This is a genomic window from Bacteroides sp. Ga6A2 (assembly GCF_000702225.1).
Taxonomy (GTDB): domain Bacteria; phylum Bacteroidota; class Bacteroidia; order Bacteroidales; family Bacteroidaceae; genus Ga6A1.
In genome coordinates this window covers 144648-185784 of sequence record NZ_KL370873.1, presented here as the reverse complement: position 1 = coordinate 185784, position 41137 = coordinate 144648, and the positions used below count along the sequence as shown (strand labels likewise).

General features: G+C 44.6%; 28 protein-coding genes. 20 read left to right on the top strand and 8 right to left on the bottom strand.

The genetic code is table 11. The annotated features are described in order from the left end of the window. Positions 1-489 precede the first annotated feature (489 nt). Genes T538_RS0115535 through T538_RS0115515 form a run of 5 tightly spaced genes read right to left on the bottom strand, consistent with a single transcriptional unit; the run spans position 490 to position 11296 of the window. The gene (locus T538_RS0115535; protein WP_031534987.1) at positions 490-2286 is read right to left on the bottom strand and encodes a glycosyl hydrolase; all 1797 of its coding nucleotides are present in this window, start codon (positions 2284-2286) and stop codon (positions 490-492) included. 14 nt (positions 2287-2300) lie between these two features. Then, positions 2301-4784, bottom strand: coding sequence for a hypothetical protein (locus tag T538_RS0115530; protein WP_155993292.1), 2484 nt, complete (start codon positions 4782-4784; stop codon positions 2301-2303). A gap of 16 nt (positions 4785-4800) precedes the next feature. After that, on the bottom strand, positions 4801-6219 hold the full coding sequence (locus T538_RS0115525; RefSeq protein WP_031534991.1) for a glycan-binding surface protein: 1419 nt from the start codon (positions 6217-6219) through the stop codon (positions 4801-4803). A gap of 21 nt (positions 6220-6240) precedes the next feature. Then, positions 6241-7992: a RagB/SusD family nutrient uptake outer membrane protein gene (locus tag T538_RS0115520; protein WP_031534993.1), complete on the bottom strand. Its 1752-nt coding sequence runs from the start codon at positions 7990-7992 to the stop codon at positions 6241-6243. A 25-nt stretch (positions 7993-8017) separates the two neighbouring features. Beyond that, positions 8018-11296, bottom strand: a complete 3279-nt coding sequence (locus T538_RS0115515) for a SusC/RagA family TonB-linked outer membrane protein (RefSeq protein WP_031534995.1) — start codon at positions 11294-11296, stop codon at positions 8018-8020. A gap of 715 nt (positions 11297-12011) precedes the next feature. Here T538_RS0115515 and T538_RS0115510 point away from each other — a divergent pair. From T538_RS0115510 to T538_RS0115490, 5 genes are all read left to right on the top strand, one after another. Then, the gene (locus tag T538_RS0115510) at positions 12012-13187 is read left to right on the top strand and encodes a glycoside hydrolase family 130 protein (RefSeq protein ID WP_031534999.1); all 1176 of its coding nucleotides are present in this window, start codon (positions 12012-12014) and stop codon (positions 13185-13187) included. A 175-nt stretch (positions 13188-13362) separates the two neighbouring features. Next, positions 13363-14712: an MFS transporter gene (locus T538_RS0115505; protein ID WP_031535001.1), complete on the top strand. Its 1350-nt coding sequence runs from the start codon at positions 13363-13365 to the stop codon at positions 14710-14712. Between the two features lie 4 nt (positions 14713-14716). Further along, positions 14717-15904 (top strand): AGE family epimerase/isomerase, encoded by a 1188-nt coding sequence (locus T538_RS0115500; RefSeq protein ID WP_031535003.1) that lies wholly within the window; start codon positions 14717-14719, stop codon positions 15902-15904. A gap of 4 nt (positions 15905-15908) precedes the next feature. Beyond that, complete coding sequence (locus T538_RS0115495; protein WP_031535005.1) at positions 15909-17333, top strand: sialate O-acetylesterase; 1425 nt, start codon at positions 15909-15911, stop codon at positions 17331-17333. A gap of 333 nt (positions 17334-17666) precedes the next feature. Continuing rightward, on the top strand, positions 17667-18917 hold the full coding sequence (locus T538_RS0115490; protein ID WP_031535007.1) for an ATP-binding protein: 1251 nt from the start codon (positions 17667-17669) through the stop codon (positions 18915-18917). A gap of 134 nt (positions 18918-19051) precedes the next feature. Here T538_RS0115490 and T538_RS0115485 read toward each other — a convergent pair whose 3' ends face one another. Beyond that, a complete protein-coding gene (locus tag T538_RS0115485) occupies positions 19052-19843 on the bottom strand; it encodes a hypothetical protein (RefSeq protein ID WP_031535008.1) in 792 nt (263 codons plus the stop codon). A 422-nt stretch (positions 19844-20265) separates the two neighbouring features. Here T538_RS0115485 and T538_RS0115475 point away from each other — a divergent pair, with 422 nt between their 5' ends. The 10 genes from T538_RS0115475 to T538_RS0115430 all read left to right on the top strand — a co-directional run bounded on the left by T538_RS0115475 (position 20266) and on the right by T538_RS0115430 (position 32183). Then, complete coding sequence (locus tag T538_RS0115475; protein WP_031535010.1) at positions 20266-20538, top strand: ACT domain-containing protein; 273 nt, start codon at positions 20266-20268, stop codon at positions 20536-20538. A gap of 27 nt (positions 20539-20565) precedes the next feature. After that, a complete protein-coding gene (locus tag T538_RS0115470) occupies positions 20566-21930 on the top strand; it encodes a PFL family protein (protein WP_031535013.1) in 1365 nt (454 codons plus the stop codon). Between the two features lie 2 nt (positions 21931-21932). Continuing rightward, a complete protein-coding gene (locus T538_RS0115465; protein ID WP_031535015.1) occupies positions 21933-23165 on the top strand; it encodes an S-adenosylmethionine:tRNA ribosyltransferase-isomerase in 1233 nt (410 codons plus the stop codon). A gap of 86 nt (positions 23166-23251) precedes the next feature. Further along, a complete protein-coding gene (locus T538_RS0115460; RefSeq protein WP_031541529.1) occupies positions 23252-24460 on the top strand; it encodes a hypothetical protein in 1209 nt (402 codons plus the stop codon). Further along, the gene (locus tag T538_RS0115455) at positions 24457-25677 is read left to right on the top strand and encodes a hypothetical protein (protein WP_031535019.1); all 1221 of its coding nucleotides are present in this window, start codon (positions 24457-24459) and stop codon (positions 25675-25677) included. Before T538_RS0115460 ends, T538_RS0115455 begins: the two co-directional genes overlap by 4 nt. 326 nt (positions 25678-26003) lie before the next feature. Continuing rightward, complete coding sequence (locus T538_RS0115450; RefSeq protein ID WP_031535021.1) at positions 26004-26414, top strand: hypothetical protein; 411 nt, start codon at positions 26004-26006, stop codon at positions 26412-26414. A 149-nt stretch (positions 26415-26563) separates the two neighbouring features. Then, the gene (locus T538_RS0115445) at positions 26564-28156 is read left to right on the top strand and encodes a hypothetical protein (protein WP_051656178.1); all 1593 of its coding nucleotides are present in this window, start codon (positions 26564-26566) and stop codon (positions 28154-28156) included. Between the two features lie 422 nt (positions 28157-28578). Beyond that, positions 28579-29736 (top strand): DNA adenine methylase, encoded by a 1158-nt coding sequence (locus T538_RS0115440; RefSeq protein WP_081835018.1) that lies wholly within the window; start codon positions 28579-28581, stop codon positions 29734-29736. Further along, complete coding sequence (locus T538_RS0115435; protein WP_031535027.1) at positions 29693-30598, top strand: DNA adenine methylase; 906 nt, start codon at positions 29693-29695, stop codon at positions 30596-30598. Before T538_RS0115440 ends, T538_RS0115435 begins: the two co-directional genes overlap by 44 nt. A 4-nt stretch (positions 30599-30602) precedes the next feature. Then, on the top strand, positions 30603-32183 hold the full coding sequence (locus tag T538_RS0115430) for an AlwI family type II restriction endonuclease (protein ID WP_031535029.1): 1581 nt from the start codon (positions 30603-30605) through the stop codon (positions 32181-32183). Positions 32184-32794: 611 nt separating this feature from the next. Here the strand turns inward: T538_RS0115430 and T538_RS0115425 are convergent. Beyond that, on the bottom strand, positions 32795-34072 hold the full coding sequence (locus T538_RS0115425) for an O-acetylhomoserine aminocarboxypropyltransferase/cysteine synthase family protein (RefSeq protein ID WP_031535032.1): 1278 nt from the start codon (positions 34070-34072) through the stop codon (positions 32795-32797). A gap of 123 nt (positions 34073-34195) precedes the next feature. On the opposite strand from T538_RS0115425, the gene T538_RS0115420 reads away from it, so the two are divergent. Genes T538_RS0115420 through T538_RS0115405 form a run of 4 tightly spaced genes read left to right on the top strand, consistent with a single transcriptional unit; the run spans position 34196 to position 38896 of the window. After that, entirely contained in the window at positions 34196-34705 is a 510-nt protein-coding gene (locus T538_RS0115420; protein ID WP_031535033.1) for an NUDIX hydrolase, read from the top strand. 1 nt (position 34706) lies between these two features. Next, entirely contained in the window at positions 34707-35783 is a 1077-nt protein-coding gene (locus T538_RS0115415) for a DUF2027 domain-containing protein (protein ID WP_031535035.1), read from the top strand. A gap of 13 nt (positions 35784-35796) precedes the next feature. Then, positions 35797-36543, top strand: a complete 747-nt coding sequence (locus tag T538_RS0115410) for an exodeoxyribonuclease III (RefSeq protein WP_031535037.1) — start codon at positions 35797-35799, stop codon at positions 36541-36543. A gap of 31 nt (positions 36544-36574) precedes the next feature. After that, positions 36575-38896 carry a C10 family peptidase gene (locus T538_RS0115405; RefSeq protein WP_031535039.1) on the top strand — a complete coding sequence of 774 codons (2322 nt, stop codon included), beginning with the start codon at positions 36575-36577 and terminating at the stop codon, positions 38894-38896. A gap of 62 nt (positions 38897-38958) precedes the next feature. Here the strand turns inward: T538_RS0115405 and T538_RS0115400 are convergent, their stop codons facing one another. Further along, entirely contained in the window at positions 38959-39684 is a 726-nt protein-coding gene (locus T538_RS0115400) for a sulfite exporter TauE/SafE family protein (protein WP_031535041.1), read from the bottom strand. Between the two features lie 412 nt (positions 39685-40096). Between T538_RS0115400 and T538_RS0115395 the strand changes: the two genes are divergently transcribed. Continuing rightward, positions 40097-40777: a prolyl oligopeptidase family serine peptidase gene (locus tag T538_RS0115395; RefSeq protein WP_031541524.1), complete on the top strand. Its 681-nt coding sequence runs from the start codon at positions 40097-40099 to the stop codon at positions 40775-40777. The last annotated feature ends 360 nt before the right edge of the window (positions 40778-41137 follow it).

Genomic DNA, 41137 nt, shown 5'->3' with positions numbered 1-41137 from the left:
ACATCAATTTTTTCTTTCGAAAAGTCAATTCCAACAAATAATTTTTTCATACTTTTGTATCTGTATTTTTAAAGAATTGGTCAATAGTTGTATGGACTAACACTCTAACGAGGCTCTATGCCGATAACTTTCTATCTTGTCTTTGCAACTATGTCTGGGAGGTCCTAAACAATTTATAGACTCCGTTCTGGAAAGTTGACAGGTTTACCTCTTCGACAGACCGATTCTTCCTTACAACGACAAAGGTAAGAAACTGTCTTGAATTGCTATTGTTTTTCTCGACCAATTTGCTTTCTTATGCGGCTGCGCCGCAATCATCTGCAAACTTAGAGAAAGTTGAGAGTTGAAAGTTGAAAACTGTACCAAGCGTCTCGAACGAATCCCGAAGGCATCCCGAACCTGAAAATTGAAAAAAACTCGCAAAAAGAAAGTGCTGCCTCACCAATATCGAGACAGCACTTTCATTATAGAATCATTTTTGTAGAGAGATTATTTCAGGTTGATGTCGCCGCGCCATAGAATGTTGGCATCATCTTTTATTGCTTCCCACCAACTCTGTGGAGCGTGAACGTCGGTGCTATACCAAGGCATGAACCAAGCCCATTTTGCACCTGCGCCAATCTGCTCGTTTATGGTTGGAATGATGCCGGCAGGCTCGTACTCGCTGTAACCACATTCGCTAAGAGTAACAATCTTGTTGCTGTGAGCCGTGCGCACCTTCTGATATTTCTCAACCGCGTTGGCTGTTGTTCCGCCGTAGATGTCTACGCCGATAACATCAACATACTTGTCGCCCGGATACCAGTCGTCATCGTCAACCTGCGATGTCCAAACCCAGATAAGATTGTTGATGCCCTCAGTCTTGAAGTAGTCGAACATCATAATCCACAGTTTCTTGTAGTCTTCTGGAGTGCCCATGCCCCACCAGAACCATTTGCCCGATGCCTCGTGCAGTGGACGCCACAAAACAGGTATTCCAGCCTCCTGAACCTTCTTGAGGTAGCCGGCAGCGTTGGCAAGGTCGTACTTAACGAAGGCGTTCTCCCAAGTTCCTTCGGTAACAGCGTTGTGTATTGAGAAATCCTTTGTGTTGTAACTGAAATCCTTGCCTGGGTCGAGAGAGGCTATGCTTACGGCTGCGCGTGTGCGTTTCTTGGCATTTGCTGCCGTCTGTATTATGCTTACTTTCTTAACCGTGATGCCGTATCCCATAATAATTAAGCCTGTTTCTGAGATTGATTTTGCATCAGCCTCGTTTAGGGCAAACTGGGTTTCGGTTGCGCTGCCAAGGTCGATAGTTCCCCATTCGTTTGCAAGGTCCTTGTGGCTTGTAATTTCACTCCAACTGCCATCGACAGGCTTTATTTGCCAGTAGGTTACATCGCTGTTGTGGTCGGCATAAATCTTTATTATTGTGCCGGCCGTGATGCCTGCAAACTTGTCGTTTGCAATAGTAACGTTCTTTGCCCAGTCGTTGCCGATATTCTCTGAGCCTTCCCAAACCGTGGTCTCGGTTGTTGTTGGCTGCTCGGCAGAAGGTTTTTCGGTTGTAACCTCGACAGACGGAACGCACCAGTGCCAGCCAATGGTTACAATGCCGCCGTTGTCGCTCCATTCCTTCAGCGGAGTGATGTCGTTATAGTTAATCCAGTTTGCTCCGGCAACGCTTGCTGGAATGTGTATGTAGTCGTATCCGTTTATAGCCGGATATTTTCCGATGTAGCCGTTCACCTTTTCAGCCTCCTTGTTGTTCCAACTAACGTCTGCCATCATTCCAGATATTGTCTTGCTTTCGAAGTTGTCGCTCAGGAAGGCGTACAGTTTCTTTGCCTCGTCGGATGTGGCAGAGGCAGGATTCTTGTCGAGCGGAGCAGGTGCTTTGATGTTGAACGAGTATGTAACCGCTCCGGCTTCCATTTTGTTAGGACCAGTTACCAAGCCCTGCGGAATGGTGACGCTGCATTGTGCGCCCGGCTTTAGGTCCTTCACGTTTATTGTCAGCACGCTGTCTGTGCCGTAAACGATAGCCTTGCTTATTGTGCCGCCAGAGAATTGAATCTTGTTGTATGTGCTCGATGCAAAGAACACTCGCTTGTTGTACTTTACTGTGAGTGTAAGTTCGCCTTTATCGCTTGCGCTTACCGTTTCGCCCGAAGCCGGATAGGTGCTTACGAGTGCAGGCGCATCGACCTGCGGAATGTTGTATTGGGCATCGGTATCCATACAGGCAGCAAGCCCGAAGGCTGCTGCGAGTATGAGTGGTGTTGAAAATATAAGTTTTTTCATTGTTCAGTTGTTTTTTATTCGATTGTAACCTTCTTCATTGTGCAGTTTGAGCCTTGTATTATGACTGCTACGTCTTGTGCGTTCTCTGCACCGCAGTCCTGACGGCTTGCCAGAAGTTGGGCAATGATTTCGCTTGTCAGTTCAACCTCAGTAACGCCATCTGTTATGGCATCTGTACCCGAATATGTTGAAGGAACATCAATCTGGTTCTTTTCGTAACCTGGGAATACCAAATTTGCCCATTTGCCGTCGAAGAACTGCATACAGCCCCAAGCGTTTGTGTTGAATGTATAGTAGAAGCGCAGTTTCTGCTTAGGTTTGGCTGTCTCGAAGACAGATGCTGGCAGACAAACTCTGTTTCCGTCGCCCCAGTCCAGAGCCTTTTCACCCTTCCAGATTGTTGTTTCGAGGCTGATGTGCTCGGTCATTGTAACCTTGTTCAGAATTATGTCCTGACCTTGGAATATGAGTGCGTTTCCGTAAGCGGCATTTGCTCTGATGTTGTCGAGAACCTCCTTTGTAAGGGTGATGTCGACGCATGTTGCGCTTGCATCGTTTATGTTGCTTGTTGTAATATATCCCATAGCCCCGTTGTTTGTCCACTCGGCTGTTGGAATCTGGCTCCAGCTACCGTTGTTAAGCTGAATCTGTCCCCAGTTCTCGGTCTGAGTGATGTACAGATGCAGGACTGTACCTTCGGCAATGTCGTTGAAATAACTGTCTGAGATGTAAATCTGACCTTCTGCGCTCCATGTAAGCATTACCGGACCTTTGTTCCAGATTACCGTTGTGCGCTCGGTGTTTGGAATTACAGTAATGTTGTAAGAAATCTCACCGTTCGAAGAAATCAGCTTCATTGTAGACTGTGCCGATGCATTCTCAGGAATACCGATGATAATCTGGTCTTTAGAAACAACGTACTGGCACTTTTCGCCGTTAATCTCGATAGATGTCAGTTTGTCGATGTTCTTGGCCTTTATCGTGAGCGTCTCGCCAGCCTTATTCTCGGCATCCTCACCCGGAAGTTCGGTAGCGTAGCAGAATACAGCCTCAACGATGCTGATGCTTGGACATTCAACGGTTGTTCCGTTTACAAGGGTTAATGTTGGTGCTCCAGTCTGCGAATCCATAGGAACGGTAAGGTTGATGACTGTTCCGTTATTCTCGGCTGTTACCTCAACAGGATTCTCGCTGCCGTTGAACGTAACCTTCTTTACGAGGTCGAGGTTGGTACCGTTGATAGAGAGTGCGCCTCCTGCGCTCACGCTGTTTGTGCTGTACGATGTTACGGCAGGCTTAACCAGAGTGAACGGAACGTCAACGCTGTTTCCGTTAGCCATGTGTAGAGTCAAATTGCCCTCTACGGCTTTCTCAGGAACAGGGCTGATGACAATCTTTCCGTTTTCGTACTTGAAGGTAGCCTCAACAGGTTCGTTGCTTATGTTAAGCATACTTACTGCGCTTACAACATCAAGGTCTTTACCGCTTATTGTGAGCGTTTCGCCAGCCTTGACTGGAGCAGGAGAGGCAACACACTCCGTAGGGATGATGGTTACAACCTTACCCACAGGAACAAGCACGCCAGATGTGCAGACGATGCTGAAATCGCCGTCGGGAGCGGTGGCTGGGAGAGTGAACGAAATAGTCTTGCTGTCGTCGCTGAGCGAGTAATCCTCGACAAATACTTCGTTGCCGTCGCCCTTCTCGCCGAACTTGAAGCTCGAAACAAGGTTCAGGTAATCACCGCTTACGGTAATCGTCTCGTTCATCTTGGCTGTAACTGTGCCGAGAGCATCGACAGCACCGCTTCTGGTAGTTGAAATCTTGCCTACAACAGGAGTTCCGACGATGAGGGCCTCTTCGCTCTTGATGATGTTGTAAGAAACATCAGCATTGCTGTCTTCCTGCTTTGTGATGTCCTTGTCGAAAAGCGAGATTTTGCCTGTGCGGGCAGCCTCTGGCACGACAACCTTAATTTCGTATCTGTCGTGCTTTGTAAACTCGTCTTCTGAAACGTAGACATTCTCGGCAAATTCAACCATGTGAACGTTGTTCAGATAGTCGCCGCTGATGGTTATCTCTTCGCCCGGCATTGCTGTTGCAGGTGCAAACTTCTCGAACTCGATGTTTTCGGTGTATTCGAGTTTCGTTTTAGTTGTGTACTTGGCATCGGTATTGTCTGTAAGGGTTACGAAGCCAATTTCAGGGCCGTCCTTTGGAACGGTTACGCGAATCTCGCTCTCCGTACCTTTCTTTACAACCTCGATGTTGGTTATTGGGCTTACTCCCGGAATCTCGACCTTTGTGATGCGGTCGAGGTTGCTACCCACAAAGCGGAGCTGACCGCCGCGGATAACTGGGTTAGGGCCGTATGCGTTTAGTCTAACGATGCCTGCGTCGTACTGATATGTGCAGTAGTCATCGTTGTTACATGACTGCAAGCCCGTAAGTGTAAGGGTAAGCAGCATGAATGATGCTATTTTAAATATCTTGTTCATAATCAGCATGTCTTAGTTATTTGATAGGAACAACACGGATGTTGTCGACTTTAATTATAGGGCTACATTCTGTACCCGTTATGCCGCCGCCCATTACAAACATTGTAAAGCTTGCAAAGTCTGTTTCCTTGCTTGGCGTGTTATTTGTATCTGTAACAGCTCCGGTGCGGTCGTAGATGAGGCTTGTTAGAGGGATTGTAACTGTAATCCACTTGTCGCCAGTGTCGAATTTTCCGGTTTCAGTCCAAGGGCGGTACATTCCGCGTCCCCATTTGCCTTTAGCCCAGTCGCCGCCAGTTCCTTCGCCGTTGAATACGTACATGTTGGCTGCTGCTACATTGTCGTAGCCTTCTATGGCATTGCCCGAGATTGTAACCTGTTCAAGTGGCTGGAAGCAGATTTGCATTGCACCAGCCTGCCATGGATTGCTGCTTGGAATGTACATCTCGAACTTCAGAGCCTTGTTCTGGCTGTCCTTGAAGTCGGCAAGATTGAACAGGGCAATACCGTCGCCCGATGTGATGTTCTGTGGAGTGTCCCATGAGCCAGCCCAGTATTCGAACGAGAAGTTGGCGTCGTCCCAGCCAGCATCTTCCGACAGAGTTGCGTCATTCTCGCCAAGTTGCAGGAAGTTGCCGCAGAGCGATGTCTCATCGGATTTGATTGTACGGCTGTGCCATCCGTGGTTGCCAAGACCTGTCTTTCCGTCGAAGTCGAACAACATGCCACGCGAATCCATATAGTTGAATACAGTCTTAGATTCACCGTAAATAGATGAAACATAGATTGGACCTTCGGCTGCCTCTTCTGGAATAACAAAGTCTATAGAAGTGTAGTCTTCTGCTATTTTCTTTATCTCAGCTTTTATGAGACTTCCGTTTTCGCTTGTAAACTTAACGGTAAGAGGATAGCTTGGGTCATCAATCATATATTTACCTGTGATTGTGGCAACAGAGCCTCGCTCGGCATACTCGCATGTCATGCCGTCAATGTTCATTGTAGGAGCAGGGATGATAACGTGGAAGTCGTACTTTACGGTATCGTTGCTCTTTGTTACAAGATAGATTTTGTCTGTTACTCTTGTTGGAATTTGCTCAGGCACGGTAAGGATGAGTGTCTTGTCCTCCATGTAACTGGTGTTGAGCGTTACCTCGCAGTCGTTGAAGAAAGCCTTGTAAACGCTCTTCAGGTTGTTTCCGACAAGGCAGAGAACTTCGTTTGGAGAAGCCTTTTCGACCAATTCGCCAAAGGTGTAGTGCTTGTCTTCTGGGTCTTTGTTTGGGTTCTGTGTCTCGCCAGAAAGACTTCTGATATAGTTAACAGAAGGTATTCCCGATGTATTCTCGAACTTGTCGGGCTGGTCTTCGCACGAAGTGAATGCAAATCCGGCAGCAGCAATGGCGGCAAGCAAGAGTATATTGTTTGTTTTTTTCATCTTCTTTACGTTTTTAGACTGTTAATAGCTGTAAGTGTTTCGTACATCAACGTGTATGCCGTCAACATTCGAACCGAGGTTAGGGTTAAACACAACGTCGTCTGTTGGCATAGGCATAAAGAAGTATCTCTTTCCCGAATCAGGGTCTTTCTTCATCATTGATGCAACGCTTGGCGCAGATGTTACGTTGTCGTACATTGTTGAACTTGTAACATTCCAAGAGCCGCTCTCTTTGTATCCCTTATAAAGTTCGTCAAGTCCCCAGAACTGATTTCTCTTCTGGTTCTGCAACTCGTTTACGCAGAAATCTGGGTCGTAGTACGAAACTCGTACATAGTCGTACCAGCGGTCGCCCTCCATTGCAAGTTCAAGACGGCGTTCTTTCCAAATGTCGTCCCATGAAACTGAACTTGGTCTTTCGGCATTCTTTATTGCACGGTGTCTTACGGCATAGAATGCGTCTATTGCGCTCGCGTCGGTTGTGCTTCCGCGGCTTGCGCCAATCTTAGCCTCGGCATATACAAGATAAACGTCGGCAAGACGAAGAATGAATGTCGGAACGCTGCTTGCCATGCGGGCATCAGAGCAGCCAGCACCAGCTTTGTGGTCGGCTGTGTTGCCGTAGATGTGTTTTACGGTGTTTGCTCCTGTTGCCGATTCAAGTTTTCTTGATACGCTGTAATCGTATATGAACTTGATGTAGTCGAATCCGCCTTTATCCTGCCAGAATTGGCTGTAAACGAATCCCGGAAGCATCATTGTACCCTTTATGCGACTATCTACGGCATTCTTCCAAGCATTTGGAGTCTGCTCCAGCAGTTTTACGCCGAAAGCCTCCTGAAGGTCAACGCTAAGACCGTTCCATCCGCCCCAAGTTGCTCCCCAGTCGTCAATACCGTTCATTGCAAGGTCGCTCTGGAGTGAGTTCTGTCGAGTCCAGTTTGTACCTGCTGCTGTCCATCTCCAAACGATAAGACCTTCTTTTGTATATCTGTTTGCAAGTTTAAAGATGTCTTCGTAGTTGTCCTCGAGCTTACGGCCTGAGTTGTCTATAACATCCTTTGCATACATTGCAGCCTTGTCAAGGTCGCTCTGGTTCAGCGAGCCTGAAACTCCTGCTTTTGTAAGGTAAACCTTAGCAAGAAGACCTTCGGCAGAGTAGTAGTCGAGGCGACCTGAATCGGCAGACTTCGGCAGAAGTTTCATAGCCTCTTCAAGAGTCATGATGATGTATTCGTAAACATCAGCCTTCTTAACTTTGTGAGCCTGATTGTATTCCTTCTTCTCCAATTCTTCTGAAGTGCTGTGAATGATTGGCACTTCGCCGAACGAGCGTACAAGGAAGAAGTAAGAGAGAGCCTTCCAAGTAAGACATTCGCCCTTGGTTGCATTCTTGGCAGCCTCAGAAGGACCAGAAGACGCGCTGATGTTCTTGTAAACCTCGTTTGAGTGACCGATTACAGTCCAAAGAGATTTAGACATGTTTACAAGGTCCTCGTCAGTACCGTTTACCGTAAATGTAAGGTAAGGGCTTGAACCCCAGTAGTAGTTGCCCGAAAGCACCTCGCCAACCTTTATGAAACCTCTCTGAAAATCGTACCAAGGCGAACTATACAGATAGTTTGCACCTCCATAACATTGCGCGTCGTTTAGATAATAGTTGCTTGCGTTATATATATCTTCTGCCGGGCGGTCAAGAAAGTCCTCGCAAGAAACCGTAGAAAGTCCTATTGCAATGGCTGCGGCGTATAGCTTTATATTTGATAATTTCATTTTGTTTCTTTTTAAGAGTTCAACATCAGAATGTAATATTCAATCCGAAAGAATAGGTTGTTGGAGAAGGGTATCGACCATTATCCAGTCCAATTACGTAATTGCTTGCCGTACTTGTTCCAACCTCAGGGTCATAACCTGTATAATTGGTGATAGTCAGCAGATTCTGAATGTTTGTGTACAAACGTAATGTTTCAATACCAAGCTTAGAAACCATTTTCTTAGGGAATGTATATCCGAGAGAAACATTCTTCAAGCGAATGTATGAACCGTCCTCGATATAGCGGTCGCTGAAGACATCGTTGTCATTAGGATCGCCGATAGAAACACGTGGAGTTTTTGTATTAGGGTTTGCCACTTTGACATTTGTGATATCATCATACCAGAAAAAGACTTGTGTACCATCGCTGCGGAATACGTTAGAGTAATCTTTGTCTGGATCAATTGGAACAAGAATGGCATGATCTTTAACTGACGTCAGCTGATTATCCCACAGATACTGCATGTGAGTCAGTCTTCTTGACAAATAGTTTGCAACCTTGTTTCCGTAAGAACCGTTAATAAATACGGTGAGGTCGAAGTTCTTGTAATAGAACGTATTAGTGAATCCAAATGTAAACTTAGGCATAGGAGAGCCTATGTTCGTTCTGTCTCTTTCGTCAATGATTCCGTCGTTGTTTATGTCTTTGAATTTAATATCTCCAACCCAGATGTTTGAGTTTTTGTGGAAAGCTCCATTGGTTGGATATTTTACAGGCTTTGGTGATGTTTCTATATCTTCGAGTGATGTATAGATTCCGTCAGTAACAAAGCCGTAAAAACTGTATAGAGATTCGCCAACCATTGATACTGCAGCAATGTCTGTCCACTGTCCATATCCGGGAATGATTGAGTTGCCAGAACCGTCATTAAGGTTTAGTAATTTGTTCTTGTTAAATGAGATTTGGAACTCTGAATCCCATCTGAACGCACCTTTAAACGGATGGGCGGCAACTGTGATTTCAAGACCTGTGTTACGAATTTCACCAAAGTTTCCCCAAGGTGATTCAAGACGAGATGAACTATTGCCCAATGTTCCCATGTAAGAAGGTAGCTGCAAAGGCATAAGCATGTCCTTGGACTCTTTGCGATACCAATCTGCTGTAATAGTGATGGCATCGTTGAAGAAACCAAGGTCGAGACCAATATTAATCTGCTCTTGGGTTTCCCACTTAATGATTGGATTTGCTACTTGTTTTGGTCGATAGCTTATACCAAAGTCTGATTCCATCATAATAAGAGGAGACCCCCATTTGTATCCGCCGATAGAAGAGTTACCAGTCTGTCCCCAACCTACGCGAATCTTACCGTTGTTAATAATGTCGTTTAAAGACTCCATAAACTTCTCGTTGCTAAAACGCCATGAACCAGCCATAGAATGGAAGTTTGCCCAACGCTTGTTAGGACCGAAGTTAGAGCTACCATCGCGACGTAATGTGTAGGTAAGGTTGTAGCGGCTGTCGAAACTGTAAGTCAGACGGGTGAAGAACGATGACATTGCGCTGCTTCCGAAGCCGTAGTCTATAGAAGCTGTACCATTACCCAACTTTGGGTTGTGTACCTCGTCTGATGGTAAGTCGGAATTTGAAATCATTTCGTAGTCATTGCGGCTTTCCCAACATTCCTGACCAAGCATAGCTGTTACATCATGCTTGTCGAATTTATGTGCGTAGGTGACATAATTCTTCAACTGCCAGTAAGTATTGTTGTTCTTTTGTATATGGCTATCGTTTTTTTGACGTGCCCAATGTCCAAAACTAAGCACTGGCTCGTATGTCTCACCTTTGCTGTAACCTATGTCGTAGCCAATTTCTGCATGCCAAGTAATATCTTTGAATGGTTTAATTTCCAAGAATACATTACCTGTCAGTTTCTGTCGTTTAAGGGTAATTTCATCCTCCAACGCAAGAGCGATAGGGTTAGGATTTGTGTAGCCGTTTTCTGAAATAGAAGAATATGTACCGTCTACGTTATAAATAGGTATGGCTGGCGATGAGGTAAGAGAGTAGCCAATAAGACCCTCGTCGCTGTCGGCAAGCTTGAGGTCATCCTTTGTGTTAGAATAGGTGATGCTCAGTCCCAGCTTCAGCCATTTCTTCAGGTCGGCATCGAGATTCGTTCGGAACGACAGACGCTCGAAGTTAGAGCCGATGATTGTACCTTCCTGATTCATGTACGAACCAGAAACGTAGTATTTCACCTTCTCGCTACCGCCTTGTGCGCTAATCTGGTGAGAGTGTTGCAAGGCAGTCTGGAAAATGGCATCCTGCCAGTTTGTTCCCTTGCCCAAAAGCGATGTGTCTATATAGTTAGGGGTGTTGTCTGCCTCTCCAACATCAACAAAACTCTTGTAGAATTCTGCAAATTCTCTAAGGTTCATCATGTCAAGACGTTTTGTCTGTCTTGCAGCTGCCACCATACCGTTGTACGAGAATTTAGCCTCACCGGTCTTTCCGTGTTTGGTTGTGATGAGGACTACACCGTTTGCACCCTGAGCACCGTAGATGGCAGTAGCCGATGCATCCTTCAGGATTTCCATGCTTACAATGTCGGCAGGGTCGATAGTAGAAAGAGGTGAGATGGTTGATGTAGAGCCGTTGCCGAGGGCATCGCCCAGACCGTAGCTTGCTCCCGATGTTCCGCCAGTCTGCACAATCACACCGTCGATAACGTAAAGTGGCTCGGCACCGGCATTGATAGTTGCCGTACCGCGCACGCGGATTGCCGATGAAGTTCCCGGTGCACCTGATGTTGAAACAGATGTTACACCGGCGGCACGTCCTTGAAGCGACTGGTCAAGCGATGTGATGATAGAGCCTTTAATCTTGTCCTCGCTCATAGATACTGATGCGCCAGACAAGTCACTCTTCTTCATCGTTCCGTAACCAACAACAACGACCTCGTCGATAGCCTTCGAGTCATCTTTCAGTACAATTTTCATTTTAGATGCGGTAGCCTTTACGACTTGTGTCTCGTAGCCTACGAAAGAGATTTCGAGGGTTGCGCCAACGTTTGTCATAATGGTAAAGTTACCAGACAAGTCGGTTATTGTACCATTGCCAGTACCTTTCACAACAATATTCGCGCCTATAATAGGCTCTCCGTCGTTGTCTACTACAGTACCTACAATTTTCCTGCCCTGTTCAGCCTGCGCGCTGCTAATCCTTGCTTCGGGATTAAACGCAAATGCTGAAGGTGCACTTCCAAGCAGGAATGCTATGCATGCACCTGCAAGTAATGCTTTTCTTCTGGTGTTTGGATTCATGTTTTTTTTACTGTATTAAATTATTACTAGTGTTTTAATTTTCTGTAAATAAGCTCTTGTCTATTTTTAATAGTTTCGCTCGCTAAGTTAAATAAAATTTTTGTATAAAGAATATTTTATTGTCAAATAAATTGCAATTTTTATTACAGTGTAAAGAATGGTTAAAATAATATCATTTTGGCTTTCTCGTACAGAGTTGTCAGGCGCATGACTGACGTAGGATAACCATGCCGCAGAAAATTTTGGGCAGCGTTGTAACTCTTTTGTCTGCAATTTTTTGAAGAAGAAAAAACTGTTGTCATTATCGTGTGCGTACAACATAATTTGTGCAGGTGAGATAAATCAAGAAAACGCGAGTTTGACGTTGTTTTTTTCTCGAATTTCTTTTGTTTTAAGATATTTGTTTCTATATTTGCAATAGAAAAAATATGGTTGTGTAGCTTTTCGGGACAAACAAGAGAAGCACACAAAAGAAATGGAAAGAATATATGTTTTAGTGTAGTTAGTAAGTTTCATGGTTAGGTATGGCTCGTGATGAGTCGTACCTTTTTATTTTTTTAAAACTGTTATCGTACACTATTACACAATGCGGAATTTTGGTAAAAAAAGTATTTGTTTTTTGTACATATCTTGCATACTTTTGCCCAACAAATCTTTTAAGAACCCATACAATATCATCAAAAACCAAAACGTTTACTTATATTAAAATTAAATCATGAGCTGTTTCAATGAGAAAGTAGCAAAGCTGCTTGCAGAACACGAAAAGTTTCTGAGCGTGAAGAACGAGCCTGTAGAAGAAGGTAACGGAATCTTTACAAGATACAAGAATCCTGTGCTCACAAACAAGCATACACCGGTCTTCTGGCGATACGATCTTGACGAGAATACTAATCCATATCTTATGGAGCGCATAATGATGAACGCCACGCTCAACTCGGGAGCGATAAAGTGGAACGGTAAATATCTGCTAGTTGTGCGCGTTGAGGGCGCAGACCGCAAGAGCTTCTTTGCCGTGGCAGAGAGCCCTAACGGAATAGATAATTTCCGCTTCTGGGATTATCCTATTACGATGCCCGATGATGTTGTTCCGGCAACGAACATATACGACATGCGCCTCACGGCTCACGAGGACGGATGGATTTACGGCGTTTTCTGTGCCGAAAGACACGACGACAGCCAGCCCGGCGACCTCTCGGCTGCCACAGCCACAGCCGGCATTGCACGCACAAAGGACCTGAAGACATGGTACAGACTGCCCGACCTCAAGAGTAAGAGCCAGCAGCGCAACGTGGTGCTTCATCCCGAGTTTGTAGACGGCAAGTATGCTTTCTACACACGTCCGCAAGACGGATTCATAGACACAGGCTCGGGCGGAGGTATTGGCTGGGCTCTTGTTGACGACATAACAAATGCGGTGGTTACCGACGAGAAGATTATCGACGTGCGCCACTATCATACTATAAAAGAGGTGAAGAACGGCGAAGGCCCTCACCCTATAAAGACTCCAAAGGGGTGGCTGCATCTGGCTCACGGAGTAAGAGCATGTGCCGCCGGGCTGAGATACGTTCTGTATCTGTACATGACAGCCCTCGACGACCCTACGCGACAGATTGCAACTCCGGGAGGCTTCTTCATGGTGCCGGAAGGCGAGGAGAGAGTGGGCGACGTGAGCAACGTGCTCTTTGCCAACGGATGGATTGCCGACGAGGACGGAACGGTTAAGATTTACTACGCATCGTCAGACACCAGAATGCACGTTGCGGTATCCACTATCGACAAACTCGTTGACTATTGCATGGGTACTCCGGTCGACGGACTTACCACAAGCGCATCTGTCGAGACTCTGAACAAACAGATTGCGAAGAATCTTGAGATAATGAAACATCTTTGATATTAGAATTTAAATAATAATTGTTTTTGTGTAGTTAGTAAGTTTCATGGTGCGGAATGGGCACTTGTGAAAGCGCCCATTTCCTGAATCCATGAAAGGATTGCACGGCAATAATCTGATATCAGAAAACAATAGAAACAAATTTAACCATTATACAAATAATACTTAAAGACCTATGAAATTTAATAATCTGTCTGAAAAAATCGGATATGCACTTGGCGATGCCGCTGCCGGCGGCGTAACATGGAAGATTATGTCCATTGCATTTCCGCTGTTCTTTACCAATGTGTTCGGACTTACCTTTGCCGATGCCGCTGCGCTGATGCTCATAGCCCGAATGTTCGATGTTGTTACCGACCCTATCATGGGCTCGCTTGCCGACCGCACGCAGACACGATGGGGTACTTACCGCCCTTGGCTTATCTTCGGAGCAATCCCTTACGGACTGGTGTTCGCGCTGTTGCTCTTTACGCCCGACTTGGGCATAACGGCAAAGCGCGTATGGGCATACGGTTTCTACATTCTGATGATGGCTATGTACACACTCGTAAACGTGCCTTACGGCTCGCTCCTCGGTGTTATGACCGACGATGACAACGAGCGCAACCAGTTCTCGTCGTTCCGCATGGTGGGAGCATACGCTATGGGATTCATCACGCTGTTCATCTTCCCTTATCTTCAGAAACTGGTGGGCGGTAGCGAGCAGCATCAGTATGCCGTGCTTGGAGCAGCCTTTGGATTTGTAGCATGCCTTATGACGATGGGCTGCGGTCTGCTTACAAAAGAGCGCATAAAACCAAAGCGTGCCGAGAGTTTCTCGTTCAGTCAGTTTGGCAATCTGTTCAAGAATAAGCCTTGGTGCTATATAACCCTTGTTGCCGTATTCACTAACTTCTTCAACGGTTTCCGCTATGCCGTGGCAGGATATATGTTTACATACTGCCTTGGCGGCGACATAACTATGGGCAGCCTCATCATAAACTTTACCGTATTTATGGGCATTGGCGAGGCCACCTGTATGATTTTCGGAGGCTTGTCGCCTGCGTTTACAAGATGGATTGGCTCAAAGCGCATGGCGTTTGTGTGGGCATCGGTAATATGCTTTGCAACGTCTCTTCTCTACTTCTTCATACCAATGGACAAGTCGTACATCTGGGTGCTGATAGCCGTTTCTGTCCTCACATCGGTAGGTGCAGGACTCTATTCGCCTCTGTTGTGGTCTATGTATGCTGATGTTGCCGACTTTGCAACAGAGAAATTCGGCTCTTCTTCAACCGGACTTATCTTCTCGTCAGGAACGATGGCGCAGAAGTTTGGCGGTGCAATCTCAGGCTCGCTCATTGCGATGCTCCTCGGAATGGCAGGACTCGTATCTACCACTAACGAGACAACGGGCGAGACTATCGTAACCATCACCAACGAAGAGTCTGTAAAGACAATGGTGTGGGCACTTTTCTCAATCTTCCCTGCAATAATGGCGGCTCTGATGGGCTTGCTTGCATATAAGTTCCCTCTAAAGAAATAAATATATGGCTGATATACAGAAAATGAAGGCGGAGATGCTCGATGTTGTGCAGAACAACATCCTGAATTTCTGGCTGAAGATGGAAGACAACGAAAACGGTGGCTTCTACGGACAGATGACGGGCGAGGGCACGCTTGTGCCGACAGCCAATAAGGGCGGAATACTTAACGCCCGCATCTTGTGGAGTTTCTCGGCTGCATATCGCGTGCTGAAGAAACCCGAATATCTCGAGGCGGCAACCCGTGCAAAAGACTATATTGTTGAGCATTTTGTTGATAATGTGTATGGCGGAACATACTGGGAACTCGACTATAAAGGCAATCCGGTTGACACAAAGAAACAGTTCTATGCCATCGGATTCATGATTTACGGTCTGAGCGAGTATGCACGAGCAACGGGCGACAAGCAGTCGCTCGACCTTGCCATCGAACTGTATAAGGTGATAGAAGAGCACTCGCTCGACGAGGTTTACAACGGCTACATCGAGGCTTGTACGCGCGAATGGGGCGAGATTGCCGACATGCGACTGTCTGAACTCGATGCCAACTATCCGAAGTCGCAGAACACGCATCTGCACATCATCGAGCCGTATGCCAACCTTTATCGCATCTGGAAGGACGAGCGTCTTGAAAAATCGCTCCGCAACCTAATAAACATCTTTACCGACAAGATTCTGAACCCAGATACGCACCATCTCGACCTCTTCTTTGACAAGGACTGGACGCGAGGTGCAGGCGCACTCGAGAGTTACGGACACGATATAGAGTGTTCTTGGCTGATGCACGAGGCGGCTCTGGTGCTTGGCGACAAGCAACTTCTTGCTAAGGTAGAGGATGTTGTAAAGATGGTAGCCAAAGCCAGCGAGAAAGGCTTGAACGCCGACGGAAGCATGGTTCACGAGGCTAACCTCGATACGGGCTATATCGACGTAGACCGCCATTGGTGGGTTCAGGCCGAGACGGTGGTTGGCTTTGCTAACCTTTATCAGCATTTCGGCGACAAGGAAGCCCTCGAAAAGGCTGACAGATGCTGGACTTACATTAAAGATAATCTGATAGACAACGACGGCGGCGAGTGGTTCTGGAGTCGCGACCCCGAAGGTAACATAAACAGAAAGGACGACAAGGCGGGCTTCTGGAAATGTCCTTATCACAACAGCCGTATGTGTCTGGAAATAATTGAAAGATTCTGAAAAAATGAAAAGACTATTATATACCTTAACGGTAGCGGCAATGCTTACCAGCGCATCGGCAAAGGTAAGGCTGCCACAGATTTTCGGTAACGACATGATGCTTCAGCAGAATGCCAATGCCAACATTTGGGGATGGGCGGACAAAGGCGCAAAAGTAACCATCACCACATCGTGGGACAAGAAACAGAAAGTTGTTGTTACAGCCGACAGCAAGTCGGGCAGATGGAAGGCGCAGATTGCCACTCCACAGGGCAGTTTCGAGCCTCAGCAGATAACCATTTCCGACGGACAGCCCGTAACGCTCGGCAACGTGCTGATAGGCGAGGTGTGGTTTGGCAGCGGACAGAGCAACATGGAGATGCCTCTGAACGGCTTCTGGAACTGCCCCGTAGAGAACGGCAACGCCGAGATTCTGGGCAGCGCGAAATACAAAGGAAAACTCCGCATGGCAACAATACCGAAGGTTGAGGCTTACGAGCCTCAGGACACCGTGGCTGGCGAGTGGAAGGAGTGCGACCCTTTCAACGCACCGTGGTTCAGCGCAACAGGATATTTCTTCATACGCAATCTGCAAGAGGTGCTAAACGTGCCTGTTGGATTGATAAATTGCAGTTGGGGCGGCTCGAAGGTAGAGGGCTGGACTCCGAAGCATATCCTTGAGCAGTATCCCGACGTGGCTACAACCGAGGAGGAGATAAAGAAGGAATCTCAGCAGTATCTCCGCCCTATGATTATGTACAACGGAATGCTTCATCCTCTGCTGGGCTATACCGTAAGGGGCTTCATCTGGTATCAGGGATGCAGCAACGTAGGCAAGCACGACACTTATACCGACCGCTTCGCCACCATGATAACCAACTTCCGCAAGGAGTTCGGACAAGGCGATTTGCCGTTCTATTATGTTGAGGTTGCGCCATACAACTATGGCGGAAAGGACGAGGGCGCACTAATTCGCGAGGCGCAGTATTTTACTCAGAAAAAAGTGCCAAACTGCGGAATGATAAGCATCAACGACCTTGCTTACGAGTATGAACTCAATCAGATTCATCCTTGCCAGAAACAGAAGGTGGGGCAGCGACTCGCTTTCATGGCTCTGAACAAGACTTACGGATATACGACGATAGAGTGCTACGGTCCTGAATACAAGTCGATGGAGAAGAAGGACGATAAGATTATCCTCTCGTTCGACTATGCTCACGACGGATTCAACCGTCTTACCGACATAAAGGGCTTCGAGATTTCGGAGAACGGAAAGGACTTTGTAAAGGCCGACGTTGAGGTTGAGCAGAACAAGCGTCAGTTAATCGTAAGTGCAAACGGAATAAAGAACCCAACGGCGGTGCGATATTGCTTCCACGACTTCTGCGTAGGTAACATGGCAAACACTCGCGGCCTGCCGATGGTGCCTTTCAGAACCGACCGAAAATAGTGTGTTAAAAAATATAGTGTTAAGAAAGATGGAAAATAGTATATCAAATTACTATAAATTCGTAGGTTGGTAGTATTAGTATTAAGATGTGGCGACAGGAATGTTGTGAGACAGTGAATGTCGTTATTTATTGATTTTACTAAGAAAGCCTCTACTCCGTGAGGAGTGAGGCTTTTTTCGTTGTATCATAGTCTGATTGTTGCAAAATGTCAGAAAAATATCTTGTATGTAAGATAAAAACGACCTAAAAGTATCTTGTATGCAAGATAAAAACAACACGAAAGTATCTTGTATGCAAGAAACTTTTGTATATTTGCAAAAATAAATCTTGATATGAATAAAGAGCTAGTAAGAAATATTATCGTTGAAAATCAGCAACTTGTACAGTCAGTTGAGTTGGTCGAACGCCCTTTTGAGTTTGAGGACAACGGAAACTATGTGTTTGTTGGTGTTCGTCAAGCAGGAAAATCGTATATGCTTTATCAAAGGGCAAAACAATTGTTAAAAGCCGGTTACGACATCGACCAAATCGTTTATATCAGTTTCGACGACGAGCGTATCAACGAAATAAAGTCGAGCGAACTTGATATAATTTTGCAGGCACATCGGCTTTTAACCGACCTGAAACCTGTATTGTTTCTCGACGAAATTCAGAATATAGACGGATGGGAACATTTTGCCCGTCGCCTTGCCAACGAAAAATATACTGTATATATCACAGGCAGCAATGCAAAAATGCTGAGCCGCGACATACAAACGACCTTGGGCGGAAGATATTGGGACGTAGCGGTTTATCCGTTTTCATTTGCAGAGTTTCTGAAAGCAAAGAATGTTAAATTGGAAAAGAATTGGCAGTTTTCAAAAACTCAGGGAACTGTGGCTCGGGTGTTTGAGGAGTATTTTTATTTCGGCGGATTCCCTGAATTGTTGAACATAAAAGCAAAAAGGCTCTGGCTGACAAATATTTATAACAAAATATTTTTCAGCGATATTGTGGTGCGCAATGGAGTAAGAAGTGAGGATGCTCTTCGAATAACGGTAAAACGCCTTGCCGCTTGTGTAATGCAGCCAACATCTTACAACCGACTTACAAATCTTATTAAGGCGACCGGGATAAATATCAATGCTACAACTGTCACCAATTTTGTACAGTATTTAAAAGATGCATGTATTTTATTTTCTATAGAGAATTATGCTGATAAGTTTGTTGAAAAACAGACAACTAAGAAACATTATTTTGTTGACAATGGACTTTTAAACTTGTTTTTGACCAACCCCGAAACGGCTCTTTTGGAGAATATTTGTGCAATATTTTTATATAAGAATTTCGGCAGCGGATTGTATTATTACAACAAAAACATCGAGGTTGATTTTTTTGTGCCAGACGAAAAAATCGGCGTTCAAGTGTCCTACAGCGTCGATGACAGCGAAACAAGGGAACGTGAATTAAAAGCGTTGGCATCCCTCAACAAATTTATTCCTCTAAACCGGGCTTTGGTTATCACCAAAAATACGGAGGAAATTGTGGAATACCAAGGACTTAAAATCGAGATAATACCAATTTGGAAATGGATATTGTTGTAAAAGTCTGATTCCTTTGCAAAAAGTGTATGTTTCCGAAGAAACAAAGAAGCCATTTCCTAACTCGAATGTGAGATTAGGAAATGGCTTCTTTTGTTAATCTGTGAATTTATTCATGCCCAACAATCCTTGTTTATTCATTCTTCCAAGGAAATCATTCCGTTTGCGAATGTCATTTTCGATATTACAGGAATGATTTTGCCATTGTCGTCGTATTTTGGAGTTTGAAGAACGAAGGTTGTCTTGTCGCCCTCTTCCTTTATTTCGTTGATGTCGATGGCATAATTAAGATAAACAAGTTGGGCTTTTCCTTTGTAAAGAACGAAAATCGTTAAGCCCGGTCCGTTTATGGCATCGCGCTGCCCACGCAATGCTATGGCGTAACAGTCTTTCGACAACTTAATCTTTCTGCAAATATCTTTTGCAAATCTATTGTCGTAGTTCGTGTTTGTGGTGTATGCTCCAAAACCAAAATAGTTGAACTGAAACCACAAGTTATCGTTGTAGAATACAAAAGGCTCAACGTCTGTCTTGTATGTTACCTTGCCGTTGTTTCCTCTGATTGGAACTTTGCAGTCTATATTTAATCGTGTGAAAATCTTTCCGCCTTCAAATGATTCAACGTCCTCATTTTTGTGCTGAAAAAACTTTACCTCGTACAAATAACAATCATCTGTAGTGATGCTTGTTGAGTCAATCATCTTGTAGTCTGCTGAATTGTGAGTAATCTCCTTATCTATCCAGAACGGATATTTCACGGCTGGATGCTGTATAGCCTCATCAATCTTGCCGTAAACCGATTCTGCGGCATACATGTACAATTGTTCGGATGGCTGAATGTTGCCGTTTTTGTATTCGAACAGATTTTTCTGTGCGCTTATGTTTACCGAACCGCAGAATACTGTAAGTATCAGAAATAATTTTTTCATTTTTCAGTAGCAGTTAAACTTGAACAATTTATTTGTGTATTTGATGTTTTTTTAATTATTTGCAAATATATTGTTTTTTTGGATATTATTACAAAAAATCAAAAAAGATTGTAATGCAGATTTCTGTCTTGGTTTAGCCGAATGTGAAAAATGTAGGGAGCAAATCCCGAAGGCATCCCGAATGAAACCCGAATGCCTCTGTCAAAAACTTTCGGCAGAACAGAAGATAATGATTTGGCACAATTTCGATTGATTGTAGAATTATTTTCATAAAACCCTTTTTCTGAAAAATACGAAAAATAGGCAACCCGGAAACCATTCACCCGAAAATAAAAACTGGGGCGGAGGCTATTATCGCATACAGTTTAAATATTATTCAATTCTTTTGTTGTATCTTTGCAACAATTTTTAATTGCATTACGATGGATAAAACTATTATTACTGTTGTCGGTAAAGATACCGTTGGTATCATTGCTAAGGTATGTACTTATCTTGCTGAAAATAAGGTTAATATTTTAGATATTTCACAGACTATCGTGCAAGGCTATTTCAACATGATGATGATTGTAGACATGCAGAAGTCTGAAAAGGTTCACGACGAGATTTCTACCGACCTCAACAAGATTGGCGAGGAACTCGGTGTAATCATCAAGTGCCAGCGCGAGGAGATTTTCAACAAGATGCACCGCATCTGATAATTGCTCAAAAAAAACAGCGAAAATATGATAAATATATACGAAGTTGCAGAAACCAACGCGATGATTGAGCACGAGAATCTCGATGTCCGAACCATCACCATGGGAATCAGTCTGCTTGACTGCTGCGACACCAATCTCGAAAAACTCTGCCGTAACATCAGAGCCAAGATAACATCGCTTGCCAAAGACCTTGTGGCAACTGGCGAGGCTATATCGCGCGAGTACGGCATTCCTATTGTAAACAAGCGAATCTCCATTACACCTATTGCCATTGTAGGAGCAAGCGCCTGCCATTCTCCCGAGGACTATGTGCAGATTGCCGTAACGCTCGACGAGGTGGCTAAGGATATGGGCGTTAACTTCCTTGGCGGATATTCGGCTATCGTGGCAAAGGGAATGACTAAGAGCGACGAACTGTTTATGCGCTCCATTCCCGAGGCTATGGCACGTACCGAGCGCATCTGCTGCTCTGTAAACGTAGGCTCTACAAAGACAGGCATAAACATGGATGCCGTAAAGATAATGGGCGAGATTGTGAAGGCTACAGCCGAGCGCACCAAGGAGAACGACTCGCTGGGATGCGCCAAACTTGTTGTTCTGTGCAACGCGCCCGACGATAATCCGTTTATGGCTGGAGCATTCCACGGAGTGTCTGAGGCTGAGGCTATTATCAACGTGGGCGTTAGCGGTCCGGGAGTGGTTAAGTACGCTCTGGAGCAGATAAAGGATGCCAACTTCGAGGTGCTTTGCGAGACAATCAAGAAGACAGCCTTCAAGATTACACGCGTGGGTCAGCTCGTGGCTCAGGAGGCATCGCGCCGTCTGGGTGTTCCGTTCGGCATCATCGATCTCTCGCTTGCGCCAACTCCGGCGGTGGGCGACAGCGTTGCCGATATCCTCAAAGCCATCGGTCTTGAACATGCCGGCGCGCCGGGTACAACGGCAGCCCTCGCCCTGCTCAACGACCAGGTAAAGAAGGGCGGAGTGATGGCATCGTCGTATGTTGGCGGACTGAGTGGCGCGTTCATCCCTGTGAGCGAAGACCAAGGCATGATTGATGCCGTTGAGGCTGGCGCGCTTACCATCGAGAAGCTCGAAGCCATGACGTGCGTATGCTCGGTAGGACTCGACATGATAGCCATTCCGGGCGACACGCCAGCCACAACAATTAGCGGAATCATTGCCGACGAGGCTGCCATCGGTATGATTAACCAGAAGACAACGGCAGTACGTATAATTCCTGTGATAGGCAAGGGCGTTGGCGAGGAGGTAGACTTTGGCGGTCTGCTCGGACATGCGCCGATAATGCCGGTAAATCGTTTCGACTGCTCGGTATTCGTAAACCGCGGCGGACGAATCCCTGCACCTATCCATAGTTTCAAAAACTGATGATTGAAGAGAAAACAAAACATATTCAGATTGCGGAATACAACTATCCGCTGCCTGACGAGAGGATAGCCAAGTTCCCGCTTGCCGAACGCGACCACTCAAAGCTGCTCGTATACAACAAGGGAGCGGTGAGCCACGACATATTTTACAACCTTCCCAACTATCTGCCAAAAGGCGCGCTGATGGTTTACAACAATACTAAGGTTATTCAGGCACGACTGCACTTTAACAAAGAAACGGGCGCGCTCATCGAGGTGTTCTGCCTCGAACCGATACAGCCCAACGACTATGTGCTGAATTTTCAGCAGACAAAGCATTGCGCATGGCTCTGCCTCGTCGGAAACCTGAAGAAGTGGAAGGAAGGCTCTCTGCGCAAGGAGATTGACGTGAAAGGCAAAAAAATTGTGCTGACTGCCACGCGAGGCGAGATGCACGGCACAAGCCATTGGATTGACTTCGACTGGAACGACGACAGCATAACCTTTGCCGACATTCTCGAAGGCGTGGGCGAACTGCCTATTCCGCCATATCTTAACCGAAAGACCGAGGAGAGCGACAAGAAGACTTATCAGACCGTCTACTCAAAGATAAAGGGAAGCGTGGCTGCCCCAACAGCCGGACTGCACTTTACCGACAAGGTTCTGAAAGATATAGATGCCCACGGCATTGAGCGCGAGGAAGTTACGCTGCACGTCGGCGCAGGCACATTCAAGCCCGTTAAGAGCGAGGAGATTGAGGGGCACGAGATGCACTCCGAATATATCTTCGTTACAAAGCACACCATTGAGCGGCTTCTTGCACACGATGCCAGCGCCATTGCCGTTGGAACGACAAGCGTGCGCACCCTCGAAAGCCTCTACTACATTGGCGTAACGCTACAGAGCAACCCCGATGCGTCGGAAAACGACCTGCACGTGCGCCAGTGGATGCCTTACGAGTATGCCGACAGCGAGCCGAACCCAATATCGGCAAAGCAGGCGTTGCAGAATATCAAGGACTATCTTGACCGCAATGCGCTCGATGCGCTGCACACAAGCACGCAGATTATCATTGCTCCCGGCTACGACTACAAGATAGTAAAGATGCTCGTAACAAACTTCCATCAGCCGCAGAGCACGCTGCTTCTGCTCGTCTCGGCATTCGTAAAGGGCGACTGGCATAAGATTTACGACTATGCCCTTGCCAACGACTTCCGTTTCCTGAGCTATGGCGACAGCTCTCTGCTGATTCCTTAAAAAAAACAGCGGCTTGGGGCAGGCATCTTTGCGTTGCTCCGAGCCGTATATTTCAATAAACTGCAATAATTTTAATTTTAATAAAAATGTACAAGATAAAAAGTGTTATCTTTTTAATTCTGCTAAGTCTTTGCACTACCTTAAAAGCCGAAGAACTTAGCAAGCGGTATTATTACAACCTTGCTTACATGGTAACCCGATTATATGACATCGATGTTGACGACATCAGTTCGGTTAAGTTGATAAAAGGCGGAAAGGTTGAGAGCAACATTACCGACATCAAGCAGATTGGTGAAATCTATCTGCTCGACCCAACCTACGAGAACGATGCTGAGGGCAAGCCTGAGTATCTGCCAAACAGTTACACCTACATCCTTACTTATCGCGAGAACGGCGACACCGAGGGCAAGGAGAAGAGCGAGGGCATTAACAACGGCTACATCTATGTTAATGTTGAGGAGGATGACGGCTTGAATGAGGTAATTCCATGCAAAAAGATAACGCTCATGAATCCGCCTACAACTTTCGAGAGAATGGCGGAGCCGGATGATAATAAGGTAGCGCGCTCGTTTTCGTTCAGCATTCCTGTATTTCAGTATGATGACGATGGCATAATGGCAAGAATGACTGAATTCAAGGAACTGCTGAATCAAAAAGGAGAGGACGGAAAACCTTTGATTGATAAAGGCTTGCGCGATGATTTGCTTACTTTGGAAAATGATGCTTTTGATGATTTTTGTACGGTGTTGTTCTTCGGTAAGAAATTCCCTTATTTGCCATTGGCTGTATTCGGAAATATAGCCTATAATATTGACGATATGTTATTTAAGGGACAGATAGATTACGATACGTCCAAAAGATTTCTGAATATCGTTATTCCAAGTCTAATTGAGGCAAGAAATTATTTTGCCTTGTCTGCCACTTATTATGCATCACTTAACAAGATATTCTACGAAAAAGATAGTGAATTTAAGACTTGCAATATGCTGTATAGTCTGAATCTTGCAAAAACATCAGATATAGAGATGTTTACAGACCTTGAGGAAAACTATAAAAAGTTTGTTCTTGACAATACGAAAGTCGAAACAAAGGAGGATGTTGCTGGTGTTGTGTATTATTCTCTGTTAAAATGGCGAATTCATTCAACAAGAGGGGAAGAAGACAAGGCTAAGGAAGTTATTGATGTTGCAAAGAAGAAACTTCCGGCCGAAGAAGGAAAAATCTTCGATTTACTTATACAACAGAAGGAGAAAATCTCTGGCGAATTGGAAAAACTATTAGAAGAGGAAAAATGAAAAAACTGATATTTACATTTATATATTTGGTGTGCGTGCTAAACATTGCGAACGCACAAGAAGATAGCCGCAGAAATCGCGAGGAGTGGCTTATTATGGAACTTGAATCAAATAGTGTAATAAGATGCTGTAAGGATTCAGTTCGTACATTAGGTTGGTTAATAGATGCCGTTTTGGGTAATGATGAGTCTGAAAAGGTTCGTCTTTCAAACTTGCGTGTTCTGAAACGCGACGAACTTACGGTTATCGACGATGGGAAAAAGATTAATGACTACGACATACTTGCTCCTGTAAAGCAGCCAAAGCGCAAGGAGGACAAGGATATCCGCTTCGACAAGCGTCCGTATTCGATGCTCGTGAAGTGCAACGGACACGACGTGATAATTCATGCCGACAAAGCCGTTGGAATTTACGGAAAAAGTTATTGCCGTAATTTTACAATCGATTATCCTCAGTCTTTAATTGTCGATTCGCTTGAGCAAAATGTGATTTTACATGTTTTGGTTACATACGATTATATAAAACCTGAGAAGATTAACGATGAGATAACGGCAATTGTTGATTCTGTAAACAAGAAAATCAATGCCAAGGCAGACAGCACATTTACCGATGATGAACGTTGTGTTTACCTGTATAGCTACGACGACCCCGAGGCAATGTACAATGAGGCTGTTGAACTTTGTAAAAAAGATCAAAGACTCGATGCTAACGTGTTGCTGAAGAATGCCGACAATATCATTACAAGTAAAATGCTGTCGGGTAAATATGACATGAGTGAGGATAATTTTTTCTTTGCATCAGAAATTAAATATCTTATCGGCTACAATTTGATGGAAACAAAAGTGGGTGGTGCTTTTAAGTATCTCAATTCTGCAAGTAAAATTATTGAACCTCAGTATTTAATAAAGGTCGAAATGGAACTTATAAACTATTTGGTTAATTCTGAAAGTTTCTTGGCATGGAATTTTATTAATTATCATTTGGGGAACTTTGGCGAAAATCCAAAGAAATTCGATGACGACAGCGACAAGGACTTCTACCTCTTCCTTCTCCGCCGAAAGGGCTATTGCCTTATCGAGCGACAGAACTATAAGGAGGCGAAGGCTATGTTCAACAAAGTGCTGTCGTACAACAAAGACGACCAGATGGCAAAGAGCGAACTGAAGTACATCGACGAGTGCGAAAAGAAGATAAAGGAAGATAAAAAGAAGAAATAGAAAACGCTATATTGCTTATTTCTTGATGATTATGCCGGCTGAATGTCAGAAAAAGACATCAGTCAGCATAGTCTTTTTTAACGAAATATTTGTCGGATAAAAGAAAAGTTGTTTACAAATTGTATCGTTTTTCGGGAAAAACTTTGTAATTTTGTTGCCGAAAAAATCGCTACACAAACAAGAATTGCTTGAAATTAAACGTATGAATCTGATTTATAATCTTTTAAAAACAGGGAATACTTAACACTTTTTTTCTGAACTTGACAGATATTTGAAAACAAGTTGCAATGCCTGAAGCATTTAGAAGGTGGAAAAACTTAAAACTTTTGAAAACAAGAATCTTTATTCTTAACATTGTAATGCTGCTTTTTGCAGCTGTCTGTTCTTCTTGTTCGAGCGATGAAAATGAGGATGTTGATTTGGAAGAAAAAGCATGTATAGTTAACTACAATATCTATTGCGACGACCCGGAACAGGACATTTTTGTAGAGGGCTGCACCGAAGATGGCTTTGCACGCAAGGCACACGGCTGCTGGAAACGAGTTGAGTGCGTAAGCGAGCCGGAACGTGTGATTGAGGTTTATTACGCTACCAAGAACAATGGCAAAAAAATGCCCGACATAACCATCGAAGTGCACGTAAACGACAGACAGGCTTACTACAACAAGGTTAATGAGCATTTCAAGACAACACTCAATCTGCGAAAGATAAAGCAGGCCCTGTCTACCGTAAAGTAACGATTTTTTTGCATCTACATTTATAAGCAATTCTTCAGAAATCCTTATCGCCCCAAAAAGCGGTGAGGATTTTTTGTCTGCTAAAACGTTCGGTTTTTCAGCCACAATTTTATACATTTGCCACCAGAAACAAACATGCACTAAAAAATATGAACATCAAACTACAACTGCTGTTGCTTGCCTTGATGCCATTTGCATCGCTCAAAGCACAGTTTGCCTCGGCACCTGCATTTCCGGGAGCCGAAGGATACGGACGATACACCACCGGCGGACGCGGTGGAAAGGTTTATCACGTTACCACCCTCGAGGACTATTGCACCGACCCTCGGTTCAGCAAGGAACACAAGACCGAAGAGCCGATAAAAGGCTCGCTGCGCTATGCCCTGCGCAAGAACGAGGTGCGTACTATCGTCTTCGACGTAGACGGAACTATCGAACTGAAATGTCCGCTGCGCATAACAAAGCCTAACGTTAGTGTGCTGGGGCAGACGGCTCCGGGCGATGGCATCTGCCTGAAGAACTACACCCTTCAGATTGATGCGGGCAACGTTATTGTGCGCTTCATAAGGTGCCGAATGGGCGACGAAGGCATGGTTTACTTCAACAAGAAAGGAGAGCCGTCGGTAGAGCATTTCGAAAACGATGCCATGAACGCCTGCAGTATGTGGAAAAGCAACAATAACATCATCATAGACCATTGCTCAATGTCGTGGAGCACCGACGAGTGCGGCTCGTTCTACGGAAATCGCTTCTTCACGCTGCAATGGTGCATCTTGTCCGAGTCTCTGCGCAATTCGAGCCACAAGAAAGGTCGCCACGGCTTCGGAGGCATCTGGGGTGGCGACTGTGCATCGTTCCACCATAATCTTATAGCGCATCACGACTCGCGCAACCCTCGGTTCGACCACGGTTTTGTATCTACTCTTGCCGGTCCGGTAGACTGCGTCAACAACGTCGTTTACAACTGGGGAGGTATGAGCGCGTATGGCGGAGAGAACCGCAAGGGCTTCGGCATCAAGACGTTCAATATGATTAACAACTATTACAAGCCCGGCACATTCACGCGCGATTCAACCCGTCATTCGGGCATCATGCTCAGTCCTACAACCCAATGCAGCAACTGCAACCACCAAGATGCCAACGACATCGTTCCGGGACGCTTCTATCTTAGCGGAAACATGATTGACGGCGCAGTGGCAAAGGTCGATGGCAATCTTGTACGCCCCGACAAGAACTGTACGTTCGGCGAGTTCGCATCGAAGTATATGATAAAGAAACGCCTCGTTTCTGATACGCTCGACTTCCGGAAATTCAACTTCATAACTCTTCATTCTGCTTCCGTGGCTCTCGACCGTGTGGCGGCTACGGCTGGCGCATCAAAGAGCCGCGATGCCGTTGATGCTCGCGTGTGCGGCGATGTGCTTAACGGAACAGTTTCGGGCTACGGACATAAATATCACACTCCGGGACTAATCGACTCGCAGAACGATGTTGGCGGATGGCCTGTGCTCAGACAGGGCGATGCTATGCCCGATACCGACGGCGACGGCATTCCCGACGAGTGGGAGCAGCGCAACGGTCTGAAGGTGGGCGAGGACAACTCAAAGACCTACACGCTCGACAAGAAGCGTTTCTACACCGATTTGGAAGTCTATGCCAACAGTATTGTAGAGCACATAGTAAAGTCCGAGCGCGCCGGCACAAAGACAACTTTCAAGGAGTATTTTCCTGAGAGCAAATAGAAAAAGCCTTCGTTAAGAAGGCTTTTTTGTTGGCGAAGAAGTATTTTGTAGATTTTTGTTTGCCTTTATTTGCAAAAATATTTAATTTTGCGCATTGCGTCTTGGCTTAAAAACAGACGCATAATGTTACTAATTAAAAATTGTTTTAAGAAACAGAAATAAATTTATAACTAACATATTATTAATCATAGCGTTTGCTATTTATTCGGTATTGCTTCGAAACCTAGGAAATTTTGAAATGCAACAATTGCGAATAAGTCTGCGAACGTCTGCGCATAGCGTGGACGTAGACTTATCAATTGTTGCGGGCAATTCCTAGGGCCTCGAAGCGTGGATAAGATTATCGTCCGCGCTTATTTTGTGCCCTTTCGTGAGTTGTCCGCAAGCCTGAAGATAAGCAATCGCAGAAATGTAAATGTCAGATGGCAAATTATGATTTTCAAGAATCTTTACTTGAAAATTACACGTTGCGTGAAGCTGTTGTACAATATGGTGATTGTATAATTCCACAGTGGCGAAGTGTAATATATAGCAAACCGTTTAAACTGGAGAGTCGCAGGTATATTGGTTGTAAAGCAAAATTAGTCGATTGGATTTTCGACCATATTCAAGAAGAAACGCATGAAGTTCATACTTTTTGTGATATTTTTGCAGGAACAGGCTCGATTTCTAATAAGGCTGTTGGATTATATGATTCTGTAATAATAAACGATTTCCTTTATTCCAACAATGTGCTTTATACGGCTTTTTTCGATGATGCAAAGTGGAATAAGGATAAAATAATCAGTTATTTAGATGCGTTTAACAACATTGATCCAAATGTTATTAAACACAATTATTTTTCTGAAAATTACGGAGATAGATATTTTGATATGACCTCAGCTAAAATTATTGGTCATATTCGTGAAATAATAGAAGATATAAAGTCTACACTGACCTATAAGGAGTATTGTATCTTATTAGCATCACTAATTTATAGTATTGATCGTATCTCCAATACTATTGGACATTATGAAGCATATATAAAGAAAGCAATTACTCCTAAGAAGTTGATATTGCGTCCGATTGAAGCGCAAGCGTATTCTGGTGTTGAGATAAAAAGAGATGATGCAAATCATCTTGCTCGTAAAATAAAGACGGATGTGGTTTATCTGGATCCGCCTTATAATTCTCGTCAATATAGCCGTTTTTATCATTTGTATGAGGTCTTGGTAAAATGGGATAAGCCCCAATTGATAGGTGAGGCTCGTAAACCCAAAGAAGAAAATATGAGTGATTATTGTCGAGTAAAGGCTTTGGAGAAATTTACTGATTTGGTCGCAAATATTGACACTCGTTATATTGTTGTGTCATATAACAATACATATAAATCAAAAAGTACGTCTTCTGAAAATAAAATCAAATTAGAGCAAATAGAGAAAGTTCTTGCCTTATGTGGTAAGACTAAGGTCTTTTCACATTCACATAGTCCATTCAATGCAGGAAAGACAGAGTTTGATGATCATAAAGAATATTTGTTTATAACCGAAGTTGACAATGAAAAACGGAATAGTGCGTTCGCCTCTCTTCTATGTAGGTGATAAATATAAATTGATGGAAGAGATCGGAAAGTATATTCCCAAACAAATATCTCGTTTCGTCGAACCTTTTGTAGGTGGTGGTTCTGTGTTTATGAACGTAGAGGCTGATGAATTTTTGCTGAATGATATTGATGCTAATATTATAGCAATACATAAGATGCTTTGCGGATATGCATCGGATAGACAAGAATTCTACAAACAAGTTGATACAATCGTTGAACAATATTGTCTTTCTTGTTCGTATAAGAAAGACATTGTTCCTAGTGAGCTAAAAAAGGAGTTTGTAAAGACATATTATGCAAGGTTTAATAAGTTGGGTTATGAAAGAATGCGCTCTGATTATAACAAATCTTCAGAACGAAGTGTTTTTATGCTTTATATGTTGTTGATTTATGGTTTCAACCGAATGATTCGATTCAATAGGTCTGGTGATTTTAATTTGCCTGTTGGAAATGTTGATTTGAATCAAAATACAATAAAGGCGTTGAACGACTATTTCAAATTGACAACTATAAAAAAGCCTCAATGGTTCAATCTGGATTTTGAGAAATTTATCGATAGTATTGAACTTAGTGCTAATGATTTGGTTTATTTGGATCCTCCTTATTTGATAACATTTAGTGAGTATAATAAATATTGGAATGAAGAAACAGAGAAACGTTTGTTGTCAATGCTTAATGGGTTGAATGACAAAGGAATACGTTTTGCAATATCTAATGTTACTCGCTATAAGGGAAGGGAAAATCAGTTGTTTCTTGATTGGTCGCAAAATTATCATTCTCATTCGATTAAGAGTAATTATATCAGTTATCATGATAACACCAACAAAACATTCACGGAAGTTTTAGTTACAAATTATTGACATTATGGCAAAACCTGAATATAAACCATTGCTTTATACAACAACGATGCGTAATCCTGAACGCTTAAAGTTTATGTTGTATATACTTGCAAAATTCAAAGGGCAAATTTTGGACGACAATTTGGCAACTAAAATTGTCGGCGAAACAATACGTTATGGGTTATATCGCCCGATGAAGCAGAGCGAATCGGTGAAAAGTAAGTGGGTTTCTACTCCAAATGGAGTTTTTAGTGAATATATCTTAACCGACGAAGAGGTTAATTACATGCTTCAGCACAATCCACAACAGCATAAAGAAGCTGGTTTTGCAAAAGGTTTTCCTTCGCGTTTTGCCACAATTTATGATTTGACGAAAGAATTAGGATTTGCATATTTTGCACCTCAAAAGTTAATAGTCATATCTGAATTGGGCGAACATTTATTGAAATCAATAGATGTAAATGTTACTGATAATGAGATTATTTATGAATTTGTTCAACCAGAATATGAGCAGCAAGTTTTTTTGCAAGCGATGGCGAAATCACAACGAAAGAACCCATTTGTTCGTGTTTTGAATGATAACATTCCATTGATTCTTCTTTTGCAAACAATAACGTTGTTAAATGCGGATCCAAAACAAAATGGTGCTGGTATTTCTCGACGCGAATTGCCGTTATTGATATTTTGGAAAGACAATGATGCCAACACTTTGTATCATAGAATTGTAAAATTACGAGATGATTTTGGATATACCCCGAGCGATGAAGTCATAATTGATATATGTGTCGATGAGATAATGGAGGGTAAATATAAAAAGTTTGACCCGAAATCAATAATTGTTGATTACCCTGATGAGTTTATTCGTAAGATGAGAATTACAGGCTTGATTTCATTGCGTGGTGCTGGGCGTTTTATTGATATAAATAAGAATGAGTTAGACAAAGTTGAATATGTCATAAAGCAATATGCTAATTATACACATTTTACCGAAGAATGGGAATATTTTAATCATATTGCTACGCTTGATAAAAATCTTATTCAAATAAAGAGTAAAACTGTTAATGCAACAAATGCAGAAAAGTTACTGACAAATTGGCTCAATCAATATGCATGGGAAACAATAAAGAAAGAATTAGCAATTCTTGCATCTAATGGAACAAGCAAAGATTCTGTTTTGAAGTTGATTGCTGCTCCCACCAGATTGGAATTTTTGACGGCTTTAGCTATAAAGTCGAAAATTCCAAATGTTCATGTTTTTCCTAATTATAGTTGCGATGATGAAGGTTTGCCAACATCGACAGCAGGTGGAAATAAAGGGGATATAGAATGCTATGAGCAGCAAAAAGGCATTTTGGTAGAAGTTACAATGGCAACAGGACGCCAACAAACAATGATGGAAGTTTGGCCTATAGAGCGTCATTTGACAGATTTCCAGAAAGACAGAACTGCTCAATGTATGTTTGTTGCTCCCAAAATATTTAGTGATAGTTTAAGACAAATAGAATTTGTTAGTTATATGTCGAACGGAAAAAAGGAAATCAGACCCTATGCCATAAATGACTTTGTCAAATTCTTGGAAAATGCACATAATCTTTATAAAGAATGATATTGTAGAATTTACATCGATTCGGTATAAGTTCAATAATGTTCCTATTTTGGCAACGTGGCTTTTGAAAGCCTACCGATTGTCAATGGATTGTATTCTTTTGTTAAATAATGAAAAACTTGTGCTGACCTCGCGTTGAATTTCTATAACCGTGAATAAGAATCGGCTCAAAAAACGCGATTTTTGAGCCGATTCTGTCTGAATAATACCGAAGGAATCCCGAACCTTTCGGCTTGCTACCCCGAACCTTGAACGTATCTTGAACGTACCTTCCCCGTAGCTACCCCGTTCCTACCCCGTACCTTCCGGCTTATTTGAAGCATACTTGAACGTAAGTTGCGGCTTGTAAAATGCTACCTTCTGGCTTTCTATTCTCTCTAAGTTCCCATTGTCAATTGTCAAATATCAATTAAAAGGATTTTCAATTTTCAAGAGATATTGTCAATTGTCCATTGTCAATTGTGAATTAAAAGGATTCGCAATTTTCAAGAGACATAGTCAACTGTGAATTGTTTTAGATTTCTCAACCTTCAACTTTCAACAAAAAAACTCCTCCCTCGCAGAAAGCGTCTGCAAAGGAGGAGTTTCTTATGTTGTAATATCTCCGATATTTACATTTTTGCCATTGCCTGTTCAAGGTCGGCAATGATGTCGTTTACATCCTCAATACCTACCGACAGACGGATAAGGTCTGGTGCTACGCCTGCCTCCATAAGCTGCTCGTCGCTAAGCTGACGGTGAGTGTGGCTGGCTGGGTGCAGAACGCATGTGCGGGCATCGGCAACATGAGTAACGATGCTGATGAAGTCGAGGTTATCCATAAACTTGATGGCATCCTCGCGAGTGCCCTTCAGACCGAAGGCAATAACGCCGCATGAGCCGTTTGGCAAGTACTTCTCGGCAAGAGCGTGGTTCTTGTTGCTCTTCAGTCCGCAGTAGTTAACCCAGTTAACCTTCGGATTCTTCTCGAGCCATTCAGCCACCTTCTGTGCGTTCTCGCAGTGGCGAGGCATACGCAGGTGAAGAGTCTCAAGACCGAGATTCAGCAAGAATGAGTTCTGCGGAGCAGGGATTGAGCCAAGGTCGCGCATAAGCTGGCTAACCAGTTTGGTCATGTAAGCCATCTTGCCGAAAGCCTTTGTGTATGTCAGACCGTGGTAGCTCTCGTCTGGAGTTGTCAGACCCGGGAACTTGTCGGCATACTTCTCCCAGTCGAAGTTACCGCTGTCGACGATTGCGCCGCCCACTTGAGTGGCATGACCGTCCATGTATTTTGTTGTTGAGTGAGTAACGATGTCGCAGCCCCACTCAAAAGGACGGCAGTTGATAGGTGTTGCGAAAGTATTGTCTACCACCAGCGGAACGCCGTGCTTGTGAGCCATCTTGGCAAAGCGCTCGATGTCGAACACGTTTCCGCCCGGGTTAGAGATTGTCTCGCCGAAGAAACACTTGGTGTTTGGGCGGAATTCCTTCTCGATGCGCTCGTCGTCCCACTCAGGGTCAACAAAAGTACATTCAATGCCCAGTTTCTTCATTGTAACGCCAAACAGGTTGTATGTTCCGCCGTAGATAGTGTTGCTTGTTATGAAGTGGTCGCCTGCCTGACAGATGTTGAATATAGCGTAGAAGTTGGCTGCCTGGCCGCTTGATGTAAGCATTGCGCCCACGCCGCCCTCAAGAGCAGCAATCTTCTTTGCCACCGCGTCGTTTGTAGGGTTGGCAAGACGTGTGTAGAAGTAGCCCTCATCCTTCAGGTCGAACAGGCGTGCCATCTGGTCGCTGGTGTCGTACTTGAACGTAGTGCTCTGGTAGATAGGCAACTGCTGAGGCTCGCCCTTTGTTGGCTTCCATCCGCCGTGAATGCAGACTGTTCCTAAATTTTTCTTCATTATAAATTTGTGCTTTAATTGTTTTGGTTATTAATCGTGGGTGCAAAAGTAATGAAATATTTCTTAACTGCTTGTTGTTGTGACAGAATTTAAATACTTTTGCAGCAAATAAAATAATTTTAAATGACAGACAATTCAGAGGAGATGTTTCCCGTTGTAGATGAAGACGGAAACATACTAAGTGCCGCTACGCGAGGCGAATGTCATGGCGGCAGCATGATGCTTCATCCCGTTGTGCATCTGCATGTTTTTAACAGCAAGGGCGAGCTGTATCTTCAGCACAGACCGTCGTGGAAAGACATCCAGCCCGACAAGTGGGACACTGCCACCGGCGGACACATTGACCTTGGCGAGTGCGTTGAGGATGCGCTGAAGCGCGAGGTGCGCGAAGAACTCGGCATAACCGATTTCAAGCCCGAGAAGATGGACAAGTACGTCTTTCAGTCTGCCCGCGAGAAGGAACTCGTATATGTCCACAAAACCGTTTACGACGGCGAGATAAAGCCGAGCAAGGACGAGCTCGACGGCGGCAGATTCTGGACTCTCGACGAGATTCAGGAGAATCTGGGAAAAGACGTGTTCACACCCAATTTTGAGAACGAATTCAAGAAGTATTTTATAAAGCAAGACTGATATGAAAATAGGAGACAAAGTGCGCTTCCTTCTCGAGAAGGGCGGAGGCAAAGTGGCAGGATTTCAGGGCAAGGACATCGTCCTTGTCGAGGACGAAGACGGATTCGAGATTCCGATGCCCGTGAAGCAGTGCGTGGTGGTTGATACAAACGAATACAATATTGCCAAGGTTCACACGCTCGACGAGGACAAGAAACCGAAGATTGCCGAGCCTGTCGATACCGACGAGGTAGACATAGACAAGCCGATAACATACAAGCGACGCGTTGAGGAGCGAAAGGACGGCAACAAGGTAAACGTGTTCCTTGCCTATGTTCCGAAGGACATCAAGATGCTTACAAATACCACATTCGATGCTTATATAGTTAACGATTGCAACTATTATATCTTCTACACATATCTGTGCGGCGAGGGTAACAGCTGGCGACTACATTCGCAGGGCGTTCTTGAGCCAAACTCTAAGATACAGATGGAGGAGTTCGGACTGGCGCAGCTGAACGAGATGAGTCAGGTGGCTGTTCAGTTCGTTGCCTACAAGGAAGACCGCAGCTTCATGCTTAAGCCGGCAGCAACCGTTCAGGTGCGCATCAACCTACAGAACTTCTACAAGATGCACACGTTCGAGGAGAGCATGTTCTTTACCGAGCCTGCCCTAATCTACGACATCGTCAAGGACGATGTGATTCAGAAAACCGTATATGCCAATGCCGACGACATCAAGGAGGCTCTGCTTACAAAGAAGACAACCGAGACTGACAACGGCTACAAGATTAAGCACGAGAAGAAAGAGGACAAGAACGCTCCGCTTGAGGTTGACTTGCACATCGACTCGCTGCTCGACAATACTGCCAACATGACGAACGGCGAGATTCTTGAATATCAGCTAAAGGTGTTCCGCGAGACGATGGACAAGCATCTGAAGCAGAAAGGCAAGAAAATCGTCTTCATTCACGGAAAGGGCGAGGGCGTGCTCCGTCGCGCCGTAGAAAAGGAACTGAAGCACAAGTACAAGGGCTGCACATTCCAAGATGCAAGTTTTCAGCAGTACGGCTTCGGCGCTACAATGGTAACAATCTAACAATCAGAACGGTATGAAATTTATTTCGTGGAACGTAAACGGACTTCGCGCCTGCATAACAAAGGGCTTCGAAGATATTTTCAAGGAACTCGACGCCGATTTCTTCTGCCTTCAGGAAACGAAGATGCAGGCAGGGCAGTGCGACTTCAGTCCCGAGGGCTACGAGGCCTTCTTCAACTATGCCGACAAGAAGGGCTACAGCGGCACGGCTATTTTCACCAAGCACAAGCCGCTTAGCGTTACCAACGGCATAGGCATTGACGAGCACGACCATGAGGGGCGCGTAATAACCCTCGAGATGTCCGACTTCTTTCTCGTAACCGTCTACACGCCAAACAGTCAGGACGAGTTGAAACGCCTCGACTATCGCATGAGGTGGGAGGACGATTTTCAGGCCTATCTCAAGAAACTCGATGCGCAGAAGCCCGTAATCGTGTGTGGCGATATGAACGTGGCTCATCAGGAGATTGACATCAAGAACCCGAAGACAAACCGACGCAATGCCGGCTTCACCGACGAGGAGCGCGAGAAGTTCGGCTCGCTGCTGTCTAAGGGCTTTACCGATACGTTCAGATTCAAGCATCCCGACGAGGTTACTTATTCGTGGTGGTCGTACCGCTTCCGCGCTCGCGAGAAGAACGCGGGATGGCGCATAGACTACTTCGTAACATCCGAGCGGCTGAACGACAAAATTAAGGAGGCTAAGATACATACGCAGATAATGGGCAGCGACCATTGTCCGGTTGAACTCGAACTATAATTGCTTTTTATATAAATTCAGGTAAATTTTTATGAAACATGTTTTTCTACTGATTGCCGCTCTTCTGCTCGGTCGCGAGGCCAATGCAGAAAACATAGGTCAGAGCGAGGCTCTGCAAAAGGCAAAGGCTTTCTTGCAGCAGAGAAATAAGTCGGTGAGTCAGGATAACAAGACTACACGACAAACGTCAGACGAGCAGCCTTACTACGCTTTCAATGCAACCGATGGCGGCTTTGTAATCGTGAGCGGAAGCGACCGCACCGATGCCGTGATTGGATATTCCGACAGCGGAACGTTCGACGAGGACAATATGCCGTCAAACCTAAAGGCGTGGCTCGATGAGTACAAACGTCAGATTGAGTATGTCGAGGCTAACAAAATCGATGCCGTTAGCAAGCAGACGCGTGCAGCGTCGATGGCTGCCATACAGCCGCTTGTAAAGACAACGTGGGGGCAGAACTCGCCATTCAACGATCTCTGTCCGTCGGTAAAGGTAAGCGGCGAGAAGCAGACGTGCCCTACAGGATGTGTGGCAACGGCGATGGCTCAGATTCTTAAATATCACGAGTGGCCGCAGAACATGTCGGCTCTGCCAGCCTACACAACCAAGACAAGAAAGATCTCGATGCCAGCCCTCAGCGCAACTACGTTCGACTGGAGTAACATGGCAAACAGTTACGCTGGCACAACAACAGTTGCCCAGCAGAATGCCGTTGCCAAACTGATGCTATATTGCGGTCAGTCGGTAGAGATGGACTATCAGCCCAATGCTTCGGGCACAAATGTTTTCTCTTCAACATTTACAGAATATTTCAACTACGATGAGGCAACGGCTTTCGATGCCTCTCGCGATTTCTACACAACATCAGAGTGGGAGAGTCTGCTTTATGGCGAATTGAGCAAAGGACGGCCGCTATACTATGCCGGAGGCGTGTATAACGGTGATGGACACGCCTTTATTTGCGACGGATACGATGGCAACGGATACTGGCACATTAACTGGGGCTGGAACGGTTCTTCCGACGGATATTTCAAACTGTCTGTAATGAATCCCGAAAATCAGGGAACAGGCGGCTCTTCTGCTTCCGAGGGATATACGATGTCGCAATATGTTGTTGGCGGATTGCAGCCTAACAAAAACGGTGTAAACAGTCAGGCTCTCAGGGCTACGGCATATTCTATTAGTCTTCAGGGCAGCAATGTATTCACCCGCTCGTCAAAATCAAGCGATTTTAAGAATATAAAGGTTGAGTATCAACTTGCAAACTGGACAGGGCAGGACTTCCTCTTGGAGCATGGACTGGCCTTGTACAAGGACGGTGTTTTTGTAAAGAATATCTACACCAGTTCAAAGAATATCAGTTTCGAGAATAATTATTATTATACCATACCTGTTACATTCAGTATGGGTGCCGGCTTGTCTGACGGAACATATTCGATAAGGAGCATAAGCCGACAATACGGAAGTTCGGAATGGCTTCTCTGCCACAACGGAGTTGCTTGCGATATAACTGCGGTAATCTCGAACGGTACTGTGCTTACGCTTAAAGCCTCAAACAGCACGTCGGAAACAGGTATGAGTTGCAAGGTAAATAGCGTGCAGTATGGCGGCAAACTCAGAGCCAACGGAGCAACCACTATAACAGCCAATATAACAAACACCAGCAAAGTAAATGTTTGCGACTTGTATGTGTTTATTGATGACGTTTTGTCGGCAGGAAACACGGCTATGGTCGATGCAAACTGCTCGGGTGATGTAGAGTTCCACTTCATGCCTACAACGTCGGGTAAGAAAACCGTTAAGATTGCTCTCGACAGCAAGTGTGAGACTGTTGTCTATACTGGCTCTGTTACAATTTCGGCAGACTATGCTGTATCTCTGTCTATGGGAACAATTACCGTGACAAAGAGCATCGGCAGCACTTTCGACTTTACTATCTCGGCTAAGAATATAGGCTTGAACAAGTACGACAATAATATTCTGGCTAATATCTTTAGGGCTGAAGATGCCTCTTATGTGACATCGCAGTCGAGAGACGCCCAGATTGCCGTAGGTTCAACAGGTAAGGCTAATTTCTCTATCGAGAATCTGCCTTCGGGAAAGTATATAGTTCAGGCATTTTATTATTCAAAAGGTAAGGAAGTCATATTGTGTACAGAATATGGTCTGGATTTCACTTATTCGGCAGCAACCGCTGTTTCTGAGGTTGAGGCTGAGACTGCTGGCAAGAAGGTCGATGTCTTTACCGTAGGCGGAGTGAAAGTCCGCTCACAGGTCGATGCCGATGAGGCTACAGACAATCTGCCGTCGGGCATCTATCTTATTGGCGGAAAGAAGGTTTACGTTAAATAAATGAAAGTTGAAAATTGAAAGTTGAAAAGAGTCTGTTTTTTTCAACTTTCAATTTTTAATTTTCAACTTAAAGCAATGATTCCGCTAATCGCAATATAAACATAAACTATCTTTTTAAGCACATCTATTGGCAGACGGTTGAATACCAGAGTGCCAATCCACGTTCCCACAAAGACAGCCGGCAGGGCGTAGCACCAAGCCACTCCCACAGCCTCGGTAACAAAGCCGTTGCTGGCGCGGAAGACCGTCATCATCACGTTGCCGATGAAGAAATATGCCTGACTTATGCCAATGTACTCCTCCTTAGTCTTCTCCGACGACAGAAAATAAAGCACCGCCGGAGGTCCTTGCATGGCAAAGAATCCGCCCATCAGTCCCGATATTGTTCCCATGCCAATTTGCGTCGGAACGGTTGGCTTAACCTTTATCTTCTGGCTGAAAAAGAAGAAGTAGATGCTGACCGCAATGAGCGTTACGCCCAGAATCCTTTTCAGCATCACGTCGTTTATCGACGAAACGAACATCACGGCAAAGTACGATACTATGACGAAGGTTGTGAGTATCGGAATGAGCCTTTTCCAGCAGATGTGCCGCCTCATTCTTACAGCCACAAAAAGCGACTGCATCAGAGCCAACATTCCCGACAGAGCCGTTGCCTCGCCATACGATGGCATTAGTTGCGGAAGCATTGTCATTATGAATATACCGAAGCCGAATCCGCTAACTCTTTGTACAAAGCTTGCTCCCATGCAGAACAGGACAAGCATAAGAATTGTTGTCGTCGTCATTTTTTTATCCCGAAAGGCTCTCCTTTTGCCCCGAATTGTTTTTTTGTTGATTGTCGGCTGCAAAGTTACTTATTTTGTCGGCTTCGGTTGCCGAAAGAACATGAAAATCTTTTCCTTTTGTTGATAATGTAATAATAATGCACCCGACTGAAAAAATATGGATAAAGTTGCAGAAGGAAACGAACCTAAGAAATGAATAAAAATATAATATAAATTATCTTTTTGTCAAGAAATACCAAAATTATGCGTTAATTTGTAATTTTTTATGCGCTGATATTATAAATTTTGTATATTTGCACTTATGAAAATACATTCTTCGATGTTGTTGCGAGAGCAATGCCATGCGCAGTAATGTATTTTCTTGCAAATATAAGAGAAAATAGCTTGATTATTAACTGAATTATTTTTTGAGATGAAGAATTTATTGAAACTCGTCTGCTATATCTGCCTTTTTGCGGCATTTTGCAGATATGTAAGCTCGTGCGACAAAAAGCCAGCCGAGACGGTTGTGGCTGCATCCGACAGCCTGTCTGCTGCCGATTCGCTATGTATCAACAGCCAGCCAAAGAGCATCGTCTACAATCTTCCTTGCCGTGTTACCGACATTAACCCGCAGAAGGAAGGCAAGGCTCTGCTCGTGTTCTTTCTGCACGGCGGATGCAAGGAACACAAACTCGACAATATTCTCGACACAAAGGGCAACCACTTGATGTGGGAATCGGCCAACGACTCTATAAAGAACTATCTCGGCAAGAAAGGCATAAAGGCGGTTGTAGTAGAGCCTGTATGCAGCAAGGCTGACAGTTGGGCAGGCCATGCCGCCGACATCAAGCAGATTGCCGACGATTACGTTGCAAGCGGCATTGCCGATGCCAGCAGAATATACATAACCGGCACTTCTGACGGCGGGGTAGGCGTGTTCGATATTGTAAACAGATATCCCGATGTGTTTGCGGCTGGCATTTCGGTTGGTTGCAGCAAGAGGGATGCCGCTGTTCCGGTGGCTCACTCGGCAGAGCACAGCGGCAAGAACTTTGACTACATGCACCGAACCGAGGCTCTCGACTCGCTCTTTGCAAATGTCAGGAAATAAAATATTTGTGTTTAATTCGTAATACAAGAAATAAGTTTTTTTTAGCCGCAAAAAGCAGATTACCATTTGCGGAAACCTGCTTTTTGTATGTTTGTTTCTGAAAATGTTTTATCATTTCAGAATGAGATATTGTTTTTATTTTTTAGCCGTAAAATATCCCGGATTAGCCTTTCCGCTGTCTATTTTTGCACGTGTTTTATCTGTTACTTCCGGATTGAACTTTGTTCCTTTGCCTCGTAACGAACAATTTCGTCAGAAATTGTTCGTACGTCCAAGGTACGTCCAAGGTACGTCCAAGGTACGTCCAAGGTACGTCCAAGGTACGTCCAAGGTACGTCCAAGGTACGTCCAAGGTACGTC

Coding starts and splice junctions, on each gene's coding strand:
- T538_RS0115535 (WP_031534987.1), bottom strand. CDS start 2,286: ATGAAAAAACTTATATTTTCAACACCACTCATACTCGCAGCAGCCTTC.
- T538_RS0115530 (WP_155993292.1), bottom strand. CDS start 4,784: ATGAACAAGATATTTAAAATAGCATCATTCATGCTGCTTACCCTTACA.
- T538_RS0115525 (WP_031534991.1), bottom strand. CDS start 6,219: ATGAAAAAAACAAACAATATACTCTTGCTTGCCGCCATTGCTGCTGCC.
- T538_RS0115520 (WP_031534993.1), bottom strand. CDS start 7,992: ATGAAATTATCAAATATAAAGCTATACGCCGCAGCCATTGCAATAGGA.
- T538_RS0115515 (WP_031534995.1), bottom strand. CDS start 11,296: ATGAATCCAAACACCAGAAGAAAAGCATTACTTGCAGGTGCATGCATA.
- T538_RS0115510 (WP_031534999.1), top strand. CDS start 12,012: ATGAGCTGTTTCAATGAGAAAGTAGCAAAGCTGCTTGCAGAACACGAA.
- T538_RS0115505 (WP_031535001.1), top strand. CDS start 13,363: ATGAAATTTAATAATCTGTCTGAAAAAATCGGATATGCACTTGGCGAT.
- T538_RS0115500 (WP_031535003.1), top strand. CDS start 14,717: ATGGCTGATATACAGAAAATGAAGGCGGAGATGCTCGATGTTGTGCAG.
- T538_RS0115495 (WP_031535005.1), top strand. CDS start 15,909: ATGAAAAGACTATTATATACCTTAACGGTAGCGGCAATGCTTACCAGC.
- T538_RS0115490 (WP_031535007.1), top strand. CDS start 17,667: ATGAATAAAGAGCTAGTAAGAAATATTATCGTTGAAAATCAGCAACTT.
- T538_RS0115485 (WP_031535008.1), bottom strand. CDS start 19,843: ATGAAAAAATTATTTCTGATACTTACAGTATTCTGCGGTTCGGTAAAC.
- T538_RS0115475 (WP_031535010.1), top strand. CDS start 20,266: ATGGATAAAACTATTATTACTGTTGTCGGTAAAGATACCGTTGGTATC.
- T538_RS0115470 (WP_031535013.1), top strand. CDS start 20,566: ATGATAAATATATACGAAGTTGCAGAAACCAACGCGATGATTGAGCAC.
- T538_RS0115460 (WP_031541529.1), top strand. CDS start 23,252: ATGTACAAGATAAAAAGTGTTATCTTTTTAATTCTGCTAAGTCTTTGC.
- T538_RS0115455 (WP_031535019.1), top strand. CDS start 24,457: ATGAAAAAACTGATATTTACATTTATATATTTGGTGTGCGTGCTAAAC.
- T538_RS0115445 (WP_051656178.1), top strand. CDS start 26,564: ATGAACATCAAACTACAACTGCTGTTGCTTGCCTTGATGCCATTTGCA.
- T538_RS0115440 (WP_081835018.1), top strand. CDS start 28,579: ATGGCAAATTATGATTTTCAAGAATCTTTACTTGAAAATTACACGTTG.
- T538_RS0115435 (WP_031535027.1), top strand. CDS start 29,693: ATGAAAAACGGAATAGTGCGTTCGCCTCTCTTCTATGTAGGTGATAAA.
- T538_RS0115430 (WP_031535029.1), top strand. CDS start 30,603: ATGGCAAAACCTGAATATAAACCATTGCTTTATACAACAACGATGCGT.
- T538_RS0115425 (WP_031535032.1), bottom strand. CDS start 34,072: ATGAAGAAAAATTTAGGAACAGTCTGCATTCACGGCGGATGGAAGCCA.
- T538_RS0115420 (WP_031535033.1), top strand. CDS start 34,196: ATGACAGACAATTCAGAGGAGATGTTTCCCGTTGTAGATGAAGACGGA.
- T538_RS0115415 (WP_031535035.1), top strand. CDS start 34,707: ATGAAAATAGGAGACAAAGTGCGCTTCCTTCTCGAGAAGGGCGGAGGC.
- T538_RS0115410 (WP_031535037.1), top strand. CDS start 35,797: ATGAAATTTATTTCGTGGAACGTAAACGGACTTCGCGCCTGCATAACA.
- T538_RS0115405 (WP_031535039.1), top strand. CDS start 36,575: ATGAAACATGTTTTTCTACTGATTGCCGCTCTTCTGCTCGGTCGCGAG.
- T538_RS0115400 (WP_031535041.1), bottom strand. CDS start 39,684: ATGACGACGACAACAATTCTTATGCTTGTCCTGTTCTGCATGGGAGCA.
- T538_RS0115395 (WP_031541524.1), top strand. CDS start 40,097: ATGAAGAATTTATTGAAACTCGTCTGCTATATCTGCCTTTTTGCGGCA.